Origin of the sequence: Sagittula marina, assembly GCF_014196795.1 — a bacterium.
Classification (GTDB): Bacteria; Pseudomonadota; Alphaproteobacteria; order Rhodobacterales; family Rhodobacteraceae; genus Sagittula; species Sagittula marina.
The window spans coordinates 169,494-225,681 of sequence record NZ_JACIEJ010000004.1; the positions used below are offsets into that span (position 1 = coordinate 169,494).

The 56,188-nt window shown below is 59.7% G+C and carries 56 protein-coding genes and 1 tRNA gene (2 of these 57 only partly in view); 32 read left to right on the top strand and 25 right to left on the bottom strand.

The features are described from left to right. The 3 genes from GGQ68_RS09285 to GGQ68_RS09295 form a co-directional block, all read right to left on the bottom strand. On the bottom strand, window positions 1-143 hold the beginning of the coding sequence (locus GGQ68_RS09285) for a DUF1499 domain-containing protein (RefSeq protein WP_183965288.1). Its footprint begins 265 nt before the window's first position; the window shows 143 of its 408 coding nt (coding positions 1-143); its start codon is at window positions 141-143; its stop codon lies off the left edge, out of view. 110 nt (window positions 144-253) lie between these two features. Then, window positions 254-1,228: an agmatinase gene (gene speB, locus GGQ68_RS09290; RefSeq protein WP_183965290.1), complete on the bottom strand. Its 975-nt coding sequence runs from the start codon at window positions 1,226-1,228 to the stop codon at window positions 254-256. Between the two features lie 109 nt (window positions 1,229-1,337). After that, entirely contained in the window at window positions 1,338-2,501 is a 1,164-nt protein-coding gene (locus GGQ68_RS09295) for a M20 aminoacylase family protein (RefSeq protein WP_183965292.1), read from the bottom strand. Between the two features lie 124 nt (window positions 2,502-2,625). On the opposite strand from GGQ68_RS09295, the gene mazG reads away from it, so the two are divergent. Together mazG and GGQ68_RS09305 are read left to right on the top strand one after the other, a co-directional pair. Continuing rightward, a complete protein-coding gene (gene mazG, locus GGQ68_RS09300) occupies window positions 2,626-3,444 on the top strand; it encodes a nucleoside triphosphate pyrophosphohydrolase (protein WP_183965294.1) in 819 nt (272 codons plus the stop codon). Between the two features lie 66 nt (window positions 3,445-3,510). Continuing rightward, window positions 3,511-4,518 (top strand): Fe(3+) ABC transporter substrate-binding protein, encoded by a 1,008-nt coding sequence (locus tag GGQ68_RS09305; protein WP_183965296.1) that lies wholly within the window; start codon window positions 3,511-3,513, stop codon window positions 4,516-4,518. 697 nt (window positions 4,519-5,215) lie between these two features. On the opposite strand, the gene GGQ68_RS09310 is transcribed toward GGQ68_RS09305, so the two are convergent. From GGQ68_RS09310 to fabD, 3 genes are all read right to left on the bottom strand, one after another. Further along, the gene (locus GGQ68_RS09310) at window positions 5,216-5,449 is read right to left on the bottom strand and encodes an acyl carrier protein (RefSeq protein WP_183965298.1); all 234 of its coding nucleotides are present in this window, start codon (window positions 5,447-5,449) and stop codon (window positions 5,216-5,218) included. 220 nt (window positions 5,450-5,669) lie between these two features. Then, window positions 5,670-6,407, bottom strand: a complete 738-nt coding sequence (gene fabG, locus GGQ68_RS09315; RefSeq protein WP_183965300.1) for a 3-oxoacyl-ACP reductase FabG — start codon at window positions 6,405-6,407, stop codon at window positions 5,670-5,672. Window positions 6,408-6,437: 30 nt separating this feature from the next. Further along, the gene (gene fabD, locus GGQ68_RS09320) at window positions 6,438-7,379 is read right to left on the bottom strand and encodes an ACP S-malonyltransferase (RefSeq protein WP_183965302.1); all 942 of its coding nucleotides are present in this window, start codon (window positions 7,377-7,379) and stop codon (window positions 6,438-6,440) included. 156 nt (window positions 7,380-7,535) lie between these two features. Between fabD and GGQ68_RS09325 the strand changes: the two genes are divergently transcribed. Further along, window positions 7,536-8,732 carry a cytochrome b/b6 domain-containing protein gene (locus tag GGQ68_RS09325; protein WP_183965304.1) on the top strand — a complete coding sequence of 399 codons (1,197 nt, stop codon included), beginning with the start codon at window positions 7,536-7,538 and terminating at the stop codon, window positions 8,730-8,732. Here the strand turns inward: GGQ68_RS09325 and GGQ68_RS09330 are convergent. The 3 genes from GGQ68_RS09330 to GGQ68_RS09340 form a co-directional block, all read right to left on the bottom strand. Continuing rightward, entirely contained in the window at window positions 8,729-9,361 is a 633-nt protein-coding gene (locus GGQ68_RS09330) for a hypothetical protein (RefSeq protein ID WP_183965306.1), read from the bottom strand. The two genes, GGQ68_RS09325 and GGQ68_RS09330, sit on opposite strands and share 4 nt — an antisense overlap. Window positions 9,362-9,930: 569 nt before the next feature. Further along, a complete protein-coding gene (locus tag GGQ68_RS09335) occupies window positions 9,931-10,500 on the bottom strand; it encodes a YceI family protein (RefSeq protein ID WP_183965308.1) in 570 nt (189 codons plus the stop codon). Window positions 10,501-10,852: 352 nt separating this feature from the next. Next, window positions 10,853-11,101 (bottom strand): hypothetical protein, encoded by a 249-nt coding sequence (locus GGQ68_RS09340; protein ID WP_183965310.1) that lies wholly within the window; start codon window positions 11,099-11,101, stop codon window positions 10,853-10,855. Between the two features lie 298 nt (window positions 11,102-11,399). Between GGQ68_RS09340 and rpsF the strand changes: the two genes are divergently transcribed. The 4 genes from rpsF to GGQ68_RS09360 all read left to right on the top strand — a co-directional run bounded on the left by rpsF (window position 11,400) and on the right by GGQ68_RS09360 (window position 14,174). After that, the gene (rpsF, locus tag GGQ68_RS09345; RefSeq protein ID WP_183965312.1) at window positions 11,400-11,762 is read left to right on the top strand and encodes a 30S ribosomal protein S6; all 363 of its coding nucleotides are present in this window, start codon (window positions 11,400-11,402) and stop codon (window positions 11,760-11,762) included. Between the two features lie 24 nt (window positions 11,763-11,786). Then, a complete protein-coding gene (gene rpsR, locus GGQ68_RS09350; protein ID WP_005982441.1) occupies window positions 11,787-12,014 on the top strand; it encodes a 30S ribosomal protein S18 in 228 nt (75 codons plus the stop codon). A gap of 10 nt (window positions 12,015-12,024) precedes the next feature. Further along, a complete protein-coding gene (rplI, locus tag GGQ68_RS09355) occupies window positions 12,025-12,645 on the top strand; it encodes a 50S ribosomal protein L9 (RefSeq protein ID WP_183965314.1) in 621 nt (206 codons plus the stop codon). 164 nt (window positions 12,646-12,809) lie between these two features. Further along, a complete protein-coding gene (locus GGQ68_RS09360; protein WP_183965316.1) occupies window positions 12,810-14,174 on the top strand; it encodes a methyl-accepting chemotaxis protein in 1,365 nt (454 codons plus the stop codon). Window positions 14,175-14,288: 114 nt separating this feature from the next. Here GGQ68_RS09360 and tig read toward each other — a convergent pair whose 3' ends face one another. From tig to GGQ68_RS09375, 3 genes are all read right to left on the bottom strand, one after another. Next, window positions 14,289-15,614, bottom strand: a complete 1,326-nt coding sequence (tig, locus tag GGQ68_RS09365; protein WP_183965318.1) for a trigger factor — start codon at window positions 15,612-15,614, stop codon at window positions 14,289-14,291. Between the two features lie 292 nt (window positions 15,615-15,906). Continuing rightward, a complete protein-coding gene (locus GGQ68_RS09370; protein ID WP_183965320.1) occupies window positions 15,907-16,803 on the bottom strand; it encodes a polysaccharide deacetylase family protein in 897 nt (298 codons plus the stop codon). Further along, window positions 16,800-17,192: a hypothetical protein gene (locus GGQ68_RS09375; RefSeq protein WP_183965322.1), complete on the bottom strand. Its 393-nt coding sequence runs from the start codon at window positions 17,190-17,192 to the stop codon at window positions 16,800-16,802. The genes GGQ68_RS09370 and GGQ68_RS09375 overlap by 4 nt, the downstream gene beginning before the upstream one ends. Before the next feature lie 657 nt (window positions 17,193-17,849). On the opposite strand from GGQ68_RS09375, the gene GGQ68_RS09380 reads away from it, so the two are divergent. Continuing rightward, a complete protein-coding gene (locus GGQ68_RS09380) occupies window positions 17,850-18,347 on the top strand; it encodes a Hint domain-containing protein (RefSeq protein ID WP_183965324.1) in 498 nt (165 codons plus the stop codon). 34 nt (window positions 18,348-18,381) lie between these two features. Here GGQ68_RS09380 and GGQ68_RS24700 read toward each other — a convergent pair whose 3' ends face one another. Continuing rightward, window positions 18,382-19,239, bottom strand: coding sequence for an NAD(P)H-hydrate dehydratase (locus tag GGQ68_RS24700; RefSeq protein WP_343055907.1), 858 nt, complete (start codon window positions 19,237-19,239; stop codon window positions 18,382-18,384). A gap of 55 nt (window positions 19,240-19,294) precedes the next feature. Continuing rightward, entirely contained in the window at window positions 19,295-20,011 is a 717-nt protein-coding gene (locus GGQ68_RS24705; RefSeq protein WP_183965328.1) for an NAD(P)H-hydrate epimerase, read from the bottom strand. Between the two features lie 184 nt (window positions 20,012-20,195). Here GGQ68_RS24705 and GGQ68_RS09395 point away from each other — a divergent pair, with 184 nt between their 5' ends. The 5 genes from GGQ68_RS09395 (at window position 20,196) to GGQ68_RS09415 (ending at window position 25,229) form a co-directional block, all read left to right on the top strand. After that, window positions 20,196-20,534 (top strand): P-II family nitrogen regulator, encoded by a 339-nt coding sequence (locus GGQ68_RS09395; protein WP_183965330.1) that lies wholly within the window; start codon window positions 20,196-20,198, stop codon window positions 20,532-20,534. A 70-nt stretch (window positions 20,535-20,604) separates the two neighbouring features. Continuing rightward, window positions 20,605-22,014 (top strand): type I glutamate--ammonia ligase, encoded by a 1,410-nt coding sequence (gene glnA, locus GGQ68_RS09400; RefSeq protein ID WP_183965332.1) that lies wholly within the window; start codon window positions 20,605-20,607, stop codon window positions 22,012-22,014. Between the two features lie 617 nt (window positions 22,015-22,631). Further along, complete coding sequence (locus GGQ68_RS09405) at window positions 22,632-23,366, top strand: hypothetical protein (protein ID WP_183965334.1); 735 nt, start codon at window positions 22,632-22,634, stop codon at window positions 23,364-23,366. Between the two features lie 133 nt (window positions 23,367-23,499). Beyond that, entirely contained in the window at window positions 23,500-24,276 is a 777-nt protein-coding gene (locus tag GGQ68_RS09410) for a lytic murein transglycosylase (RefSeq protein WP_246429318.1), read from the top strand. 167 nt (window positions 24,277-24,443) lie between these two features. Next, complete coding sequence (locus GGQ68_RS09415; RefSeq protein WP_183965338.1) at window positions 24,444-25,229, top strand: hypothetical protein; 786 nt, start codon at window positions 24,444-24,446, stop codon at window positions 25,227-25,229. On the opposite strand, the gene GGQ68_RS09420 is transcribed toward GGQ68_RS09415, so the two are convergent. Continuing rightward, window positions 25,219-25,950, bottom strand: a complete 732-nt coding sequence (locus GGQ68_RS09420) for a heme-dependent oxidative N-demethylase family protein (protein ID WP_183965340.1) — start codon at window positions 25,948-25,950, stop codon at window positions 25,219-25,221. The genes GGQ68_RS09415 and GGQ68_RS09420 overlap by 11 nt on opposite strands. A gap of 83 nt (window positions 25,951-26,033) precedes the next feature. Continuing rightward, a tRNA-Leu gene (locus GGQ68_RS09425) sits at window positions 26,034-26,120 on the bottom strand. A 173-nt stretch (window positions 26,121-26,293) separates the two neighbouring features. Between GGQ68_RS09425 and lipB the strand changes: the two genes are divergently transcribed. After that, window positions 26,294-26,986 (top strand): lipoyl(octanoyl) transferase LipB, encoded by a 693-nt coding sequence (gene lipB, locus GGQ68_RS09430; RefSeq protein WP_343055922.1) that lies wholly within the window; start codon window positions 26,294-26,296, stop codon window positions 26,984-26,986. A 39-nt stretch (window positions 26,987-27,025) separates the two neighbouring features. On the opposite strand, the gene GGQ68_RS09435 is transcribed toward lipB, so the two are convergent. After that, window positions 27,026-27,244: a hypothetical protein gene (locus GGQ68_RS09435; protein ID WP_183965344.1), complete on the bottom strand. Its 219-nt coding sequence runs from the start codon at window positions 27,242-27,244 to the stop codon at window positions 27,026-27,028. 566 nt (window positions 27,245-27,810) lie between these two features. Here GGQ68_RS09435 and ctaD point away from each other — a divergent pair. The 4 genes from ctaD to GGQ68_RS09455 all read left to right on the top strand — a co-directional run bounded on the left by ctaD (window position 27,811) and on the right by GGQ68_RS09455 (window position 31,654). Beyond that, window positions 27,811-29,484 carry a cytochrome c oxidase subunit I gene (gene ctaD / locus GGQ68_RS09440; RefSeq protein WP_183965346.1) on the top strand — a complete coding sequence of 558 codons (1,674 nt, stop codon included), beginning with the start codon at window positions 27,811-27,813 and terminating at the stop codon, window positions 29,482-29,484. A 128-nt stretch (window positions 29,485-29,612) separates the two neighbouring features. Further along, entirely contained in the window at window positions 29,613-30,119 is a 507-nt protein-coding gene (locus tag GGQ68_RS09445) for a hypothetical protein (RefSeq protein WP_183965348.1), read from the top strand. A gap of 96 nt (window positions 30,120-30,215) precedes the next feature. Then, window positions 30,216-30,710, top strand: coding sequence for a DUF2244 domain-containing protein (locus GGQ68_RS09450; protein ID WP_183965725.1), 495 nt, complete (start codon window positions 30,216-30,218; stop codon window positions 30,708-30,710). Beyond that, window positions 30,710-31,654, top strand: a complete 945-nt coding sequence (locus GGQ68_RS09455) for a hypothetical protein (protein WP_183965349.1) — start codon at window positions 30,710-30,712, stop codon at window positions 31,652-31,654. Before GGQ68_RS09450 ends, GGQ68_RS09455 begins: the two co-directional genes overlap by 1 nt. Window positions 31,655-31,758: 104 nt before the next feature. Here GGQ68_RS09455 and GGQ68_RS09460 read toward each other — a convergent pair whose 3' ends face one another. After that, the gene (locus GGQ68_RS09460; protein ID WP_183965350.1) at window positions 31,759-32,220 is read right to left on the bottom strand and encodes a GatB/YqeY domain-containing protein; all 462 of its coding nucleotides are present in this window, start codon (window positions 32,218-32,220) and stop codon (window positions 31,759-31,761) included. Window positions 32,221-32,408: 188 nt separating this feature from the next. Here GGQ68_RS09460 and carA point away from each other — a divergent pair, with 188 nt between their 5' ends. Together carA and GGQ68_RS09470 are read left to right on the top strand one after the other, a co-directional pair. After that, window positions 32,409-33,557: a glutamine-hydrolyzing carbamoyl-phosphate synthase small subunit gene (carA, locus tag GGQ68_RS09465; protein ID WP_183965352.1), complete on the top strand. Its 1,149-nt coding sequence runs from the start codon at window positions 32,409-32,411 to the stop codon at window positions 33,555-33,557. A 313-nt stretch (window positions 33,558-33,870) separates the two neighbouring features. Beyond that, complete coding sequence (locus tag GGQ68_RS09470) at window positions 33,871-35,763, top strand: glycosyltransferase (protein ID WP_246429319.1); 1,893 nt, start codon at window positions 33,871-33,873, stop codon at window positions 35,761-35,763. A gap of 8 nt (window positions 35,764-35,771) precedes the next feature. Here the strand turns inward: GGQ68_RS09470 and GGQ68_RS09475 are convergent, their stop codons facing one another. After that, entirely contained in the window at window positions 35,772-36,416 is a 645-nt protein-coding gene (locus GGQ68_RS09475) for a GntR family transcriptional regulator (RefSeq protein ID WP_183965354.1), read from the bottom strand. A gap of 101 nt (window positions 36,417-36,517) precedes the next feature. Here GGQ68_RS09475 and GGQ68_RS09480 point away from each other — a divergent pair, with 101 nt between their 5' ends. The 4 genes from GGQ68_RS09480 to GGQ68_RS09495 all read left to right on the top strand — a co-directional run bounded on the left by GGQ68_RS09480 (window position 36,518) and on the right by GGQ68_RS09495 (window position 39,585). Beyond that, a complete protein-coding gene (locus GGQ68_RS09480; protein WP_183965356.1) occupies window positions 36,518-37,171 on the top strand; it encodes a pyrimidine 5'-nucleotidase in 654 nt (217 codons plus the stop codon). Between the two features lie 131 nt (window positions 37,172-37,302). Further along, window positions 37,303-37,503 carry a hypothetical protein gene (locus GGQ68_RS09485; protein ID WP_183965358.1) on the top strand — a complete coding sequence of 67 codons (201 nt, stop codon included), beginning with the start codon at window positions 37,303-37,305 and terminating at the stop codon, window positions 37,501-37,503. Window positions 37,504-37,574: 71 nt separating this feature from the next. Next, complete coding sequence (locus GGQ68_RS09490; protein ID WP_183965360.1) at window positions 37,575-38,768, top strand: UbiH/UbiF family hydroxylase; 1,194 nt, start codon at window positions 37,575-37,577, stop codon at window positions 38,766-38,768. A 256-nt stretch (window positions 38,769-39,024) separates the two neighbouring features. After that, window positions 39,025-39,585, top strand: a complete 561-nt coding sequence (locus GGQ68_RS09495; RefSeq protein WP_183965361.1) for a hypothetical protein — start codon at window positions 39,025-39,027, stop codon at window positions 39,583-39,585. Between the two features lie 79 nt (window positions 39,586-39,664). Here GGQ68_RS09495 and GGQ68_RS09500 read toward each other — a convergent pair whose 3' ends face one another. The 4 genes from GGQ68_RS09500 to GGQ68_RS09515 form a co-directional block, all read right to left on the bottom strand. Then, on the bottom strand, window positions 39,665-40,792 hold the full coding sequence (locus GGQ68_RS09500) for an aminotransferase class V-fold PLP-dependent enzyme (protein ID WP_183965729.1): 1,128 nt from the start codon (window positions 40,790-40,792) through the stop codon (window positions 39,665-39,667). 496 nt (window positions 40,793-41,288) lie between these two features. Then, window positions 41,289-42,077 carry a GGDEF domain-containing protein gene (locus tag GGQ68_RS09505; RefSeq protein ID WP_183965362.1) on the bottom strand — a complete coding sequence of 263 codons (789 nt, stop codon included), beginning with the start codon at window positions 42,075-42,077 and terminating at the stop codon, window positions 41,289-41,291. Between the two features lie 214 nt (window positions 42,078-42,291). Then, on the bottom strand, window positions 42,292-42,756 hold the full coding sequence (locus GGQ68_RS09510; protein ID WP_183965363.1) for an Lrp/AsnC family transcriptional regulator: 465 nt from the start codon (window positions 42,754-42,756) through the stop codon (window positions 42,292-42,294). Next, on the bottom strand, window positions 42,753-43,208 hold the full coding sequence (locus GGQ68_RS09515; protein WP_183965364.1) for an Lrp/AsnC family transcriptional regulator: 456 nt from the start codon (window positions 43,206-43,208) through the stop codon (window positions 42,753-42,755). Before GGQ68_RS09515 ends, GGQ68_RS09510 begins: the two co-directional genes overlap by 4 nt. Window positions 43,209-43,349: 141 nt before the next feature. Here GGQ68_RS09515 and ilvC point away from each other — a divergent pair, with 141 nt between their 5' ends. Next, a complete protein-coding gene (gene ilvC / locus GGQ68_RS09520; protein WP_183965365.1) occupies window positions 43,350-44,372 on the top strand; it encodes a ketol-acid reductoisomerase in 1,023 nt (340 codons plus the stop codon). Between the two features lie 70 nt (window positions 44,373-44,442). Here the strand turns inward: ilvC and GGQ68_RS09525 are convergent, their stop codons facing one another. Further along, window positions 44,443-44,613: a hypothetical protein gene (locus GGQ68_RS09525; RefSeq protein WP_183965367.1), complete on the bottom strand. Its 171-nt coding sequence runs from the start codon at window positions 44,611-44,613 to the stop codon at window positions 44,443-44,445. Window positions 44,614-44,728: 115 nt separating this feature from the next. Here GGQ68_RS09525 and GGQ68_RS09530 point away from each other — a divergent pair, with 115 nt between their 5' ends. After that, a complete protein-coding gene (locus tag GGQ68_RS09530; RefSeq protein ID WP_183965369.1) occupies window positions 44,729-45,631 on the top strand; it encodes a DMT family transporter in 903 nt (300 codons plus the stop codon). Window positions 45,632-45,683: 52 nt separating this feature from the next. Here GGQ68_RS09530 and GGQ68_RS09535 read toward each other — a convergent pair whose 3' ends face one another. Then, window positions 45,684-47,543, bottom strand: a complete 1,860-nt coding sequence (locus tag GGQ68_RS09535; RefSeq protein WP_183965371.1) for a peptidoglycan-binding protein — start codon at window positions 47,541-47,543, stop codon at window positions 45,684-45,686. Between the two features lie 149 nt (window positions 47,544-47,692). Between GGQ68_RS09535 and GGQ68_RS09540 the strand changes: the two genes are divergently transcribed. The 6 genes from GGQ68_RS09540 to GGQ68_RS09565 form a co-directional block, all read left to right on the top strand. Continuing rightward, window positions 47,693-48,646: a glycine--tRNA ligase subunit alpha gene (locus GGQ68_RS09540; protein ID WP_183965373.1), complete on the top strand. Its 954-nt coding sequence runs from the start codon at window positions 47,693-47,695 to the stop codon at window positions 48,644-48,646. Next, window positions 48,643-49,158, top strand: coding sequence for a DUF6446 family protein (locus GGQ68_RS09545; RefSeq protein WP_183965375.1), 516 nt, complete (start codon window positions 48,643-48,645; stop codon window positions 49,156-49,158). Before GGQ68_RS09540 ends, GGQ68_RS09545 begins: the two co-directional genes overlap by 4 nt. A 257-nt stretch (window positions 49,159-49,415) precedes the next feature. Beyond that, a complete protein-coding gene (locus GGQ68_RS09550; RefSeq protein ID WP_183965377.1) occupies window positions 49,416-50,279 on the top strand; it encodes a DUF1206 domain-containing protein in 864 nt (287 codons plus the stop codon). Between the two features lie 108 nt (window positions 50,280-50,387). After that, window positions 50,388-52,664, top strand: coding sequence for a glycine--tRNA ligase subunit beta (gene glyS, locus GGQ68_RS09555; RefSeq protein WP_183965379.1), 2,277 nt, complete (start codon window positions 50,388-50,390; stop codon window positions 52,662-52,664). 253 nt (window positions 52,665-52,917) lie between these two features. Next, entirely contained in the window at window positions 52,918-55,428 is a 2,511-nt protein-coding gene (locus GGQ68_RS09560) for a putative PEP-binding protein (RefSeq protein ID WP_183965731.1), read from the top strand. 182 nt (window positions 55,429-55,610) lie between these two features. After that, on the top strand, window positions 55,611-56,188 hold the 5' portion of the coding sequence (locus GGQ68_RS09565; RefSeq protein WP_183965381.1) for a cell wall hydrolase. Its footprint extends 61 nt past the window's final position; only the first 578 of its 639 coding nucleotides appear in the window; it begins with the start codon at window positions 55,611-55,613; its stop codon lies off the right edge, out of view.

The window sequence follows — 56,188 nt, forward strand, 5'->3', positions numbered from 1 at the left end:
CGCCGCCGCACGCCGGACGTCAGATCCTGATCCGCCGTGACCTTGGGGTCCACATGCCAGACCGCGGGATCAGACGGCGCAAGCCTGATCCATGCCAAACCGCCGAGCCCGATCAGAATGATAAGATAAAAGACCTTGCGCACGCCCACGCTCCTTGAAGTGCTGTCCCGTGAGCCTCTGCCCTGTCCAGACAAAGGTTAAAAGCCCCGCCTCCGATCTCCGGCGTATCCCCGCCGACGACCAAAGCCCGAGATTACCCCGGCAAGCTGGACCGCTGCGCGCAGCCCCACAAACACAGGATCTCCGTGGCCACATGCGCCCCGGCCACCGCCGTGATCCCGGCCGAATCAAACGGCGGAGAAACCTCCACTACGTCGCCCCCCTTCAGATTGATGCCCGCCAGCCGCCGCAGGGCCACGGCCGCCTGATGGCTGGTCATTCCGCCCCAGACCGGCGTGCCGGTTCCAGGCGCAAACGCCGGATCGAGACAATCAATGTCAAAGGTCAGGTAACAGGCGTTGCGCCCGACGATCTCATGCACACGCTGCGACACCGCCTCGACGCCGATCTCGTGCACTTCGCGTGCGTCGATGATGTTGAACCCCATCGTATCCGGGTTGTCCGTCCTGATCCCGATCTGGACAGAGCGTTCGGGCACCACGATGCCCTCCTTGGCCGCTGTGTATAGAAATGTGCCATGATCGACGCGCTTGGGATCGTCATCGGCCCATGTGTCGGTATGTGCGTCAAACTGGATCACGCTCAGCGGTCCGTGCACCTTGGCATGGGCACGCAAGGCCCCGAGCGTCACGGAGTGATCGCCGCCAAGACTGACACAGGCCGCGCCCTGCTCCAAGATGCCACCGATATGTGCTTCGATGCGTGCCGGAACTTCGGAGGGCATTGCATAATCGAAAGCCATATCGCCGTAATCCGCGATGGCAAATTCGCTCAATACGTCGAAATCCCAGCCGTAGGGTTTGTCCATGGTCTGCAGCAACGATGCCTCACGGATCGCCCGCGGGCCAAGCCGCGTGCCGGGACGGTTGGTCACGGCCTGATCGAAAGGCAACCCCGTCACCGCAATGTCCACCCCGCGCAGATCCTTGGTGTATTTGCGCCGCAGAAACGACGCGGCCCCCGCAAAGACATTCTCGAACGAAGGCCCCTTCAGGTCGTCGCGCGTAAAGGCATGATCAATCTGTCGCTTGGCGTCTTCGAGACTCATTCCGCAGCCCTCCTGTTTGTGCAAAACCCGTCCCACGACCACCCCGATGCGTCAAGCTCGGGCGGGCCGCGAGACATGCAAAACCTGTCTTTCGTGATCGACCTGCACGCTAGGTGGCAGGCAAGGCCCGCTCCACCAGCCGCGCAAAGAAAGACGCCCCAATCGGTGCAATTTCATCTTTGAAATCGTATTCCGGGTGGTGGCAGACCGGCGTATCCCCTTGACCGAGGAACAGATAGGCGCCGGGACGGGCCAGCAGCATGTAGGAAAAATCCTCGCCCGGCATGATCGGATCGGCGTGTTCATTTACCTTGTCTGCACCAACCACGTCACGTGCGACATCGGCAGCAAAACTGGCTTGAGCAGGATGGTTCACTGTCGGCGGATAGCCCTCTTCGTACACAAATCTAGATGAACATCCAAAGCTACGCGACTGATTTTCAATGATTTCTGACATACGCGCCTTTACGACCGCCTGCGCGGCAGGATCGTAATAGCGCACAGTGCCGTTCAACGTCGCGACCTCTGGAACGATGTTCATGGCGGTGCCGGTGTGGATCTGCGTCACGGACACGACAACACGGTCCAGCGCGCTGAGATTACGGCCCAAAATTGTCTGAAGAGCCATCGTGATGCTCGCCGCTGCCACCACCGGATCGACGGTGTTCTGAGGTTGCGCTGCATGACCACCCTTGCCGGTGATCTCGATGGTGAATTCGTCCACGCCTGCCAACATGGCCCCGTGGTTGGTGCCAAAGGCGCCTAGCGCATCACCAGGCATGTTGTGGATGCCATAGACCTCCTCGATGTTGAAACGGTCCATCACCCCCTCTTCGACCATGATGCGCCCGCCGCCGTCGTTCTCTTCCGCCGGCTGGAACAAAAGCGCGACACGGCCAGCGAAATTTCGCGTCTCCGCCAGATATTTAGCCGCCCCCAGCAACATCGTCGTATGTCCGTCGTGGCCGCAGGTATGCGCCATTCCCGGGACCGTCGAGGCATGCTCGGTCCCGGACATATCCTGCATCGGCAATGCGTCCATGTCGGCACGCAAACCAATCGTCTTGCCCGGCTCACGCCCTTCGATAATCGCTACAACGCCGGACCGCGCGATACCTTCGTGGATATCCGTGATGCCAAATTCTCTCAACTTATCAACCACAAACGCGGCTGTCTTAAAGCAGTCCAATCCCAATTCAGGGTGTTGATGCAGATAGCGACGCCAGGTCTTCATCTCTTCGGCATTGGCTGCGATGGAATTCACGATGGGCATTTGAGTCTCCGCGATGTTTCCGGCACCTTGCCCCTGAAGCGATCAAGGAGAAAGCCCCAGATGTCTGGACTTCGCCGCATGTCTCACGCACACCAGCGCCACAAGCAGACGCGAGGACGCCCCAATGACTGACCTGATCCACGATCCCAAAGGCGGCATGCCGCGCCTGCTGGAAATCATGCGCCGCCTTCGCGACCCCGACACCGGCTGCCCGTGGGATCTGGAACAGGACTTCGCCAGCGTCGCGCCCTACACCATCGAAGAGGCCTACGAGGTCGCAGACGCCATAGAACGCGAAGCCTGGGACGAGCTCAAAGGCGAGCTGGGCGATCTGTTGTTCCAATCCGTCTTTCACGCGCAAATGGCCGACGAAAAGGGGCTGTTCGATTTCAACGCCGTGGCCGACACCATGTCCGACAAGATGGTCGCGCGACACCCGCATGTCTTTGGCGACGAAAGCCGCGAAAAATCCGCCGATCAGCAGACCGTCGACTGGGAAGTGATCAAGGCCCAGGAGCGCGCCGCCAAGCAACAGGACGGCGTTCTGGACGGCGTCGCCATGGGCCTGCCTGCCCTGATGCGTGCGGTGAAGCTTCAAAAGCGGGCCGCCCGCGTCGGCTTTGATTGGCCCTCCTCAGACGACGTGATGGACAAGCTTCACGAAGAACTCGACGAGATCCGGCAGGCGGAAAACCGCGACGAACAGTTCGAAGAATTCGGCGACATGCTGTTTGTGGTGGCCAACCTCGCCCGCCATCTCGACATAGACCCCGAAGCCGCCCTGCGCGCCGCAAATGCCAAATTCACCCGCCGCTTCGGCTTTATCGAACAGGAACTGGCCAAGGAAAACCGTGCTCCGAAGGACAGCAATCTGACCGAAATGGACCGCCTCTGGGATGCCGCCAAGGTGCAAGAGAAGGCGCAAAAGAACCTGAAGGAATAAATCAGGTATTGACCCGATTATTTCAGTCAGGTTTACAGGCTCCGACCAATTTCGAGGAGAACCTTAATGTTTCTGCGCGCCACCACCGCCCTGACCCTTGCCGCTTTGGCCGCCCCTGCGCTGGCTCAAGAGGAGGTTAACGTCTACTCCTACCGTCAGCCCGAACTGCTGGCCCCCTTGACCGATGCCTTTACAGAAGAGACAGGCATCAAGGTCAACGTCGCCTTCCTTGACAAAGGCATGGTTGAACGTCTGAAGGCCGAAGGCCGTCGCTCCCCCGCCGATCTGGTGTTCACCGTAGACATCTCGCGCCTGAATGCCGTCGTCTCGGCCGGGCTGACGCAAGCCGTCGAAAGCGAAACGCTGTCCGCCAATGTGCCAGCTGCGTACCATGATCCCGATGGTCATTGGTGGGGCCTGACCACCCGCGCGCGGATCGTTTACGCCTCCAAGGACCGCGTCGACCCGTCCGAAGTGACCACCTACGAAGACCTCGCCGATCCCAAGTGGAAGGGCCGCATTTGTATCCGCTCCGGCACCAATGCCTACAACGTGGCGCTGGTCTCTGCGATGCTGCACCACCACGGCGAAGAGTACACCAAGGAGTGGCTCGAAGGCTTGAAGGCCAACCTCGCGCGCAAGCCGCAGGGCAACGACCGCGCGCAGGTCAAGGCGATCTGGGCCGGTGAATGCGACATCTCCGTCGGCAACACCTATTACATGGGCAAAATGCTGGAAGATCCGGAACAGACCGAATGGGCGAATTCCGTCAACGTTCTGTTCCCCACCTTTGAAAATGCCGGCACGCACGTCAACATTTCTGGCGTCGCCATGACTGCTGCCGCGCCGAACAAAGACAACGCCCTGAAGATGATGGAATTCCTGACCTCCACCGAGGCGCAGGAAGTCTATGCCGAGGCCAACTACGAATACCCCATCGCGCCCGGCTCGGAGGCGATCGAACTGGTGCAAAACTGGGGTGAGTTTGAAGCTGACGACGTCAACCTGATGACCCTTGCGAACCTGCGCGGTGACGCGCTGCGCCTGATCGAAGAAGTCGACTTCGACGGTTGATCTGCAGCAAAATGGAATTCCCCGCGGCCGCTTTGTTCAAGCGGCCGCGCGTATTTTAAGGGTATCCTTGGCAGAGGGTAAATCGCTCAGGGCTCTGCAACCATTCGCGGACGCGCTCGAGGCATAACACTGCCGAGACAAGTGTGACCGATGATCCAGCGCTTCGGATCGACAAGCACACACCGCTTGCGCTTTGTGCCCCTGAGGGTGCCCCGTGCCACGCGTTGCACTCCAGACCTGGAAAGTGTTGTGCGACGGCAATGATGTTGCCGTCTGCCTCACGACATTTTCGATGAGATTCTTCCGCCGCATATTTCGACCGTACGGCCCTTGCGCTTAACCGTCAGCCACTGGGGCGCGTGACATTGCGGTCGATGCTTCACCGGCAGCGCAGAACTCATGGGGCTGGCAGGTTTCAGTCTACACCCCAAGACACCCTGCGTTCCGCGCTCCACACAAGCGCTCTGCGCCCTTCTCAGAACATGGGCCCGTTAACTGTCCGGACAGGGACAAGGCTCTGACCCTCAGCGCAGGCCTTCTGACAGCATCCCGTTAACAGTCGCGCGTAGGCAGCCACCTCCGCCACAGCTCTCCCCGGTATCGCGGCCAGAACACCGTCCAAATGCCGCAGGCCGAAACGCGAAACGGCGGCCCGTTGCGGACCGCCGTTCACGTCTTTCCCCAAAGGGAAGAACACTTACTGCGCTTCGGAGATGAACTTCACCGCGTCGCCGAACGTCTGGATGGTCTCAGCCGCGTCGTCGGGGATCTCGATGCCGAACTCTTCTTCGAACGCCATGACCAGCTCGACGGTGTCCAGCGAATCCGCGCCGAGGTCGTCGATGAAGGAAGCCGACTCGACAACCTTGTCTTCTTCGACGCTCAGGTGCTCGACAACAATCTTCTTCACGCGATCTGCGATGTCGCTCATGTTTTTATCCTCACAAGTCAAAGGGCTTTCGCCCAGCTTTGCCCGACCCCACGGCGGACGTTCTTTTGCCCCGTGGGGGGCGGCTCGATCTATCTGGGTAAACCCCATAAACCGGCTCGCGTACAGTGCGAACCGGCATCAAATCTGGGGGGCCTATAGCACAGGCATCCGGGATCGCAAATGCTTTCCACAATGCTCCGGGCAACGGCCCGCCCAGTATTCACAACATCGCCATACCGCCGTTGACGTGCAAAGTCGTCCCCGTCAGGTAGCCGGCTTCGGCGCTGGACAGAAACAGAACGGCAGCGGCGATTTCGTCAGGAGACCCCATGCGACCGGTCGGGATTTGCCCAAGAATGCCAGACTTCTGGTCATCGGTCAGCTTGTCGGTCATCGCGGTTTCGATAAAGCCGGGCGCCACGGCGTTCACCGTGATTCCACGGGACGCAACCTCGTAGGCCAGCGATTTGGACATGCCGATCATGCCCGCCTTGGCCGCAGCATAGTTGCCCTGACCAGGGTTGCCGGTCGATCCCACCACCGAAGAGATGTTCACGATCCGACCCCAGCGGGATTTCATCATGCCGCGCAACACGCCTTTGGACAGGCGGAAGGTCGAGGTAAGGTTGACCTCAAGTACAGTGTTCCATTCTTCTTCGGACATCCGCATGAACAGGTTGTCGCGGGTAATCCCGGCGTTGTTCACCAGGATATCTACCGCGCCCATCGCCTCGATCGCCTGCTTCGGCAGCGCGTTCACCGCGTCCGCGTCGGACAAGTTACAGGGCAGCACATGCGCACGCTCTCCCAGCTCTGCGGCCAGGGATTCGAGCGGCTCGGTGCGTGTACCGGACAAGCCCACCGTGGCCCCCGCCGCATGCAGCGCTTTCGCGATGGACCCGCCAATGCCACCGGACGCGCCGGTGATCAGAGCGCATTTCCCAGTCAGATCAAACATATGTGTCTCCTCTCCCCGTTCAGGGGTTGTTCAGCCGTTCAGGCTTTCGACCGCAGCGGCAACATCGGCGGCGGAGCCGATGTTGCGCACGCCTGCGGGCTTGTGGATGCGACGGACCATACCGGACAGCGCCTTGCCCGCGCCAATTTCCCAGAACTCGCTCACGCCCTGCGCCACCATGTATTCCACCGACTCGCGCCAACGGACAGAGCCACAGACCTGCTCCACCAGCAGCGCGCGGATCTCGGTCACGTCGGTCACGGCGCTTGCGCGCACGTTGGCCACCAGCGGCACCTTGGGCGCTGCGATGTCGACGCCCTCGAGCGCCTCGGCCATGACTTCTGCGGCGGGCTGCATCAGCGCACAATGGAAAGGCGCCGAGACGGGCAGCAGCAGCGCGCGCTTGGCGCCCTTGGCCTTGGCCACCTCAACAGCGCGTTCCACAGCAGCTTTCGACCCGGAAATCACAACCTGCGCCGGGTCGTTGTCATTGGCCGCAGCCAGCACATCGCCTTCGGCGGCCTCTGACACCACCTCTCGCACGCCCGCCAGATCAAGCCCCAGAACAGCAGCCATCGCGCCCTGGCCCACAGGGACAGCCGCCTGCATCGCCTCGCCGCGCTTGCGCAGCAGACGAGCGGCATCGGCCACAGTCAAAGACCCGGCGGCGGTCAGTGCAGTGTACTCGCCCAGCGAATGCCCCGCGACAAAGGATGCTGCGTCGACGGTGACGCCCTCGGCCTCCAGCGCGCGCAGCGCAGCAATCGACGTGGCCATCAGCGCCGGCTGCGCGTTGGCCGTCAGGGTCAGCGCGTCGATTTCGCCCTCCCAGATCAGGCCAGACAGGTTTTCGCCAAGCGCGGCGTCCACCTCGTCAAAGACGGCTTTGGCTGCCGGGTAGGCCTCTGCCAGATCACGGCCCATGCCGATTGTCTGGGCGCCCTGCCCCGGAAAGATGAATGCGCGGCTCATGCCCTCTCCTTTATGTATTGTCCTTGGGAACAAACCATTAACCGTCCCGAACCGGTGAAGCAACGTGTCCCGCACAAACTCTGTGCAGCGGCGAGGCTTGTGCGACTGCGGCATTCCGCTAAGTCAGGAGCGATCTCATCTCCGACGGAGCCTTTCATGCCCCTGACCAACACAGCCACCCGTTATGGCAGCGTGACCAAGACCTTTCACTGGCTGATCGCGCTCGGCATTTTGATCATGATCCCACTGGGCGTCATCGCGCACGACGCGCCGTTCGCCACCGCCGACCAGCTCGCCTACAAGGCGACGCTGTTCTCGATCCACAAGACGTTGGGCGTGGCGATTTTCTTCATCGCACTGGCGCGGATCGTCTGGGCCATCTCGCAGCCCAAGCCAACCCCGATGCACCCCGACCGAAAGGCAGAGACGTTCGCCGCCGAGGTCGTGCACTGGCTGCTCTACGGCTCACTGGTGATGGTGCCGCTGTCAGGTTGGAGCGAGCACGCCGCCACCGATGGCTTCGCCCCGATCTGGTGGCCCTTCGGGCAGAACCTTTTCTTTGTCCCCAAAAGCCCGGCGCTGGCAGAACTCCTGGCCACGGTGCACTATCTCTTGGCCTGGGTTTTGGTTGGCTCCATCGTCTTGCACGTGGTCGGCGCGTTGAAGCATCACGTCATCGACAAGGACGCCACCCTGCGCCGCATGTGGTTCGGTCAGACCGAAGCAGGAGGCGCGTCAGCCTCGCACAGCTTGATGGCCCCTGTAGCGGCTATCGCGATCTGGGCGGTGGTGCTCGGCGGTGGCTGGACCCTTGGCATGTTCACCCAAGAACCAGAACCGCAAGCCGAAGCCCTCGCAGACGTTGAAAGCGACTGGCAAGTGACCGAAGGCACACTCGGCCTGTCCGTCCAGCAATTCGGCAAAACCGTCAGTGGCAGCTTTGCTGACTGGACAGCTCAGATCGACTTTGATGACAGCGACGGCAGCGGTGAAAAGGGGGACGTGACAGTCACTGTTTCCATCCCCTCGTTGACCCTGGGCAGCGTCACGACTCAGGCCTTGGGCGCGGATTTCCTCGCCGCCGAGACGCACCCCACGGCGACCTTCACAGCGCCAATCCTCCGGACCGAAGACGGCTACGTATCAGAAGGCACGCTGACGTTAAAAGGGGCAAAGGTTCCGGTCACCCTGCCGTTCACGCTAGACCTGAACGGCGACACCGCAACGATACAAGGTCAGACCACGCTGGACCGCCGCAGCTTTGGCGTTGGTGACAGCATGAACGACGCTGAACAACTGGGATTTGATGTGGTGATCGACGTGGCGCTGACCGCCACACGCGCCACAGATTAAGCGACCCGGCGCCAGCCCCCGTCCCATCGCTCCAGGCGTGCCCCCACGGGGGCGCGCAGCAGTGGCATCATGCGGTCCTCGAAATTCAGCAAAAGCCCGATCGGGCCGTGGTACAATGAGCCGGCCCCATCGCTGCCTTCTGCAAAAGCGTACCAGCCGGTTTCCGGATATGCGCCCTTCCCTGCATGCGGCGCGCGCCGTTCCAGCCAGCCCACATCCGCCGCGCCCGTCAGGATCAGCGGATCCATATGTGCTCCGGCAAGGTATCGCATCTCCTCTTCCAGATCATCGACGCGCATCTCTGACACCGCCCAAATGTGCCGAGGCATGAATGTCAGAGAATTGTCAGCTGACAATCCCGGTGGAATCTCCCCCTCAGGTGTGCCGGTGCACCCTTCAGCGGTGACCTCTTCCAGGCGCACCCAGACACGTTCTGCCGCGCCTTCAAAGAAGCCGTCCGGGGCCAGCCCCAGCTGCACGCGGTCGCCCGGCCTCAGTGCAGCCAGTTCCGCTGCGGATGGCAAAAAGAAAGTATAGGGGGCGTTCTGTTTGATGGGCTGTGGGTCGACGACGGACCAGCCAGTCCCACCGCCGTTGCCCCAGCCACCCTCGGGAGCTGTATCGAACATAAGGTTACCTCCATTTCCCGCAATTGGCCTCGGAAATGGGGCAGAAATGCGTTTGAGGACGAAGGCTTCTCCAGCGCATTTGACACAAGCTGAGACCACCTTGGGCGCTCGATTGATCCTCCATGGAAACATGACCGCAGCCAGCGGAGCTGCGGTTGAGCACATTGGCTTTCTGGCTGGAGGCACTTTCCTTTTCGGTTTCAACATTTTGCGAGCGCTGATTAGACGCGAGGGACTGGAGGATCCTCGAAGAAACCTGCGAGATGCCTGCAAAGCTGATCGCACCAAAAGAAGGTCGGGTGTTCGATAATATCCGGTCGCCGGATTGACGCAGCGGTCCGGAACACGCAGCTCAATCTGTTGCACGGACGAGGCGCTGGCGTCTCCGGCACCGTTGCCATAAACGAAGCAAGACAGGTTCCCCACCCGCGCCACATCCGAAACCTTGGCATGAGGCGGCGCATAAAAAAGGGCGAGGAAGCATCGTTCCTCACCCTCCTTCAGACTTTGGCTTTCACCGTGACGGCTGGCGCATATAGCAGACCGTATCACCGCATCGGCAAAAGAGCTTAGTCGGCTTTCATGGCTTCGATGGAGATCCGGACGTCGACCTCGTCCGACACGTAGGGGGCAAATGCGCCTACGTTGTAGTCGGACCGTACCAGAGTGGTTGTGGCGTCGAATCCGGCCCAAGGCTTGCCTTCCATCGGGTGATCACCCGCCTGGTTCAGCTTGGCATCCAGGTCGACCGACTTGGTCACGCCGTTCAGGGTGAGGTCGCCCGTGATGATGGCAGTGTCTTCGCCGGTGACTTCGATACCGGTGGAAGTGAACGTCACCATTTGATCGTCGTCGGCGCCAAAGAAGTCGTCGGACATGAAGTGCTCGAAGCGGGCTTCCCAACCGGTCAGCATGGACCGAACGGGGAAAGACACCTCGACGGAGGAATTGGCCGGCTCTTCCTTGTCCCAATCGATCTCACCCTCGAAACCGGAGAACATGCCGGTCCCGGTGGAGAAGCCGAGGTGATTGTAGGTAAAGACGATCTGGCTGTGCGAAGGGTCAAGGGTGTAGGCTTCACCCGCCATTGCGGTCATCGGAGCCAGAGCAAGCGCGGAGGCGAAAAGAACAGATTTCATTTGGTGTCATCCCGTTTTTTGTATCGTTTGTAGGCCGGAACGTATGCTTCTGCGCGGCAAGGACAATCCGGCCAAATCCCACAGAACCTGTGGAGTTTCGAACACTGGCGACGGAAAGCGTGCAGAAATGCGAAAGGTAAGAAAGGAGGTGCCGATCGGTGCTATAAGTCAGCTGGAAAGCGGCTTACCCCCTCGCCCCATGACACTGCGCTTGGCCGGAAACATTCAGCGCGACAACGCCTCCGGAATGGATCTGCCGACTCTGGGCTTAAAAGCCGGTTGATTTCATCTTGAGCCCGCCCCGAGAGATCCAGGGAGTGCACCTACAAGCAACGGCTTTGATGACCAAACGTCAGCGTGTTTCCTTTGCCACGACAATCAGACACATTCCAATGATCAGCATGAAGAGCGAAACGCCCAGCTTCATCAGCATCATGTCGCTCGACCCTTCGGCATTGCCAACGATCCAGATACCAAAGGCAGACATTGTCAGCGCGAACCCCACAGCCATCAAAACATACCGCAATACCAATTTTCCGAACGGGGTGACGTCGCGCCGGCGCGCACTGGAACGGCCATTGGGGCGCGTGATTGCGATCATGAATGCTTCCCATTCTCAACTGCTGCGAAAAACTTGTTACAAAAGTCTTCGAACAATGGGCCGGAAATGGGGCATTCAGCGGGCAATGTCGTGCCAAAGCTGCCCTGTTCAATGCTTGACTGCCAACCTCACCCACGCGAACCTGCACAGCCTGGCACACAGGGCTTGCGCCGCGCGGCAATCGGTGTATACGGGCGCTTCCTTCCGCACTATCGGTAGAAACGCGCGGACTCTCGTGGGTCGGGCGCGGAAGGTAAGCCCGCCCTTTGAAACGCGCCTTGACAAAAATGGAGCGAACATGCCGCTTTATGAGCATGTCTTTATCTCGCGTCAGGACTTGTCCAACGCGCAGGCAGAAGGCCTTGTAGAACACTTCAGCACAGTTCTTTCGGACAATGGCGGCAAAGTCGTCGAATCCGAATACTGGGGCGTGAAGACCATGGCCTACAAGATCAACAAGAACCGCAAGGGCCACTATGCCTTTCTGAAGACCGACGCACCGTCGACGGCCGTTCAGGAAATGGAACGCCTGATGCGGTTGCACGACGACGTCATGCGCATTCTGACCATCAAGGTCGAAGAGCATGAAGAAGGTCCTTCCGTGCAGATGCAGAAAAAAGACGACCGTGGCGACCGCCGCGAACGTCGCCCCCGCGACTGAACCCCGACACAAGGAGTATAGACAATGGCTGCAAAACCGTTTTTCCGCCGCCGCAAGGTCTGCCCCTTCTCGGGCGACAACGCACCAAAAATCGACTACAAGGACACACGTCTCCTGCAGCGCTACATCTCTGAGCGCGGCAAGATCGTCCCGTCCCGTATCACCGCCGTTTCGGCAAAGAAGCAGCGTGAGCTGGCCCGTGCGATCAAACGCGCCCGCTTCCTCGCCCTTCTGCCCTACGCAGTGAAGTAAGGAGAGCGACATGCAAGTTATCCTTCTCGAACGCGTGGCAAAGCTTGGCCAGATGGGCGACGTTGTCGACGTCAAACCCGGCTTCGCACGCAACTACCTGCTGCTGCAGGGCAAGGCGCTGACCGCGTCCAAGGAAAACATCTCGCAATTCGAAGAGCAGAAAGCTCAGCTCGAAGCGCGTAACCTTGAGACCAAGAAAGAAGCCACCGCTCTCGGCGATCGTCTCGACGGCCAGCAGTTCGTCGTGATCCGTCAGGCGTCTGACGGCGGCAACCTGTACGGCTCCGTCACCACCCGTGACGTGTCCGACGTGGCGACCGCTGACGGCTTCTCGATCGACCGCAAGCAGGTCATCATCCGTCAGCCGATCAAGGTCCTCGGCCTGCACGAAGTCGAGGTGCACCTGCACCCCGAAGTGATGGTCGTGATCACCCTGAACGTGGCCCGTTCGCCCGAAGAAGCTGAGCTTCAGGAATCCGGCAAGTCCATTCAGGAACTGGCCGCTGAAGAAGAAGCACAGGCAGATTTCGAAGTGTCCCAGCTGTTTGACGACATCGGCTCCGCCGCGTCCGACGACGATGATGACGCTCCTGCTGCTGAAGAGGCAACCACTGAGCGCGACGACGACTGATCGTCCGACTTTTGTGACTATGATTGGGCCGTCTCCCTTCGGAGGCGGCCTTTTCGTGTCACGAATTACCTAGAAGTCGCGCGATATAACCTTTGTCCAAATATCCTTTGGTAACATTCGGCCGTTAAGGATCGTCCTAAGCGAGGACCTCTGGAGCGATCAACATGGCCTTTTTCCGAAAGACCCCCCCCGTAGAGGGGATTGGACGGCGTTACGAAAAACCTGACCTGCTCGATGTGGTTGACGCTACCCAGGCCGTCATCCACTTCAAGCCCGATGGGGAGGTGTTGTTCGCAAACGAGAACTTTCTCTCTGCGCTTGGCTACAGTGCCAACGAGGTCGAGGGCGAGCATCACAGGATGTTTGTGGACGAGGACTACGCCAAATCCGAGGAATACGCCGAGTTCTGGCAAAAACTTGAGGCCGGTGAGCCATTTACCAGCCAATATAAGAGAATTCGGAAGGATGGCGAGCCGATCTACATTCTGGCCACCTACTGTCCTGTGCGCGACCAGAACGGTATCGTCCGCCGTGTGATCAAGATCGCATCCGATGTCACCGATCGACAGAACACAATCAACGAGATTGAAAAGGGACTGAATGCGCTGAGCAGTGGCGATCTCAGCATGCGCGTCACGCGCTCGTCAGTGCCGGAACTCGTGGTTTTGGGTGAGGCCTTCAACGACACAATGGAAAACTTGTCGGCGCTGGTCGAGAACGTGAAGAAGGTCTCTGATACGGTGTACACCGCATCGCAGGGCATTCAGTCCACGACGATCGGCCTGAGCCAAAGGACCGAGACGACAGCCGCGACCCTTGAGGAAACCGCCGCCGCCATTGAGGAACTGTCCTCGACCGCAAACAGCGCGGCAGAGGAAGCCAAGTCGGTAAAAACCACCGCAGATGCAACCAGTCAGACTGCCGAAACAGGTCGTGAATTGGTCGCGAACCTGACGGAGGCCATGGAAAAGATCGAGTCTTCTTCTGATCAGATCGGGGAGATTATCTCCGTCATTGAGGGAATCGCCTTCCAGACAAATCTGTTGGCGCTTAACGCCGGGGTCGAAGCCGCACGCGCAGGCGATTCGGGACGGGGCTTTGCCGTGGTCGCCTCCGAAGTGCGCGGCCTTGCGCAGCGCAGTTCCGAGTCCGCCTCCGAGATCAAGTCCCTGATCCAATCCAGCTCTCAAAATGTGAAGGATGGATCTACGCTCGTTGGCCGTGCCGCCAAGGAATTCGAGTCCGTATTCACCGGTGTGAACACCATTTCCAGAAGCGTGCAGCACATTGCTTCGAACCTTCAGATGCAGTCCGACGTCCTCAAGGAGATCAACGTCGCGGTTAGCCAGTTGGACCAGGCAACTCAGCAGAACGCTGCCACGGTGAACGAGGTCAATGACTCAGGCATGCTGCTCGCACGCGAGGCGGAAACCTTGGTTGGCGAAATTTCCCACTTCTCCGTCACCGGTTCAGTCAGCGGTGCGGAGGCGCCGGCATTTCCCGTCGGCGAGTACAGCAAAGCGGGCTGAGACCTGTTTCAGAATTGAACGTCTCGGGCGAAGTGCCGCCACGCAAAAGGGCCACCCTTTCGGATGGCCCTTCGCTGGATTCTATTTATCGGCGGCTTGCCGACCGCTCGAAGATTACTCTTCGTCGAGCTCTTCGACGGCTTTCTGAAGATCATCTTTGGAGACTTCGGTCTCGGTCACTTGCGCCTGCTCGGCGATGTGATCGATCACTTTGTCTTCGAAGATCGGCGCACGCAGCTGCTGCTGCATCTGCTGGTTCTGACGCACGAAATCAAAGAACGCGCGTTCTTGTCCAGGATACTGGCGCGCCTGGTTCATGATCGCCTGTGTCATCTCTGCGTCGGTCACTTCGACCTCTGCCTTCTGACCCAGCTCTGCGAGGAGCAGACCGAGGCGCACGCGGCGCTCGGCCAGCTTGTTGTGCTCTTCGGTCGGGGTGATTTCCGGATGGTCGTGACCTTCCACTTCCGGGTTTTCCTCGTGCCACAGCTGGTGCGCGATCTGGCCGGCTTCGGCCTCGACCAGCGACGGCGGCAGATCAAAGGACACCAGTGTATCCAGCTCGTCCAGCAGGCGGCGCTTCATCACCTGACGTGCGGCACCGACGTATTCGGCTTCGAGACGCTCACGGATCTGACCTTTCAGACCTTCAAGATCTTCCGCGCCAAATTTCTTTGCCAGTTCGTCGTCGACCTCTGCGGCCTTCGGCGCTTTCACTTCCTTGATTTTGCATTCGAACACGGCGGCTTTGCCTGCCAGGTTCTCTGCGCCATATTCTTCAGGGAAGGAAACTTCGACGTTTTTTTCTTCGCCAGCGGTCACGCCAACCAGTTGCTCTTCGAAGCCGGGGATGAAGGAGCCGGAGCCCAGCACTAGCGGGTAATCTTCTGCGGCGCCGCCGTCGAACGCTTCGCCGTCAACTTTGCCGAGGAAGTCGAACACGACCTGGTCGCCATCTTCGGCTGCGCCGTCCTTGGCTTCGAAATCCTGTGCGGTGGACGCAAGGTTCTGCAACGCCTCATCAACAGATTCGTCGTCTGCCTTAACGACCAGCTTTTCCAGCTTCACACCAGAAAGATCGACCTCGGGAATTTCCGGCAACTTTTCGTAAGACATTTCGACCTGAACGTCGTCGCCCTCTTTCCAGTCCTCGTTGGTCATCTTGACCTCGGGCTGCATGGCGGGGCGGTCGCCCGATTTTTCGAAGTGCTCGTTCATGGCACCGTCGATGGTTTCCTGCATGGTTTCACCCATGACACGGGGGCCGAACTGCTTTTTGAGCAGCGCCATGGGCACCTTGCCCTTGCGGAAACCCTTCATCTCAACATCAGGCTGCGCCTCTTTGAGTTTCTCGGTGACCTTATCGTCCAGTTCGGCCGCCGTCACGGTGATGGCGTAGCCGCGCTTGAGGCCTTCGTTCAGCGTCTCGGTGACCTGCATCGTATCTTCCCTCGAATGAAGACGCGCCCCACAATGGGGGCGCAATTGAATTTGGCACCTTCTATTGCCCGAAACACAGCAGTGCAAGACGATTTGGCGCAAGTTTGGCAGGGGCAGCGGGGCGCATTGGCACGCTCCGTCAGCGCACACTGATCACGGCAGCCGCCACGCCGGTCCATCGGTTGGCAAACGTGGTCGCATTCTTGATCATGATGCCGAGGTGGCTCCGCCGGTGCCAAGCATTGCGGAAGTCGAAATCATGACCGTCGGGCCTCGAAACGTCTGATGCCATTCAAAGTAGATGATCGCCTTCTGGCGGCATCGTCCTTGTCCAGTGGCTGGCGATCTCTGCGGCCTGCGTCAGCCAGATCTCATCCCGCCTGCTGGCGACATGGGCAAGAGCACGCCGCAGATGACGGAGGCGAAAGGGTTGGCCGACGATGTAAGGGTGCAGAGCGATCCCCATTACGAGGCTCTGGTTTGCGGACTGCTGCAGCATCTCGTCGCAGGTGTCGATGATCATATCTGCAAATTCGGATGCGCTGTCTTTTCTCGCGACAATGGCGGGAATGTCGTTCAATTCCTGCGGATAAGGCACGCTCAGAAGCGGGCCTGCACGGGTCTTCATCCAGACTGGCTGATCATCCATGCACCAGTTGAGCGTATAGGAATAGCCCGCCTCCACCAGCAGATCGGGTGTGACAGGGGATTCTGCAATCCAGGGGCTGAGCCACCCCTTTGGCGGTGTCCCCTCGGCTTTGAGCAGGGTCTGGGTGGCCTCTGTGATCATGGCGCGCTCCTGCGCCTCGGTCATTGTGCTTTGACGTTCGGAGTTGGTGCGCCCGTGTCCCGCGATCTCATCTCCACGGGTCCGGAATGCGGCCAAGAGGTCGGGCGCATAGTCGTACATGGCACTGTTGGCCAAGATCGTCGCCGGCATATCGAGCTCATCCAGGAGGTCCAGCATGCGCCACGCGCCCACCCGGTTGCCGTAATCGCGCCAGGCATAGTTCAGAACGTCAGGTTGCGGCCCACCCGGAGCAAGTTCTGCCCCCAAGCCTTCGCCGAACGAGAAGTGTTCGAGGTTAAGCCCGATGTAGACCGCAAGCCGTTTTTCTCCCGGCCAGAGGATCTTTGGGCGCCGGGTGATCGGCACGTACTCATATCGGCCATGTCCCGGGAGGCTCATGACGAAGCCTCGGCCGGCCTGAACGCATGCGCCAGAACCTCGGCTTTTTCGTTCGAGGCCTGCGTTTCGAGTGTAAGACCATCGCTGAGCTTGAAGATGCCATTATATCGCTTGATCCCAAACGGCATGTCATCCAGCCACGCCGCGGAGAGATAGCCGGATTTGGAAAACCGCTCCTCATTTGTGCTTGTGTTGATGGCCGCACCGGTGCGTCGGATTGTTTCCTCTCGCTTGGTCTGGACCGCGGCGCGCCCTTCGCAAGAGGAGAACAACCGCGCACCAGTGAGACCCGTGCCGTAGTCCGTGCGCACATATGGAGACACCGCTTTGGGAACCGGCGTCATCGACAATGCGCAGTTTGGATCGACGGCCTCACTTCTGTGGCTCAATGAATCATGCTGCATTGACGGGACCTTGTCTTAGTATTGGCCAGAAGATGGGCGCCAGACAGCAAGCGTGCGCCGTCAGAGAGCCGGAACACCCGGTCACTGAACCAAGAAAGCCTCCGCCGCATCGTGTTGCGGTGATTAAGCGACAGATTTGCGGTCTTGCAAGCGGCGGCGGTGGTTTATGCTTCGGTCTTTTCTTCTTATCTCAATAAGGTAGCGCCTTATTCGAGAACTTGCTGCATAATGTGGCAGAGCGTCGATGGAGTATAAGATCCCGAACTGCTGGGCCCAGATGTTGGTTTGAAGCAGCGCGGTTTGCGAACGATCCATTGGCCAGCAGCGCACGGCACAGACCTGTTCCGCGAAGCGACGGGGCGATCCGACGTCGGGGACGCAATCCGGTCCAGCGAGGTCAGAACGCAAGTCCCTCGCGCCGGGTGGCGTGCAGGGTGTCATTTCGGCCGATCGCAGCGGACAGAGTAAAACCTCTTGTTTGCGGGAGACACTTTTTTCGAAGTCTCGGCAGTGGGCCAGGGCGTGACTCAAATGAATCACTTCGCAGCCTGATTCGCATCAAACGTAAAAAATCCGTGACAACACCCCGCGCGTAAAACACCCTATGGAAAAACCTAAGGCAACCAGAGCAGGACGCCACCCATGAAAAACGAACAAGCTTCGCAGGCTGCGGGGTGCCTGCCCGCGCGCCATCTTACGCCCGATCAGGCTCTCAACGCACTTCCCTTGGGGACGACAGTCCTTACGCTCGATGGGCTATTGCCTGTCGAATACCTAAGCGCAGGTGACCGTGTGATCACGCGCGGTTCCAGCGTTGCTCGTTTGGTGGCCTTGCGCCCGTTTCAGCGTGAGGTCGCAACGGTCGGCATCAAGGCCAGCACGCTTGGCAATCACAAGCCAGAACGCGATGCCGTGCTTTGCGCGGCGCAGGAAATTCTCGTTCACGACTGGCGGGCCAGTGCGTTGTTCGGTGCCTCCCAGGCATTGGTGCCGGTGGCGCGCATGATCGATGGCACATTCATCAAGCCGCTCGGGCTAAAGCAACTGCATCTGTTTGAACTGGTGTTTGACGTGCCGCAAATCATCTACGCCGACGGGCTGGAGCTGGCGGCAAATGCACAGGTTACCGCGCACACCTGATAAAGTGGGTGGCGTGAGGGCGACCCCCCTCACGTCACAGGCCGATTTGGCGGAAAACTTGTGGCAGCGCCTCAGGCAAATCTTCTGCGATAAGCCCGGGGCCGAAGCTGCGCGCGGCTTCAACATGCAGCCATGCCCCGACCTCTGCGGCGCGCAACGGGTCCAACCCGCGCGCCAGAAGGCCCACGATCATCCCGGCCAACACATCCCCTGCCCCGGCCGTCGCCAGCCATGGCGCGGCGCGGTCGCCCTCCGCAGTCTGTATCGCATGACGCCCATCCGGCGCGGCGATCACTGTTTCTGACCCCTTGAACAACACGACGCTGCCGGCGCGCACTGCGGCTTCTCGCGTGGCGTCCAGTTTAGAGACCTCTCCAGCCTTGTGACGCTTTGCAATGTCGGGAAAAAGCCGCGCGAATTCACCGGCATGTGGTGTCAGTACAACGTGATCGTGCAACATATCGAACAACGCCTGTGGAGCGCGCTGGAACCGGGACAGCGCATCGGCGTCCAGAATGGTGCCCCGCTTCGCCCGCAGGGTGGTCTTGACCAGTTCCGCCGTGGCAGGCCCAAGCCCCAGCCCGGGCCCCAGGCACACCGCAGTGATACGCCCGTCTTCCAGCATCTCCGCCAAGCCCGCAGTACCGTCGAGGCCGCGCACCATGATTGCGTTCAGCTGAACCGCGTTTTCCGTGACGGCACGCAAAGGACACCCCAGCGTCACCAACCCGGCCCCCACACGCAAAGCCCCGCGCGCCGCCAGCCGCGCTGCCCCGCCCTGCCCCGGTGGGCCACCGACAATCACTGCGTGGCCATGGTCATATTTGTGCTGCTCTGGGCGCTTGCCGAGGAGCGCCGACAAGCCCTCTGGTCGGGTCTCGGGTGTGGACATGAAAACAGCGCCTCCTTGGATCATGGCAGTCTGGAAAAGATGTAGCGGGAAAGCCTTACAAACCGATATCGACGATCGTCAACGTCGCATCCGCGAGGTTCGGGCTGTCGTGACAGGGCTTACGGGCGTGGAACGTAACGATCAGATCCGCTGGTGCAGGCCGGTCAGCCAAAGCATCGCCCGTATCCGCGTCATATCCGGTGGGCAAATCGACAGCGACAAAAGACGGCGCACGCCCGGAGACCTGATTGGAAATATACTGAATCATCGCGTTGAACGGCGCGAGCGGCTCATCCATCGGGGCACGCTGACCGATGCCAAAGAGCGCATCGACAATCACCACGCGCTCCGCCGCGTCATCGACCGCATCGCAGAGCGCTTTACTCGTCATGGGAACCACCGGCGCGTGCCTCGCCCACAAGTCATAATTTGCCTTCGCATCGGGCGGCAATGCACTGATGTCCCCGAAATTGGACACAAAAACCCGCCACCGTTTCTCCGCCAGCAACCGCGCAATGACATAGCCGTCACCGCCGTTGTTGCCGGGACCGCAGAGAACTATGGCATCTATCGGGGTGCTTTCGGCATTAAGAGGAGCGCCTGCCGCTGGCACACGCGCCGCCGCGCCCTGCAGATGCGGCCAACGGTCAGAAATCGCCCGCACCACGCCCGCGCCTGCCCGCTCCATCAGTGCGCGCCCGGATACCCGCCCCGATTGCATCGCAGCCTGCTCGACTGCTTTCATCTGCGCTGCTGTCACTGTCTCAGACATTGTCGCCCCCTTTAGACAGAACCGCGATTCATTTTCGCCCATTTTTTACGCAAACAGATGAAAAAATAGAACCCGCCTGCTAATTCATCATTGCGACTCCCATCGCGCTGACCCTACCTGATTGTGACGGCGGAACAGAAGTGATCTGCCGATGACCGACACGGGAAGCGAAGGGGGCCACCTCATGAAAAAGATCGAAGCGATCATCAAGCCATTCAAGCTGGATGAAGTTAAAGAAGCTTTGCAAGATGCCGGCATTCAAGGCTTGTCTGTTGTCGAAGTCAAAGGCTTCGGTCGTCAGAAAGGCCACACGGAACTCTACCGTGGCGCAGAATATGTGGTGGATTTCCTGCCCAAAGTGAAAATCGAGATCGTGCTTGACGACGATCAGGTCGATGCGGCCATCGAGTCGATCGTTGGTGCCGCAAAGACCGACAAGATCGGCGACGGCAAGATCTTTGTCTCGACCATCGAACAGGCTATCCGCATCCGCACCGGTGAATCCGGCTCGGACGCGCTGTAAGCCGACCTGCACGGGGGGCCGCCCCTCGTGCCAAGAATACTGAATTTCTGATAGAGAAGGACTGTATAGAATGACAACCAACGCAGACGTTCTGAAGCTGATCAAGGACGAGGACGCAGCCTACGTCGACATCCGTTTCACGGACCCCCGCGGCAAGCTGCAGCACGTGACCGTGGTGTCCGATCTTGTTGACGAAGACTTCCTCGAAGAAGGCTTTATGTTCGACGGCTCCTCCATCGCGGGCTGGAAGTCCATTGAAGCCTCCGACATGAAGCTGATGCCCGATCCGTCTTCCGTCTACGTCGATCCCTTCTACGCGGAAAAGACCATCTGCATTCACTGCTCCGTGGTCGAACCCGATACCGGCGAATCCTACGAGCGTGACCCGCGTGGCACCGCCGAGAAGGCCGAAGCTTATCTGAAGTCCTCCGGCGTGGGCGATGTGTCCTACTGGGGTCCGGAAGCTGAATTCTTCCTGTTCGACGATGTGCGCTTCTCGAACTCGATCAACAAGGTTTCCTATGAAGTCGACGCGCTCGACGCGTCGTGGAACACCGACACCGAATACGAGATGGGCAACACCGGCCACCGTCCGGGGATCAAGGGCGGCTACTTCCCGGTCAACCCGATCGACGATGGTCAGGACATTCGCTCCGAGATGCTGTCCACCATGAAGCGCCTCGGCATGAAGGTCGACAAGCACCACCACGAAGTGGCGTCCTGCCAGCACGAGCTGGGCCTGATCTTCGGCACGCTGACCAAGCAGGCTGACGAACTGCAAAAGTACAAGTACGTCATCCACAACGTCGCACAGGCGTATGGCAAGACCGCAACCTTCATGCCCAAGCCGATCTACGGCGACAACGGCACAGGCATGCACTGCAACATGTCCATCTGGAAGGACGGCAAGCCGCTCTTCGCAGGCGACAAATACGCGGATCTCTCCGACGAAGCCCTGTTCTTCATCGGTGGGATCCTGAAGCATGCGAAATCGCTGAACGCCTTCACCAACCCGTCGACGAACTCCTACAAGCGTTTGATCCCCGGGTTCGAAGCACCTGTTCTGCGCGCCTACTCCGCGTCCAACCGCTCTGGCTGTGTGCGTATTCCATGGACCCAGTCCCCGAAAGCCAAGCGCGTCGAAGCACGCTTCCCCGACCCGTCGGCGAACCCCTACCTGTGCTTCTCGGCCCTGCTGATGGCCGGCCTCGACGGGATCAAGAACAAGATCCACCCCGGCGAAGCCATGGACAAGAACCTCTACGATCTGCCGCCGGAAGAGCTGGAAGGCATTCCGACCGTTTGCGGATCGCTGCGTGAGGCCATGAGCGAGCTGGAGGCAGACCACGAGTACCTGCTGGCAGGCGACGTGTTCACCAAGGACCAGATTGACGGCTACATCGCTCTGAAGATGGAAGAAATCGAACTGTACGAGCACACGCCGCACCCGGTCGAGTTCGGCATGTACTACTCCTGCTGATCGCGACAAGTCTTGGACAATTACGAGGGGCGCCTTTCGAGGTGCCCCTTTTCTCATGCGGCGGAGCGGGTTTCGTTTTGATGGTCTAAGTGCAAGACCTGCCCGCAAAATGCCGACATTTCAGCCCCGCTGACGTTTGCAGAATATCCAAGACATAAGACTGTATCCCTCAGCAGCATGGCGAAGACGCCCAGGCCATGCCTCAGAGCTTCCAAATCAGCTGCACTCAGCGGCCCAGATCCGAAACTCGTTCTGATGTCTTGAAGTTTGAGGCAGAAGTTGGCCAGCCACCGGATGCGCTGGTGCTAGTCCCGCCCGCTCTGCGGACTACTGGACCCGCCACCACGTCACAGCCAAGCGATATTTAAGCGTGCGCGCCATTTTGGCCCGGAACAGTCTGTTCACGACCTGGGACAAGGATGTCTAAATCCCGCCTCAGACTTCGCGTTCCAGACATTCTCGACACATTCACTGGCAACTACGGCCGTATCGCACCGATTGCGGCCAATTTCGCCGCAGGTGTCAAAGTCAGTACATATTTGGCCAACTTTCTTCCCAAGTCAGATGGCACTGTGAGCCTTAGCAAACATGCATCGCCTGCCAGGGAAGTTCAGACCATGACAGCATCCGTACAGTTCGTTTTCGAGGACCAGCAGGCAGTCGCCCTGCCGCGACTGTTGGACATTGTACGGCACAGTCTGCGCAGCCCGGATGTGGAGGCCGGTCAGATCATAGATGCGTCCCTGTCCTCCCTGAGGTTTGAGGCACCGGGTCTCCAACTCGATCTTTCGCTGTCGCGCCCGGGCGACGAGATCGTCGTAACATTGTCTCTGTCATTGCCTGACGTTTCGGACACCGCCGCCGAGGCCTTGCGGCTTGCCCCAGTGGCCTTTGCCATGCTGAGGGACACCGAAGCCCAATTCGTTATCTGGAACGGGACGAAGGCGCGCATTCCGAGGGAGGCCTTTCTTGCCGGTCTTGCGGCGCAATTCGGAACGGCTTCGAAAGGTGCGCGGTCCGGAACCGCCATCTCACCGCGCCGCGTCACCCGCAGCACACCCTCGCTGACACCGCGCCGTCCGTCCCGTCAGGAGGCGCCGACCGCACGGCCGCGCGCCACGGATCGATATTTCGACGCTCATGTTCAGACTTTTGAGACCTTCATGAAGACGGAACTTCGCCGCGCGCCCAATAAAGCAGAAATTGCTCAGATGCGGGAGGATATGCAGGAAAAGCGTCCGCGGCTCGAGGCGGGCTCCGCTGGGCCGAACAGCGCGGAATTGCGTGCGGCGTCACTGGTGACCACGATTACCGCCCTGGTGATAGGCAGCGGCGCGCTCCAGATCACCTGACTCCTGCCCTTGCGGAAAGCACGCACACCCCTTGGCGGCGTGATGGTCGGGCGCTACTCTTCGGTTAATGAAGCTTTCACAGCCGGAGTCCTTGATGCGCCGTTTCGCCTTATCAATCTGTACCAGCCTACTAATGGCCACCCCCGTGTTGGCCGCCAATTGCATCACAAGCAAGGACGCCTTCGGCTCCTACAAAAGCAACTTCGCTCAACAGGCGCAGCGCGCAGGCGTCGGCCAACGCGGTCTTCAGGCGCTGCAGAACGCAAGCCTGTCCTCTATCACTTGGCGTTTTGAATCGCAGCCCTCCTCGCAGACAGGTGTGTCCTACAGCGACGCCTCCACGTTTTTGGCAAAACGCACTGGAGGCTCCGCCCAGGCCTTTGTGAACTCCGCGCGGTCACGGCGAGATCGCAACGCGCAGCTCTTTAATTCCATTGAGCAACGCTACGGCGTTCCGGGATCGGTACTGGCCGTGATCTGGGGTCTGGAAACGTCTTGGGGCGGCTACCTCGGCAAAACCAGCATCGTCGATGGGGCCATGACGCTGTCCTCCTACTGCCGCCGTCATCCGCGTTTTGAGCCACACGCAGAAGCCGCGCTGATGCTGGTCGACAAAGGCCTGATCACGGCCAACACGCAAGGTGGCCCGTCCGGCGAGTTGGGCCATATGCAGTTTCTGGCAGGCAACTGGATGCGTTACGGCGTGGATGCCAACGGCGATGGTCGGGCCGATCCGTACAATGCCGCAGATGCACTTGCCTCTGCCGCAAATCTTTTGCGGCAAAACGGGTGGCAAGCGGGGCAGCCCTTCGGTGAGGGCACAGCTAATTTCCGTGCGCTGTCTGCATGGAACGACAGCGGCAACTACCAGCGCGCGATTTCGTACGCGGCGCAACAAGTCGGCGGCTGACAGGTTTTGACCGGAGCCTAGCCTCCGGTCATTCCCCTTGGGCGGCCATTTTTCGGCTTCATCTGTGTAGAAAATGCGCGCAAATTTGCACAGTTTTGTCTAAATCGAACCATTTTTGTGAGGCACTCTTTGGCTAACGCGGGCTTCAACCGCCGTGAGGAGTTCCCATGCAGCCCATCGAGTACCCTTATGCCGGTTTGATTTTGCCAGACGCCACAGATCTCGACCCTGTTCCGTATCTGGACACCGCCGCAAAGGTGCTTGATCAACTGGATGCTGTGCCGGGTGCAGCCGTTCATCGCTTAGCCCATGGAAACAGAGCGTTTGGCCGTCGCTTTGGTATCATTGTCACTCCCGAAGAAGACAGCGATTACGGCCCCCGTGTTCTGATCGAGATCATTACCAGGAACGGCGCCATTCCCGAAGACGAGCGTGCCGCCAATATCCTATCGGACGTGGTGCTGGCCTGCCTCGCTCATTGCGACGCCGACATCATAGAATGGTACTCACCTGATGTTCTGCTGGACCGCGATGATTTCATCCGCCTGCGGTCCTATGTGTCCCCCCGCCGCTTGCAGGAGGTGGACGAGGAGATGGCAGACGATCTGTTCGATAACGAGCAAATGACGGCTAAGATGCTTGAGTCGCTTTATGGCGCGCCCAAGCCGCTCCCTGTCAATGAGCGGCCAAAAATGACTGACCGCTTGGCGCAGTATCGGATCAATCTATTGGCGCGGGAACCAGTAGACCAGCGCCGGAATGTGACGGGCCACTTGGTCACCGGGATTATCGGCGTGATCTATTTCACATTGGCCGCGTTCATCTACATTGTTTCATTTGGACGCGACATGAATCTGCGCCTCGTTAGTCAGGCTCTTGCAATCACGGCACTTTTTACCGCCCTTTACAATGCTGATCGGCTGGGTGGCGTGCTGAACCAGATCATTCATTAACTTGGCTGCGTGTCACATAGGTGTGGATTGAAAATATCACCGCGTCCGTGTCGGGCAATCGCAGAAGACACTGACGTTCACTGCGTATGAACGGCGCCGCTTCAGGATGATCTCCGTCGCGCGGGTCCGCCTCAAGTCGCGGTTGATGCAAGGCTGGGTCAGCATAGCGCAATACATTATGTCGCCAAAGCGGTTTGCCCGGCTGCACCCCGTCAAATAAGCGTTGCACCCGTTTGGCCAACGCAGAGTCATATGACGCAACGGGCGCGTGGATACGGGTCAGCGGCCGCATGTATTTCTCGGCAAGTGTCCAGCTCGCCGGAAAGCACAGGACCGCGCCAGTGAGCACGTGCTCTGCCCCGCCACGCTTTTCCAGAATGCAGATGTCTTCCTGAACGATCTGGCACAGGGTGCCAAGCGGATCCTCCCAGTTCAGCGCGACGTGGCGCCCATCTGGACAGCGCACCCACCCGACGTTTTGAGCGAATCCCATCGGAAGATGCGCCAGGACCATGCGCAACGCCTCTACGGCCGCTGGCCGCGCGGTATCATCCAGTCGCAGGACACGGTCGCGGGAGGTGCGCAGCAGGCGCAACCGCTCGTCCATCTGCGCCGCATATGCCTCATCCACATGCAACCAGTTTGCCATGTCAAAAGGTGCAACGCCCGGAAGTCGAGCCAAGGTCGAAACATCATAGGGGATGGTGTCTTGCAGGATCATAAGGTCACGCTGACCGATCCGCACGGCAGGAGCAAGCACTAGATCTAAAACAAAAAATCGCCCCCGAAGGAGCGATTTTTGAATGGTGCGGTCGAGAAGACTCGAACTTCCACGGGAGTTACCCCACAGCGACCTCAACGCTGCGCGTCTACCAATTCCGCCACGACCGCACTCTGTCCCAGCTTGGGTAGGCGGCGTATAGAACAGCAATTCGGTGATGTGAAGAGAAAAAATCGCCCCGCGGAGAAGATTTCTCCAAATCCCGTATCGGCTTACTGTTAGCGTCATTTCAGGGGCCGGTTGCGCTTGTGCCGTCGGCTCAGTAGATCTGACGACACCACGCATCGGTACATCGTCTACGAGAGGCTGCTATCCCATGGAATGGAAGATTTCCGACGGGCTTACCCCCTATCCTGAGGCGCTCGCGTTTATGGAAGCGCGGGCCGATGCCATCGCACGAAGCGAGGCCGACGAGTGCATCTGGCTGCTGGAACATCCTCCGTTATATACTGCGGGCACCTCTGCCAAGGCCGAGGATCTGCGGGACCCGGATCGGTTTCCCGTCTACGCCACCCGGCGAGGCGGGCAGTACACCTACCATGGGCCGGGTCAGCGCGTCGTCTACGTGATGCTAGACCTCAATCGGCATGGCAAGGATGTCCGACGCTTCGTTCAGGAGTTGGAAGGTTGGGTGATCGACACCCTGGGTCAATTTGGACTGACCGGACACATTCGCGAGGGGCGCGTCGGCGTCTGGATCGAACGCCCAGATCGCCCAAGGACGGTGACCGGAAAAACGGCTGAGGACAAGATCGCGGCCATCGGCATACGCCTCCGGAAGTGGGTGAGCTTCCACGGCATTTCCATAAACGTTGAACCAGATCTTAGCCACTTCGACGGTATCGTGCCATGCGGCATCACCGAATTCGGCGTGACGAGCCTAGTGGATATGGGGCTGCCTGTGAATATGGATGACCTTGACGTGGCGCTGCGTCAGACCTTCGATGAACGGTTCGGACGTTCCGACCAAATGTGAAAATCTGCTGGTGACGCAGTTCCACATGCCGACTGAGCATCAGTGTCGCGCAGAGCGACCGGAAAAGACGTGGCTTAGGATATCGCTGCGCTTCAGACCCATGGCCGCGAGGTCGGCATCTGTCTTGGAGCGCAGAGACGCGACGGCATCCGCGCGCTCTCGGTAGCGGCGGTCAAATGGCGTCTCCAGCAGCCGCGCCAAGCGATCCCTTAGGCCGCTTCCAAAGACGTTATCCGCAACATGTTCAACATATGCCATATCGGCCTCCCCCCTAGGGATGATATTGTGCTCTTCTCCTGACCTTACGGCACGTCAGGCAATCCAAGACAGTCTGGAAAGCCTGACCTCCGGCGCCATCGCAAGATGTTGGCGCTCAGGACGTTAACAAGATATAAACGCCGCAACAAAACCGTGGTTCCATGGGAATTGATGGCAGCCCCTTTCGGATCAACGACACCCTTTGGCGCCTTCACCTGTGTTGACGCAGCCTGTGACCCTGACACGTCCGCCCATCGACGCGCGTTTTGATGCCCGCACGCCACGGCATGTTTCTGCCGCGACACAGTGTGTTTCTACCGCCGATTTCCAGCCTGTTGTCCAAGCATCGTGACATCGAGACCACCGGCCTGCCCCGAACTGCGCAGAAAATAAATAAAAACCGTCTGTTCAGAACACCTTAAGAAGGTGCGACAAAATGTTTGATCCAGATCAATTCGACGCATGGACGCGCGCTTCGACACATTCTAAAACGTGAGTTGATCGCCGGACGCCCGGCAAGATTCTTTCCACGCGTCCACGTCTTGAAATCTTTAGGGAGGCAGACAATGGCAGACGCCGCCATTCATGGCCACGAGCATGAAGACAACCGGGGCTTCTTTACCCGTTGGTTCATGTCGACCAACCACAAGGACATCGGGCTCCTTTATCTGATCGTGTCGGCGATCGCCGGCCTGATTTCCGTTACCTTCACCGTCTACATGCGCATGGAGCTCATGGAGCCCGGTGTGCAATTCATGTGTATGGAAGGCGCGCGCTTGTTGCCCGCCGCCGTCGAAGACTGTACGCCCAACGGGCACCTCTGGAACGTGCTGATCACCGGCCACGGCATCCTTATGATGTTCTTCGTCGTGATTCCCGCGCTGTTCGGCGGCTTTGGCAACTATTTCATGCCGCTGCAGATCGGTGCACCGGACATGGCGTTTCCGCGCATGAACAACCTGTCGTTCTGGCTGTATGTCGCAGGCACCACCCTTGCGGTGGCCTCCGTTATATCGCCCGGCGGCAACGGCCAGCTCGGGTCCGGCGTGGGTTGGGTTCTGTACCCGCCACTTTCGGTCAACGAAGGCGGCTACTCCATGGACCTCGCCATTTTCGCGGTACACGTCTCCGGCGCGTCCTCGATCCTTGGTGCGATCAACATGATCACCACCTTCCTGAACATGCGTGCCCCCGGCATGACCCTGTTCAAGGTGCCGCTGTTCGCATGGTCGATCTTCGTCACATCCTGGCTGATCCTGCTGTCCCTGCCCGTTCTGGCCGGCGCAATCACCATGCTGCTGACGGACCGGAACTTCGGGACGACCTTCTTCGATCCCGCAGGCGGTGGCGACCCGATCCTCTACCAGCACATTCTGTGGTTCTTCGGTCACCCCGAGGTCTACATCGTGATCGTGCCTGGCTTTGGTATCATCTCCCACGTGATCTCCACCTTCTCGCGCAAGCCGATCTTTGGCTATCTGCCGATGGTCTGGGCGATCATCGCCATTGGCGCGCTTGGCTTCGTCGTGTGGGCACACCACATGTACACCGTCGGCATGTCGCTGCGACAGCAGTCCTACTTCATGATGGCCACGATGGTCATTGCGGTGCCAACCGGGGTAAAGATCTTCTCCTGGATTGCCACCATGTGGGGCGGCTCGATTGACCTGAAGGTGCCTATGCTCTGGGCGTTTGGCTTCCTGTTCCTCTTCACCGTTGGCGGCGTGACCGGCGTGGTGCTGAGCCAGGCGGGCGTCGACCGTGCTTACCACGACACCTACTATGTGGTTGCCCACTTCCACTACGTGATGAGCCTCGGGGCCGTGTTTACCATCTTCGCGGGGATCTACTTCTACTTCCCGAAGATGACCGGTCGCATGATCAATGAGCGTCTGGGCCAGATCCACTTCTGGAGCATGTTCATCGGTGCAAACCTGACCTTCTTCCCGCAGCACTTCCTGGGTCGCCAGGGTATGCCGCGCCGCTACATTGACTATCCGGAGGCCTTCGCCACCTGGAACTATGTCTCGTCGATCGGCGCGTTCATCTCCTTCGCCTCGTTCCTGCTGTTCTTCGGCATCGTGATCTACACGCTGATGAAGGGCAAAGTTTCGAACGTAGCGAACCCTTGGAACGAATACGCGGACACGCTGGAATGGACCCTGCCCTCCCCGCCGCCGGAGCACACCTTCGAGCAGCTGCCAAAGCAGGAAGACTGGGACAAGAGCCACGCGCACTAAGCCCGGCCTGACAGCCAACCCGAAGGCCCCGCTTGATGCGGGGCCTTTTCATATAGCTCATGGGGTCTCCCCCAAAGGCGCGCTGCACTTTTAGAGGCGGACCGTGCCCGTGAATCCGGACATAGCCCTTGGACAGTCTGATATTTGCCGCCGTTGTGGCGTTGCCCTTCGTGGCTTTTGCCCGCGGCGTGCGTTGGACACTGACTTTTCTTTTGCTCGTGCCAACGTCCTGGGCGCTTTACGCGCTGTGGGTGTCGGTTACACAAGGGATCGGGGCCGAAGCGCAAAGCAGCATGTTCACACTCCCCCGGGGACAGCTTTTGACCCGCGTCGCGCTCACATTCTGCATCTTTCCGGCGGTATTCTTCGGTCTGCGTACGATCCGGGCACTGCGGCTGGGGCGCAACATGGCGCTTTGTGTGATGACCGAGCACCTCGTCTTTGCCGCCCATGAAATCGAAGTCCGCCATTTGCTCGGCGGCGCGGCTGACTTCGAAAATACCGTGTATTGGTCGTCGGGTGTGGAACAGGCCATTGCCGTCATATCCGGTTTGGCGTTGCTGGGCTTTGCAGTGCTGACGATCATCCAGTTGAGCCTGCGCGTGCTGCGCGGCCCCGCAAGCCATGCACGCTGACCCAATCCGCCTGCCAATCATGCCTGAGGCGATGTTGCGTCCGGCTTCATGCACTCCGGCATTGCGCGTCAAAGTGTTGGCGCTGTAGAAAAAGTCATGCCTTACCAGTGGACAACACCTCCGCGCGCGCCTCGGCAAGAGCTAAAGCTCTGGCCCCATAATGCGCTGTCGCCAGAGGGGTTCGCCATTATGATTCTGGGTTTCTTTCTCGCGGCATTGATTCCGCTGATGGGTGTCTTGGGCACCTTGCTTCTCTGGGGGCTTCTTCCCTTCCTGCTGGCGGCGACGGCCGGGCTGTATTATGCCTTGCGACGCAACAATCGTGACCGCCAGATCACTGAGCTTCTCAGCATCACATCCGAACAGACACGATTGCAGCGCACCAATCCTGATGGCATGACGCAGGAATGGGAGTCGAACACCTATTGGGTCACCGTCTCCCTGCACGAGACCACCGGTCCTGTGCCTAATTATGTGACTCTCAAAGGCGCAGGCCGCGAGGTCGAGATCGGCTCGTTCCTTTCGGAGGATGAGCGCAAGGTGCTATACACCGATCTCACCAACGCCCTGCGTCGCGTAAAGGACAAGTGATGGTTCAGGCTGCTGCCACCGCGAAATGGCGCCGCGCCGCCCTGCTGATGACCGCGCGCCTCGGCTTGACGGATCTGACCGAGCGCCTGCATCCCGTAGCGTCCGAGCGCGCCGCGCTGGACCTGCGCGGGGCGTTGGACGGTCGGGTGCCTCCCCTTCGCAAGCAGGTGGTGTTCCTCATTCCCTTGGTTGGACCCGATCAGGTGGGAGACTGGAAAGCCGTGAGTGACCGGCTGAAGGCGACGCTTCACTGCATGCGGGCCCAGAATGACCCGCACTGGCAGGCGATCATCTGCTGTCAGCAAAAGCCGGACCTGCCGGATGATCGTCGTATCCACTTTCTCCCCTTCGCGGATCCGACGCCCGGCAATGACAAATGGCGCAAGCTGAGCGCGCTATATGAACAGCTCGACCGGCTCGATACTGGTCCGTGCTACGTCATGTCTTTCGATGCCGATGACCTCATGCGACAAGGGCTGGTCAAAGAAATGCTGCGCCGTCAGGCTCCGGGCGGCTACCTTGTTCAGCAAGGTCTGGTGATGGATGATTCCACCGGCGTCATTGCACTGGCCGATCAACCAACGATGAAAGAGCTGGGCCAAAAACCATTCTGGAAGCTCTGCGGCTCCTGCGCGTCGCTGGCCCATGACCCTGACATTCCGGAGTCGGCCCTGTTTCTCAGGGAAATGACCCAACACGAACACCGGATGTTCCCCTACCTCGCACGATTGGCCCAGCGTACATTGTCACCGATTTCCTTTGCGTCGGTGTTGTATGTGCTGAACCACGGCGAGAACTTTGGCGCCCGGCGTGGTCGTGTTGGCTTCAAGACGCGCTTCGTCGAACGTTTCAAGATCGAGGATCCAGAGGAGCTGGCGCGTATCGCCGCAGGCTTCCCCTTGCCCGAGGAGCCGGACCAGAGAGAATCCATCAAAGCCGGGTAGTACGCGCTGTAAAGTCGGCCTCCCCTGCGCATGCCTTCTGAAGTCAGCACGAAAAAGCCCGCAAACCGTGGTTCGCGGGCTTTTATTTTAGGTACGGTCGAGCGTCACGCCGAAAGGCGATCCTTCACCAGTGGCCCCACGGCACCAAAATCCATCTGACCAGTATATTTGGTCTTCAGAACGCCCATAACCCGCCCCATGTCCCGGATCGAGCTCGCGCCCACTTCGGCCACGGCAGAGTCCACAGCGGCGGACACTTCGTCCTGGTTCAAGGCGCGCGGCAGGAACTCTTCGATCACAACGATCTCGTTTGCCTCCCGTTCAGCCAAATCCAGCCGCCCGCCTTCTTCGTAGGTCTTCATGCTTTCGCGGCGTTGCTTGACCATACGGCCGAGGATCGCCAGCACTTCCGGCTCTCCGACACCATTGTCATTGCCGTCGGCCCGTGCAGCAATGTCGCGGTCCTTGATGGCGGCGTTGATCAAACGCAAAGTCGACAAACGTGCCGAATCCTTGTCTCTCATCGCCTGCTTTACGGCCGCATTGACCCTATCTCGCAGTTCCATGCGCCCTAATCTCCGGTATGACTTTCATAAGCTGGTAACATACCGGAGGCCAATGGTCGGCGCAAGCCAAGGCGGATCACAACAACCCATTGGAATTAAACGAATTTACAAAAGGCACAGCGCCTCTTGACCGCCCACTGTGCGCGGCTTAGGTTCCGCGCGATTTGCCCCTGCCACCGGAGTCGCCCATGTCTGCTGCATCCAAACCCGCGCCAACCGCCTGCCTCGCCCTTGCCGATGGCACCTTGTTTTACGGACAAGGCTTCGGCGCCACGGGTCAGGTCACAGCGGAGTTGTGCTTCAACACCGCGATGACAGGCTACCAAGAAATCATGACTGACCCGTCCTATGCCGGTCAGGTCGTGACATTCACCTTCCCGCATGTGGGCAACGTGGGCGTGAATCCTGAGGACGATGAAACCGGCGACCCCGTCGCGGCGGGCATGGTGGTGAAATGGATGCCGACAACGCCGTCCAACTGGCGCTCTGTGCAGGGACTTTCAGACTGGTTGTCGGCAAGGGGACGCATCGCCATCGGTGGGATCGACACCCGCCGGCTGACGCGCGCGATCCGCCAGTCGGGCGCACCGCACGTGGCGTTGGCACATAACCCGGACGGCAACTTTGATATCGAAGCGCTGGTGGCAGCCGCGCGAGCCTTTTCCGGTCTCGAAGGCTTGGATCTGGCCAAGGACGTCACCTGCGCGCAGAGCTATCGCTGGGACGAGATGCGGTGGGCATGGCCGGAGGGCCACGTCCGCCAAAAGGACGCCAAGCACAAGGTCGTTGCAATCGACTACGGTGCCAAGCGCAACATCCTGCGGTGCCTCGCCTCCGCCGGTTGTGACGTGACGGTACTGCCCGCCTCTGCGACCTATGAGGATGTGATGGCCCACAGCCCGGATGGCATTTTCCTGTCCAATGGCCCCGGCGATCCGGCGGCCACGGGAAAGTACGCGGTGCCAATGATCCAAGGCTTGCTGGAAAAGTCCGATCTGCCCATCTTCGGGATTTGCCTTGGCCATCAAATGCTGGCGCTGGCGCTTGGCGGACGTACTATCAAGATGAACCACGGCCACCATGGCGCCAACCATCCGGTCAAGGATGTCGAAAGCGGGAAGGTGGAGATCACCTCCATGAACCACGGGTTCGCCGTGGACAGCCAGTCCCTTCCGGCCGGTGTTATGGAGACCCATGTGTCCCTCTTTGACGGGTCGAACTGCGGCATCCGCATGAATGATCGGCCCGTGTTTTCGGTCCAGCACCACCCGGAGGCAAGCCCCGGCCCGCAGGACAGCTTCTACCTGTTTGAACGCTTCGCAGCCTCCATGGCATAAGGTATTCCGCCCCTGCCGCACTCTGGGAAGTGGCAGGGGCGTTTAGATTGTCTTTACCGAGTCGCGGGTAGCTTCTTTCGGAAATTAAGCTGCGCCAAAACTCACCTTAAAGGCGATTAAACCAGGTTAGAACAGGTATAGGATGTAAACGTTCTTGTATTGTATCCGTTAAGCTTTGTTAAAAGCCCGACGCCTCGTTAGCGTTCAATTAACGCATTGAAATATACAGGGTTGTTCTCCTTCCGTTTCAAAACACGTTAAGGTGTTTTTAAGCGGATGGTCGCCACCATGAAGGTTCAAACCGGGACCTCTCATGACCCATCCAGTCCATCCTCTTCCATACACGTTACTGGCTCAAGCTGGTGACCCACGCGGGCAGCCGGTCAGCCGGATATTGCTCGACAACCATACCAGCACCCCGCGTGTGATGCTGGGGGCCATGGCAGAGGCCGCACGTATCGGACAACCTATCGCGCGTGTCATGACGGCAGAGGCCCTCGCCACACGACAACAGGTGCTGGAGGCACAGGCGCGCCACTACGGCGCGCTGATCATGGACAAGACAACGACGCCAGCCGATGGGACATTGGCGGGTCTACTCCCGGGAGATTTTTGCCTGCTGCACGGGGTACTGCCTTGGGTCAGGCTGGGTGAAACCCTGGTCTTGGCCACCTCCCGCCCTGACGAGTTCGATGCGATGCTGGCCGACCTGCCCCCGGATCTGGGTCCGGTCATGATGGCGCTGGCGCTTGAAGCAGATATCCATGACGAAATCGGACGTCGCCACGGGGATGCGCTTGCGAAAGCGGCCGAAAATTGGGTGCCGGCCGAGGACAGCTGTCGGGACCTGAACAAGGCCGGTCCGCTGGCCAGCGGGATCGCTCTGGTTGCGATCATTGTGGCGCTTGGGCTGCTGGCAACCGTTCCACAGCTTTTCTTTGGCGCCGCTCTGATCATGGCGCTCGGATCGCTGCTCGTCAGTCAGATCTTGAAGGTGTCCGCGCTGATAGCCGCGCCACGACGAGAGCCTGCGCCCCTGGTTCATTTGCCGCGCACCCCGCCCGTCGTCACGATCATCGTCCCATTGTTTCACGAACAGGAAATCGCCTCGACGCTGATCAAACGCCTGTCGCGGCTGACTTACCCCAAAGCGCTGCTTGACGTGGTACTAGTTTTGGAAGCTGAGGACGCGGTCACATGCCAGACCCTGAACCGCACGACCTTGCCGCCATGGATGCGGCGCATCACGGTGCCACCAGGCGAGATCCAGACCAAACCCCGCGCGCTCAATTATGCCTTGCGCTTCACCCGAGGCGAGATCGTGGGGATCTATGATGCCGAGGACGCGCCTGCGCCTGATCAGATCGAGCACGTGGTGTCGCATTTTTCAAAGGCCTCGCACGACGTCGGCTGCGTTCAGGGCATTCTCGACTACTACAACCCGCGCGCGAATTGGCTGTCGCGCTGTTTTACCATCGAATATGCAAGCTGGTTCCGCATTGTTTTGCCCGGCTTGGCGCGCATGGGCTTCGCCGTGCCACTGGGCGGGACGACCGTCTTTTTCCGCCGCGAAGCGTTGGAGAAAGTGCGCGGATGGGATGCGCACAACGTGACCGAGGACGCCGATCTGGGGATGCGGCTGGCCCGCCATGGCTGGCAGACAGAACTGATCCGCTCCGTCACACGCGAAGAAGCCAACAATCGCTTTTGGCCGTGGATCAAACAGCGGTCCCGTTGGCTCAAGGGATATGGCATCACGTGGTGGGTGCACAGTCGACGCCCAAAGAGGCTTTGGCAAGACCTTGGGGCGAAGCGGTTTTTTGGACTTCAGGCCCTTCTGCTCGGCACCTTGCTGCAATTTGCATTGGCGCCGGTGCTATGGTCGTTTTGGCTTATCGTCGTAGGGCTGCCGCATCCGATGGATGGCTACATGGCGCGTGAAGGCATCCTGGCGTTGACCGGACTTTTCCTTGCGGCGGAGGCGATTTCCTTTGTCATAGGAATCGCGGCTCTCGCCCGGAGCCCACATGCGCAGCTCTACCATTGGGTTCCGACGATGTTCGCATATTTCCCGATGGGCACCGCCGCCGTTTACAAGGCCTTGTGGGAGACAGCGTTCAGCCCGTTTTACTGGGACAAGACGCAGCACGGCCATTCCGACCCAGACCATCAGGGCGCGGACATTCCGCCCGACACCCATGTCTGAGTGTCAGATCAGAGCCCCTCGCTGGATTCCAGCTTCAACCGCGTGACGAAGGCCACCGATATATGATCGCGCAACGCTTTATAAGCGGCGGCCTCGTCACGTTTGGCGATGGCTTCGACGATTGCGCTGTGCTCGGCCATGGCGATTTCACCTCTGCCCTGCGCCGCAAGCGAGGTCGTGGCCATCAGAGCCATGGAGCGGTGCACAAGGTCAAGCTGCTGCACCAGGAAGCGGTTGTGCGACGCAAGGTGAATCATCTTGTGAAACCGCCGATTGGCCCGGGCCAAGGCGGCCGGATCGGCCATCAAGGCGCGGTCCTCCTCCACCATATCCTTGAGCACACGGACCTCTTCGGCAGTTGCATGCCGTGCGGCCAACCGTGCGGCCAGTCCTTCCAGCTCCGTGCGCACCGCATAAAGCTCCGCCATCTGGTTATGATCGAGCGAGGCTACAATCAGCGAGCGCCCGTCGCGGGCCAGCAGGCTTTGGGTTTCCAGCCGTTGCAGCGCCTCGCGGATAGGGGTGCGTGAGACGCCAAATCTCTCTGCCAGTTCGCTTTCAACCAGCCTGTCGCCGGGACGGTATGTTCCTGAGTCGATCGCGTCGAGGATCAGCGTGTACGCATCCTTCTGAGTGGGCTTCGGCTGGGCCATGGGGTCTCCTAAAATGTTCGGCGTAAACTAGCCTTTTGCCGCAGGCACAAACAAGCGCCATGAATTGCCTCATTGACGCATTTCGACCTATATCTCTGGATATGAAACGATTTGAACGCTTACGCGCCTGGGTCTTTGACCTCGATAATACGCTCTACCCGCCACATATGCGGCTGTTTGACCAGATAGAGGTCAAAATGAACAGCTTTGTCATGAACACGCTGGGCATCGGTCATGCCGAAGCGGATGAAATGCGGTCGCTCTATTGGCGTGAGCACGGCACGACGCTGGCGGGATTGATGCAAAACCACGGCGTTGACCCTGTCGCCTATATGGATGAGGTGCACGACATCTCCTTTGATGCGCTGGAGCCGGATCCGCATCTGGCAGAGCTGATCGCCGCCCTGCCCGGTCGGCGCATCGTTTATACCAACGGCAGCGCGCCTTATGCCGCGCGGGTGCTGAAGGCGCGCGGGCTTTCAGACGCTTTTGACGCGATCTACGGGGTTGAGCACGCCGATTATCTGCCCAAACCGCACGCCTCCGCCTTTGATCGGATTTTTGCACTCGACGGACTGCACCCCGCAGAGGCCGTGATGTTCGAAGATGATTCCAGGAACCTCGAAGTGCCACACGCGCTTGGCATGACGACCGTCCATGTCGCGCCAGAGCCGGCCCCGGCCGAACACATTCACCACCATACCGACAATCTCACGGCATTTCTGAAAAAGGTGTCGAAATACACGGGCGGCTGACGGCCAAGGCTCAGGCAGATTGTCGCAGATTGCCCCCAAAGGCAGGGGTTCTGGCGCTATGCGACATTTCGCACGTACCTTTGATGCAGCGAATGCATATGTCTCCGGCACAGCCACACAGGAGACACGCAATGAGCAGCATTGAGACCTTCTCGGAAAACGCCGCGCCCGCAGCGAAAGTCGAACACAACATACTTTGGACCGTGTTGGTCTTTCTCGAGATCGTTGCGCTGGCCACATATTTCTGGGGACTGCCCGCGCTCGCCATGATCGCTCTGACCTGCGTGCCGGTGATGTTCGTCGTTCTTTTGCTGATCACCGTGGGAAAATAGGCAAAGCCGCAAACCGGTCGCATGGTCCCTCCCCCTTGTGCGTACTAGATATCGTCGCAAGGAGAATGACCATGGATTATGACATCACCATCTCGGGCGGCGGCATCGCGGGTCTGACCGCCGCGGCCGCCTTTGCGCAGGCCGGGTTTTCCACTTTGGTGGTGGACCCGACACCGCCTGTGACAGACCGCGAGGCCGATGGCTCGGATCTGCGCACAACAGCCTTTTTGCAGCCCGCGCAGATGTTTCTCGACGAGGTGGGTCTATGGCCGCGTCTTGCAGAATACGCCATGCCATTGACGACCATGCGCATCGTCGATGCCGGTGGCGAGGTGGCAGAGCCTCGGGTGATCAAGGATTTCAAGTCCGGTGATATCTCTGACAAACCTTTCGGGTGGAACCTGCCGAACTGGTTGCTGCGGCGCGAGATGACAGCCCGTTTGGCGGAGTTGGCGCATGTCGATTTCCGCCCCGGCACGGCCACTACCGGCCTGTTCACCCGAGAAGGCGAAGCGCGTGTCTCCCTGTCCGACGGATCGCGGATCAGGACACGACTGGTGATCGCCGCCGATGGTCGCTCCTCCCCCATGCGGCAGGCGGCTGGCATTGGTGTCAAAACCACACGGTTCGGGCAAAAGGCGCTGGCCTTTGCGGTGACCCATCCGATCCCGCACGACAACGTCTCGACCGAGATCCACCGCACAGGCGGCCCGTTCACGCTTGTGCCCCTGCCCGATCACGACGGCCGCCCATCCTCTGCCATCGTGTGGATGGACAGTGGCCCGGAGTGCGCGCGGCGTATGGCATTGTCCCCCGAGGCCTTGGAAGCGGAGATGTCGGAACGTTCCTGCCACCTCTTTGGGCCGCTGTCTCTGGCCTCGCGTCGGACCGTCTGGCCGATCATCGCACAAGAGGCCGACCGTCTGTCAGGTCAGCGCATCGCCTTGGTGGCCGAGGCCGCACACGTGGTGCCCCCGATTGGCGCGCAAGGTCTGAATATGAGCTTGAAGGACATCATCGCGCTGAGGGATCTGGCTGTCGCCGCACCGGATCGGCTGGGTGATGCTCAGATGCTGGATGCCTACCACAATCGCCGGGCGGCTGATGTGCGCGCGCGCGTCACCGGAATAACTGCTTTGAACCGCATAAGCCAAATGTCTTCCCAACCCTTGCGCGACCTGCGGGCTAAGGGACTTGACGCGCTCTACAGCATGAAGCCGGTGCGGACGTCACTGATGAAGGTCGGTTTAGGCGCTTCTGGTTGACCCAGGCGATTCCTTTTGGAGACACGGGAATCCAACCAGCAGAACTCGCCTGAGGTATTCCAAGGTTGAAAAAGCAGCTCCCCACATCTGGTGAGTTGTTTTTCGAGAACGCTATGGCAACAGACGTCATGCGAACGGATTCGTTTACCTGCTTTTAAGGCGTCCAAGCAACAAAGATCATACAAACCAAAACGCCAAAATCAAAGGTAACCCCATGCGAATTAACACTATTCTGGGTGCCGCCTGTGCGTGCGCCATGGCTCTTCCTTTGTCTGCCGGTGCCGAAGTCGTCCGCGCGGTGTCGGAAATGCGTGCAAGTCACGCTGTTTCTGCACACTGGGGCTCTAGCGTCCCGGCACAGGGCGCGGCGTCGCTGACATACGACCGCGACACCGGCACGATTATCGAGTTGGTGATGACCATAGACGGCACGTCGACCGACGATCTGGCACCCGCAGGACCCGGCGGCATGCTCGGCTCGATCCATATCCACAACTATCCACAAGGGGGTCCCAACTTTTTCATCCAACAGTTGCCGGGCGAATTTGAAGAGACAGACAGCGGCTTTGTGTTTCGCGTCAGCAATTGGAAGGTCGAAGATCCGATTGTCGGGCCGGAGGGCGGTGCCGATTTTGTGCTGAGCGAAGTGGAACGGGGCAATGCGTATTTCGGATTGCACACCAACCACGCTCTGTGTCCGGGAAACACGAAAGACGGTGTTGCGGGCACTTGCGCTGCGCCGGGCACAGCTCTGTCTGGGCATATTACCGTGCTGCCAGCGCCTCACCCGGATGTGGTGGCCATGTTCAGCCAATGATCCCAAGGGCGTTTCTACTTTGGTCGTTCGCGGCCGCGCCGAGTTTATATCGGCGCGGCAAAGATCTTCCTCTGCTGCGTTAAAGAACCTGATCCACCACGGCGCGCAGGCGTCCGATGGTGCCGTCAACGTCGTAAAGCTTGTCCAACCCGAACAGACCGATACGGAAGGTCGAAAAGCCGTCGGGCTCATCCACTGCCAGTGGCACACCGGCTGCAATTTGCATGCCCTTCTCGGCAAAGGCCTTGCCCGACTTGATCGCCGGATCGTCTGTGTAGCAGACCACGACGCCGGGCGCGGCATAGCCCTCTGCCGCCACGCTTTTCACGCCCTTTTCAGCGAACACCTGACGCACTCCGTTGCCCAGTGCCCATTGTGCCTCTTTCAGGCGGGTAAAGCCGTAGTCCTTCGTCTCTGCCATGGCGTCACGAAAGCTGCGCAGGCCATCCGTCGGCATGGTCGCATGATAGGCGTGGCCACCGTCTTCGTAAGCCTTCATGATCTGGTGCCACTTTTTCAGGTCCACGGCAAAACTGTCCGAGGTCGTCTCCTCCATCCGAGCCATTGCACGCTCTGACAACATGACAAGGCCTGCACAGGGTGTGGCGGACCATCCCTTCTGCGGGGCTGAGATCAACACGTCCACACCGGTTTCCGCCATGTCCACCCAAACACAGCCCGAGGCAATGCAGTCCAGCACCATAAGCGCGCCGACCTCATGCGCTGCAGCTGCAAGCCGTTTGATATAGTCGTCTGGCAGGATCATGCCCGCCGACGTTTCCACATGCGGGGCAAAAACCAGCGCCGGCTTTACTTCGGCTATTTTAGCCTCGACCTCTTCGATCGGCGCAGGGACAAACGGCGCGTCCACCGCGTTGCCGGTTTGACGTGCCTTCATCACAGTCGTCTCGCCGCCGAATTGACCAGCGTCAAAAATCTGCGACCAACGGTAGGAGAACCAACCGTTGCGGACCACCAACACGTCTGCCTGTTGACCGAACTGACGGGCGACGGCCTCCATTCCAAAAGTTCCCCCACCCGGCACCACGGCCACGGCGTGAGCGTTGTAGACGTCTTTCAACATGCCCGAAATATCGGTCATAACCGTCTGAAACGCGCCGGACATGTGGTTAAGCGATCGGTCTGTGAAAACCACCGAGAATTCTTCGAGCCCTTCCGGGTCAATCGTGTCGAGCAATGCGGCCATCGTTTTCTCCATTGTTTTCTCTGACCTAGCGCAGTGCGCCTTGTGGCAAAAGAGAAACCATTGGCGCAATTGCGCGACATCCCAAGCGCGGAAGACCGGCATGGCCTCATTCGGGAAGCTTGGAGCTTTGGCGCCAACCGGCGCATTACAAACATTTGTGCAGTCAATCTGGCGTGGACGACAATAAGGGCGATACCGTGAGGAGCGAGACAGACCTGACGTTTTTTGATTACCCTCAGCGTTTTAGACGTTCCCACGACACCTAACAGCAACAAGGTCGGGGACCTCGACAAAGGAGGTTTGATCCTAGGTGGAGTTGGTCTGGGAGGAAAATGACGTCATCTTCATGATTGCAACCGACCCCAACGCCTATTGCGTCCCCGCATTTGACAGACGAGGCACATGAATCAGTCGGCGCAGAGTTGCGTGACGAAATCGTTTCGTTTCTTCCAGAGTTGGACGCCCTGCATCCCTCATCCGATTTGGCGCTAGACGCTCAAGCGTTATGGGGCCAGTGCTCCGCGGCTGTCGGCCTTATGGGACATAGCACCTCAGATGAAAGCGGACAGGTGTGGTCAGGCATGCGCGGCTCCCAAGACAGGGCCACACGGTCGCGCCCGCATCTTTTCGCTTGGTAAAGCGCATCGTCTGCCGCCCGGATGGCCATATCAATGGTCTCTTCCTGAGCTTTCATCGCGGCACCGACAGAAATTGTTACGCGCAGTTTCTGACCGTCGAAGTCCGTGTAGGCATCTTTCACCGAGGCGCGCAGACGTTCCGCGACGTCCTTCCCATGTGCCTCGTCGCTTCCTGGCAGGAAGATCAAAAACTCCTCGCCCCCAAAACGGCAGACGATATCTTCCGTACGGCACTGAACACGCAGCGCGTTGGCTACTGTGCGAATGACTTGATCTCCAGCCATGTGGCCATGCGTATCATTCATCCGCTTGAAGTGGTCGATGTCTACCATCAGAACAATTCCGCTGACCCGCGGGCATCGCGACAGACGTTCGAACAGGAAATCGCGCGTGGAGACGTCGGTCAGCCGGTCACGAAACACGCGGCGGCGCAGTTCCTCGGCAGTGCGTGCGCTGCTTTGTGCCTGTCGGATCAGCGATCCCGCAAACAGCACCGTGAGTCCGCCAGAAAATGCAAGGCTCGCCAGCAGCCGCAAGCCCTGCGGTATCGACACGCCCATCATCATGACCGTATTGGCAACCAACAGGTTGCTAAACGAGGTCACCAGCAGAATAGCGACCAACAAATATCCTTTGTGCCATGCCATTTGACGTTCCTGCTCGGCCCTGTTGGCGACCCTTCGGGTCGATGCTCCAGCCGGTTTCTCCAAGCCGTTCCAATACACGGATCGACGACAAGGCAACGCCTATCGCCGGCGACAGCCCTTGCCAGAAGAGGCGCTAGCCGCCCTGTGTGTATGGCACAAATGGCATGGGAAATCTTTAAACGATACTAACCGAATAGATTGGATTTTCTGTAAATCAGATCAGATCGAGCGGCCCGGCGCGGCGTTCCTCGGACAACAGGACATTGGCCTCCAGATTGCCCACCCCCGGCAATGTCATGATCCGCCGCCGCAAAACCCGTTCGAAATCAGGGATGTCGCGTGCGACGACACGCAGACGGTAATCAAACAGACCAAGAACATGCTCCACGATCTGCACCTCGGGAATTGCGGAAACCGCTCGCTCAAAATCCTCAAGGCTCACCCGCCCCTTCGTCGCGAGCTTAACCCCTAAAAACACCGTCACGCCAAAGCCCAACGCCTCGGTATCCACGTCCAACCTCGATTCGCGGAAGACATTCGCTTCGCGCAGCCGTTTTATGCGCCGCCAGCACGCCGGTTGCGACAGCCCAAGCGCGCGCCCCAACGCTCCCGCCGTTTGCGTGGCATCCTCTGCCAACGCCCGGATCAAGGCCCGGTCCGTATCGTCAAGCGAGATCATAGCGGCAGCGCCTCCGTATCCTTGACGCGTGCCACATGCATCAGTGCTTCGATATCGTTGATATGCGGCAGGGTCAGAAGGCGCTTGCGATAAAGCTGCTGATAATGCGCCATATCCCGAGCGATCACGGCGAGGCGCACATCCGTCTGACCGAGGAAGGTCTGGATCTCCATCACCTCTGACACCTCACGAGCGGCGGCGATAAATTCGTCAAATGCGCGTGGTTGCGTTTTGTCCAGCGTGACACGCAATGACACCTCCACCTCCCAACCCAAAGCCTGCCAATTTATTACACCACACAGCCCCCGCAGGATGCCTTTGTCCCGTAGTCGCTCCAATCGTCGTGTCAGCGTAGATGGCGTCACCCCTGCCCGCTCGGCAAGATCCGATGCCGCGATGTCCGGCTCCGCCTGATAGTGTCGCAGAATGCGTCGATCAGTGTCATCAAGCATGATTTCTCCGATAATTTAGGAAATGACGAATACTTGTATTTCTGAACTTTGAAAACACTCAAAAAACGCAACCGCTCTCGCATCGCAACGGCGTAAGTTCCGCTCAATCCATAAGCACTTCGAAAACCCGAGGAGAGACACATGCGCGTTTACTATGACCGCGATTGCGACGTGAACCTGATCAAGGATAAAAAAGTCGCCATTCTGGGCTACGGCTCGCAAGGCCACGCACACGCCCTGAACCTGCGCGACAGCGGCGCAAAGAACCTTGTCGTGGCTCTGCGCGAAGGCTCTGCCTCCGCCAAGAAAGCCGAAGCCGAAGGCCTTCAGGTCATGGGCATCGCAGAAGCCGCCGCCTGGTGTGATGTCATCATGTTCACCATGCCCGACGAACTTCAGGCCGAGACCTACAAGAAATACGTCCACGACAACATCAAGCCCGGCGCCGCCATCGCGTTCGCCCACGGCCTGAATGTGCACTTCGGCCTGATCGAGCCCAAGGAAGGCGTCGACGTCATCATGATGGCGCCCAAAGGCCCGGGTCACACCGTACGAGGCGAATACACCAAGGGTGGCGGCGTGCCCTGCCTCGTGGCTGTTGACACCGACTCCACCGGCAAGGCGCTGGAAATCGGTCTTTCCTACTGCTCCGCCATCGGTGGCGGCCGCTCTGGCATCATCGAAACCAACTTCCGCGAAGAATGCGAAACCGACCTCTTTGGTGAGCAGGCGGTTCTGTGCGGCGGTCTCGTGGAACTGATCCGTTGCGGCTTTGAAACTCTGGTCGAAGCCGGCTACGCGCCCGAAATGGCCTATTTCGAGTGCCTGCACGAAGTGAAGCTGATCGTGGACCTGATCTACGAAGGCGGCATTGCAAACATGGATTACTCGATCTCGAACACCGCCGAGTACGGCCAGTACGTAACCGGTCCGCGCATTCTGCCCTACGAGCAGACAAAGGCGGCCATGAAAGCGGTTCTCACCGACATCCAGCAGGGCAAATTCGTGCGTGACTTCATGCTCGAAAACGCAGTGGGCCAGCCAACGATCAAAGCATCGCGCCGCGCCAACGATGAGCACATGATCGAAGAAACCGGCACCAAGCTGCGCGGCATGATGCCGTGGATTTCAGCCGGCAAGATGGTCGACAAGTCCAAAAACTGATCTCGCTTACCGAGACGACAGAAAATGAGGCGGCATCGAATGCGGTGCCGCCTTTAGCTTCAGGGCGGAATTACACGTCCGCTGGCTTCCCGGTCGAAGACTTGTCTTCGGCCAGCGTAGATTTCGTGGCGGCAGGATCATGGCGGCGGTCTTCGATCTTTTTCTTGCTGACAAGAGCAAAGACCAATACTGCTCCAAGCGTGACGAGAAAGAGAATTACAACGATCTCTGTAGCACCCATTCCAGTTCCTCCTTGTAATTAATGAACTGAACACGCGTGGCCCGCCTGACGTTCCCGCGGCGCGACATACTGCCGCGCCTTTGGTCCTCCGGCCACCAAACAGGACCACCAAACGATGCCCGAAATCACTGCGCGAAGCTGGATCATGGTTCTGGCGCTTGGCCTCGTCTGGGGCGCAACCTTTCTGTTGATGGAAATCGCCTTGCGCGGCATGACACCGTTTTGGCTGGCGGCGTATCGCATTGGCTTTGCCGCTGCACTGACCGTGGTCATCTGGCGCGTCCTTGGCGGGCGGCTTTGGCTGACGGACACCCGTGCATGGCTGTCGCTTGTCACTGTCGGACTGCTGTCGACCGCCGTGCCCTTCATGCTGCTCAGTTGGGGGCTGCAGTATGTGACCTCCGGGTTTGCGGGCGTCAGCATGGCCGCCGTCGCGCTGATTGTCTTGCCGCTGGCGCATGTGTTCTTACCCGGAGAGCGCATGACCCTACGGCGGTTTATCGGCTTTCTGATCGGCTTTGTCGGGGTGGTTGTGTTGATTGGACCAGAGGCGCTGGCCTCCACCGGTGAAGCGATGGAGCCGTTTGGTCGCCTCGCGTGCCTTTGCGCCGCCGGGTGTTACGCAGTCAGCACCGTCACCATGCGCCGGATGCCGCCCGTCGATCCCATCGGGCTGGCCGCCGTGCCGTTGGTGATTGGCTCTGCCTTGGTCATTCCCGTGGCGCTGCTGCGTGAGGGGATGCCGGTCATGCCCGATACGCAGACGCTTTTGGTCGTGGCTGTGCTAGGGTTGGTGCCCACTGCCGGGGCCAATCTTTTGCGGGTGTTGGTGGTGCGCTCTGCCGGACCGGTGTTCATGAGCCTGACGAACTATCAGGTGCCGCTGTGGTCTGTCGTTTTGGGCGTTCTGGTGCTGGGTGAGCAACTGCACCCCTCACTGCTGCTGGCAATGGCCTTGATCCTCGCCGGAGTATTTCTGAGCCAGTGGGGCGCGCTGAAACGGCTGTTCGGTAAATGAAAAGGCCCCGCACGCGGCAGGGCCTTCACGGGGTCTGTCCAGTGCGGATCGCTTACCAGCAGCTTACCAGGACAGTCATATCAGTGGCCTGCGCCGTCAGATCTTCTGGTGCCAGCGTCCCGACGCTGCTCTGCACCGTGGACTGCACACCGTTCGCCCGAAGGAAGTCCACGATCAACTCCCCCTTGGCGGCAAAGCTTACCTGATCGGGCAGGACGCGCCCGCCGTCCGTGTCACGCGGCAGCAGCATGCCCATCACCTGACCGCCCGCATCAAAGACCGGGCCGCCCGCATCGCCGGGCATGACGTTCATGGCCAGACGTTTGACTGTCTCCTCGCCAGCCAAGCCTTGCGTGTCTTCCAGCGTGCCATACGTCAGGGTCGGCGCGGTCAGCACCCCCCCAAAACTGAAGCCGGCGACGGCAACTTCGGACTGCAAACGTTGCGTTTCAACCGTGAACTGCGCGACGCCACGCGGCGACAGGGTGTCCACAGGACGCAGGAGTGACACGCCGAGCTGTGTATCGGTGGCCATGACCTCCGCATCATAGCTTCCGTTGATCGTCACACGGTCGCACTGACCGACAGTCGTGGACGAGGCCAGAACAGTGCCTCGATCATCAATGAAGAAGCCCGAGCCATTGCCCTTTGGCGTGCGCACGCGCAGGCCGGACACAAGGTCTACCGATTGGCCGTCATCGGTCACGGCCGCCGGGTCCAGAACACCATCGACGCGCTGGTAGCTGTCCTGCATCAGCGCCAGTACGCGCGTACGCCGCTCTTCGTCCCCTGCGGGCCAGATCAGGGTAAAGCCCTTGATCTCGCCGTTTTGCAGGCCGACTTCGGTATGGGAGACGATGCGGTCGTTCGCACCGGTCAGACGGAAGCCACGCTGGTCACGGCTGCGTTCTCCCTCGGTCGGAACGATTTCCAGCGTCTGCATGATCTCATACAGGCCGTTGAGCGTGCGCGAGTCTCCGGGCTGAGAAATCAGCAGCACCCGCGCCTGCAAGTCCCCTGTCGGTTCAAAGAGCGCGAACGGCGCTTCGTATCGATCAAAAGACACGACACCCATCGGCATCTGCATCACGATGCCCGCCCGGTTGTCGAGGTAGTCGCGCATTCCCAAACCATCAAGCACGGCGTTGTACTGGCGCAGCAGCTCTTCGCGCTGAAGCGTTGTCAAAACGCCTGTGGCCTCCAGACCATTGGCGTCTTGCCAAGCGGCCATGGAACGGCGCGTGCCGCCACCGAAGGCGCCATCAATGCGACCGTCGTAGAAGCCGGCCCATTGCAACGCGATCTGCAGCGCGTCCCGCTCATCCCTGTTTAGCAGCCGTTCGGAATTGCGCGCCTCGCGCGGGGTTTCCTCGTCGACATCCACAGGGCGCACCGATGGGGTCTGCGACTCAACAACTGCCTCATCTGTCACCGGTGCCGGTTCTTCGGCATCCTGGACAATCGCTTCGCGCGTGCGTTCGGTCAGATCCGTCGCGTCCTCGGCCAATTGCTGGCGCAGTTCCGAGACATCAGCCGCTGACTCTTCGGTCGCCGCATCCTGAGTGACTTGAGCCCCGACGGGCCAGAACTGGCGGCCATAGACGTTGCTGCTTTCGATGTAGCTGTCCGGCGGAATATCTCCGTTCACCATCATCTGGCCCAGAAACGCCTCTGCCTCGTCGCGGTCGGCGAAGGGGCCAACGGCCACGCCGTACCATCCACCGCCCAGGGAAAAGCCGTTCACATTTCCGAGAGTTCGCGAAAACCGCCGCACCGAGGACTGCGCGCCCGTCAAAGACGTGCGTGCCTCGACCTGAATATAAAACTGCTCCGCATCCGGCGCTGTCTGGCCAAACGCGGTTTGCCCTGCGAGGGCCAGCGCAAAAACGAGGTATTTCAAATGGCTCGGCATATGTGTCACGGACCCTAGCTACAATTCGACAATCAACAGGTTACTTACCAGATCAGGCAGGCTGTGCACGCGAAAATCAAGCCCCGTTCAGATTGACCCCGCGCCTGTTGCCGCCTAATCAGGCCGCAACCGCCGCAAGGGAGCCCGAAATGCCCGAGACCCAATCCACATCGCTGCCCAAACCGACCTCTTTCCAAGAGATCATTCTGCGTTTGCAGACCTATTGGGCGGGCAAGGGCTGCGCCGTGTTGCAACCCTACGACATGGAAGTTGGCGCGGGCACGTTTCACCCGGCCACCACGCTGCGGGCACTGGGATCGAAGGCCTGGGCCGCTGCTTATGTTCAGCCCTCGCGCCGTCCCACCGATGGGCGGTATGGCGAGAACCCCAACCGTTTGCAGCACTACTACCAGTATCAGGTGATCATCAAACCCTCGCCGCCGGACCTTCAAGCGCTGTACCTCGGCTCGCTCGAAGCCATCGGCATCGACATGTCCAAACACGACGTGCGCTTTGTCGAGGACGATTGGGAAAGCCCGACCCTCGGCGCATGGGGCTTGGGCTGGGAAGTCTGGTGCGACGGTATGGAAGTCTCGCAGTTCACCTACTTTCAACAGGTTGGCGGTCACGACTGCCATCCAGTGTCCGGTGAATTGACCTATGGATTGGAGCGTTTGGCCATGTACGTGCTCGGCGTCGATCATGTGATGGACATGCCGTTCAACGATCCGCAGTCGCCGATCGCCCTCAAATACGGTGATGTCTTTCGCCAGACCGAGGAAGAGTATTCGCGCCACAACTTCGATGTGGCCAACACCGAGAAACTCTTCGAAGACTTCATCAAGGCAGAGGCCGAATGTGCTTCGATCCTGGCGGCAGACCATACGGACCCGAAGACCGGCAAGCGTATCATCATGGCACATCCGGCCTATGACCAGTGCATCAAGGCGAGCCACCTCTTCAACCTGCTCGACGCGCGCGGCGTGATCTCCGTCACCGAACGCCAAGCCTATATAGGCCGCGTCCGGGCGCTGGCAAAAATGTGTGCCGATGCCTTTGTCCAGACCGAAGCCGGTGGGTTCGAGCCCGGAGAAGCAGCGTGACCGGAAAGATATTTGCGGCGGCCATCGTGATCGTGGCGCTCGTTTTCGGTGCCGTGGTCTACTACACACAGGTGTACTACTACTACGAACCGGTGCAGGCCAATGGCAGCACCGACGTCATGTTGTTGAACACGGCCACGGGCGAACGCGAACCGATCCTTTACGAGAACTTCGAGGCCATCGACGCCAACAGCTCTCCCATTCGGTATCGCGCGTGCTTTACCACACCGATGTCGATCCCGATGCTGACAGAAACATACGAGATCTACGAGGGCGCTGAACCGCGCGTTGCGCCGGGCTGGTTCGACTGTTTCGACGCCGAGGCCATCGGTGGTGAAATCGAAGCCGACACTGCGGTGGTCTTTGTTGACGAACGCAACCGCGAATTCGGCATCGACCGCGTTGTGGCAATCACAGACGACGGACGCGGCTACGTTTGGCACGAGGTCAACGATTGCGGCGACAAGGCTTACGACGGCACGCCACTGGGCGACGAGTGCCCCGAGCGCTGATTTGAGCCGGCACGCAGGATCGACAGCCGGAACGCGGCAGTTCGGCCTGCGGAGACAATGCTTTTCTGCCAAAAGGGTTTTGGACCGCCGCCTCGATTTACTGCTGTGTGAAAAGTAGCCGAGATAAGGTCATCGGGCGGGGCGGAATTGCCCCGTCTCCGACGCGACTGATGGCCCGAAGTTGGCGAAATCTTGCCCACCTCGGAACCTTTCCCCTCCTCATGCGCTGTCCCTACAAGCAACAGGAGGAAGCCCAAATGTCCGATAAAGCCCCAGCGTGGGTCCCACCCGTCATGCGCGCAGGGTATTATGCCCGCGCCGCTGTCTACACAATTGTCGGGGTGCTGGCCTTCCTCGCTGCCGTTCGCGGAGGGCAGGCCCAGGGCACAACCAACGCACTCGCCGACCTGCGCTCTGCGCCTTTGGGCGTCTTTGCCCTCTGGGTTATCTCCATAGGTTTGTTTGCCTACATGGTCTGGAGACTCGTCGACGCCGCACTCGACCTTGACGACTATGGCAGCGATGCCAAAGGCATGTTTGCGCGGATCGGTCTGGCAGTCACCGGTTTGATCCACGGTGCCATCGGTGTGTCGGTTGCGGCCACCGCAATGGGCGGCGGCAATGGCTCCGATGGAGGGGGTGCCCAAAGCGCGACGCAGAAACTGATGTCCATGCCTTATGGACCGTGGCTGGTGGGTATTGTCGGCGTCATCACCATCGGCGCCGGTATTTACTACATGCGCAAAGGTTGGGGCGAGAAGTACAAAAAACACATCCGCGTCACTCCGACCACACAGAAACTCGACCCGGCCATGAAGTTCGGCTGCATTGCCGAAGGTGTCGTCGTTGGCTTGATCGGTATTTCTATCCTCATTGCTGCCATCAACACCGATCCAAGCCAAGCTGGCGGCGTCGGCGAAGCGCTTGGTCAACTGCGCTCCATGTCGTTTGGCCGCATCCTGTTGGGCGCTGTTGGTCTCGGCCTTATCGGCTTTGCCATCGAAAACGCCGTTGAAGGCACCTATCGCATCCTGCCGCGTTACGCTGGACCTGACGTCATGACAATGGCGAGACAGGCCAAGCTGAAAGCCGAAGGCAAGCTGCACGAAGCCACTGCCTGAGGCCATTTCCCCTAGGGGCGCTTGCGACCCCGCGCCGGGGCCGCTAGACACCAGCCACAACGAGACACGCCCGCGCCAGATTGGTGCGGGCAAAGCTGTGGTGATACGATGCCGGACCTTCTGATCGAACTCTTTTCCGAGGAAATCCCCGCGCGGATGCAGGCCAAAGCCGCCGCCGACCTTCAGAAGCTGGTGACCGATGGTTTGGTCGAAGCAGGACTGACCTACGCTTCGGCAGCGGCGTTTCACACCCCGCGCCGTTTGGCATTGACGGTCGGCGGCCTAACCGCGGAATCCCCCACCCTGCAAGAAGAGCGTCGCGGCCCGAAAGTCGGCGCACCGGACAAAGCGCTTGAAGGGTTCATGCGCGGCGCCGGCGTGACCCGCGAACAGCTGGAAGAGCGCGAGGAAAAGAAGGGGAGCTTCTACTTCGCCACTGTCACCACTCCGGGCCGAAAGGCCGATGCGATCATCGCAGATGTGCTGGAAAAGACGGTGCGCGGCTTTCCCTGGCCAAAATCCATGCGCTGGGGCTCGGGCACACTGCGCTGGGTCCGCCCCCTGCATCGCATTACGTGCATCCTGACAACGGAGGAAGGCGCGCAGGTCGTCGATCTGGACATCGACGGGATCAAGGCGGGCAACACGACCGAAGGTCATCGCTTCATGGGCGGCAAACCTTTCGATGTGACGTCTTTCGATGATTACGATGCGAAATTGAAGCAGGCGAAGGTCATTCTTCAGGCATCTGAGCGCGAACAGCATATCTGGAACGACGCAACCAACATGGCATTCGCCCAAGGCTTGGAAGTCGTGGAGGACAATGGGCTGCTGGCAGAGGTTGCAGGCCTGGTAGAATGGCCGGTTGTTCTGATGGGCGACATTGCCGAGGATTTCCTAGGTCTGCCGCCAGAAGTGCTGCAAACCTCCATGAAAGAACATCAGAAGTTCTTTTCGGTTAAGAACCCCGAGACCGGACGGATCGAGAAATTCGTCACGGTTGCCAACATCGAGACCAGCGACAACGGCGCAACCATCCTTGCAGGCAACCAGAAGGTTCTGGCCGCACGGCTGTCGGATGCGAAGTTCTTCTGGGAAAACGACCTGCGCGTGGCGACCACTGACGGGCTGACCGCCTGGACGGATCGTCTGTCAAACGTAACCTTCCACAACAAACTCGGATCGCAGCAGGGGCGCATCCAGCGCATCGCCGCGTTGGCCGAGGCATTGGCCCCGCAGGTCGGATCCGATGCTGCATTGGCCCGTCAGGCTGCTGAAGTCGCCAAGGCCGACCTGTCGTCGGAAATGGTTTACGAATTCCCGGAATTGCAGGGGCTGATGGGCCGCTACTACGCCGAAGCAGCGGGCCTGCCCCCTGAGGTCGCCAACGCCTGCGAAACACACTACTCCCCGCTAGGTCCGTCCGATGATGTCCCGTCTGAGCCCGTGGCCGTCACCGTGGCACTGGCGGACAAGCTCGACACGCTGACCGGCTTCTGGGCCATCGACGAGAAGCCGACCGGGTCCAAGGACCCCTTCGCCCTGCGCCGCGCTGCGTTGGGAGTGATCCGGCTGGTACTGGTGAATGATTTACGGATGTCGCTAAAAGACGCGTTTTCCTCGCAACTTTCAAAATTAGCAGCTGAATTGAATTGGCAAACTTACATTAAGCAAGCTGATGAAATCCGTGAAAAGGGTCGCGCACTTGGTTTTGATGGCGGTGAAATCGAGAAAGCTGCAGCAAAGTTGGCTACAGAAGCTGCTGAACATGGGCTGATCGTCTCGAACTATGAACCAATCGCCACCGATGATGGCCGACAACTGATCTCCCGCGACGGATTCGATGAGGCCGCCCTTACGAGCGAACTTCTGTCGTTTTTCCATGACCGCCTGAAGGTGCACCTGCGCGCTGAAGGCATCCGTCACGATGTGATCGACGCTTGTCTAGCGATGGATGGCGCGGATGACCTCGTGCTGCTGGTCAAGCGCGCAGAGGCGTTGCAAGAGCTGCTCAGTTCCGAGGATGGCGAAAACCTCGTCCAGGGCTTCAAGCGCGCCAACAACATTCTTTCTCAGGCCGAAGAAAAGGACGGCGTCGAGTACTCTTTCGGCGCGGATGTGAAGTACGCCGAGACCGACGCGGAGAAAGCACTGTTCGAGGCTCTCGATGCGGCCGAGGAAAAGATCACCCCGGCCATGCAGTCCGAAGATTTCGCCGCTGCAATGGAGGCGATGGCCGCTCTGCGCGCGCCGATCGACACGTTCTTTGATGCGGTTCAGGTCAATTCCGACAACAGTATCATCCGACGCAACCGCCTGAACCTGCTGTCACGGATCCGGACCATCTGTCTTCAGGTTGCGGATCTGACCCGTCTGGACGGCTGATCACAAAACGATCGTTTCACGACGACCATGGTCCGGGGGAAAGCCCCCGGTCCATAGAGGTCCTTCCAAAGCAAATGAACAAAGCGGTCCGTATACGGGCAGCACACAGTCTTCACCGCTTGGGACCGCGACCATTCCACATCTTGTCACATGATTTTCTCTGCGTATTCTGCGCGCGAACAAGACAGGTGCTGCAGTGCAGAAAGCCCTCCCGGATCACCGTGACGTGACGCTCATCACGCCCTCTGCGCCCATGGCGACGCCGACCCATGGCGGTCGCGCAAAATGTTTGCAACGCTTGGTGCGCCTCGATCTGCCAGTGCCTTGCACCGTGGCATTGTCCTTTGACGAGGTGCATCGGATCGCTGCCGGGACCTTGCCGGATATGAGAGGCCTGCTTGCGTCTTTCGACAGCGATGCCCTGCTCTGTGTCCGACCGTCGTCCGAAGATCCCGATTGGGGCGGGCCGAGCGCGATTTTGAACATCGGCATGAACGATGCACGGTATAAGGCCCTGTCCGATGAGATCGGGACGCAGGCGGCAGCAGCGCTATACCTTCGGTTTGTTCAGTCCTACGCCGTGCATGTGGCGCGGCTCGACCCTGATGAATTCGACGAGAGCGACGACAGTGGCACAGCCGGCCTGTCCGATGCATTGGCGGCCTATGAGGCAGAGGCTGAGGAGCCCTTCCCGCAGGATCCGGCTGTACAGTTGCGTGAGGTTCTGCGGTCCATGGCGCGCGCCTGGGAAGGCACAACCGCGCGCCTTTTGCGCCAGGCAAAAGGCGCGCCTGTGGATGCGGGGCTGGGCCTTGTGGTGCAGGAGATGGCACTGGGTCTGGGACACGGTGAATGCGGTTCAGGCGTCTTGCAACTGGTCGAAAGCGACACCGGGCTGCCCCAACTCACCGGGCGCTATCTCAGCCAGAGCCAAGGCCGGGATGCGCTGCGCAAACGCCATTGCAGCCTGTATCTCGAACGCGATCCGCGTGGACCGTCATTGCAGGACCTCGCGCCAGAGGCCTTTGCCAAGCTGAACGATTTCGCCCAGCTCGTGCGCCGCAGGTTGCGTGAGGAAATGCAGATCGAGTTCACGATCCGGGGTGGCGAGGTGCATATTCTGGATGGCGTCCGCGTGGCGCGCACGGCCCGCGCGGCGGTGCGGATCGCTGTGCGTCTGGCGCAAGATGGCATCATATCCGAGCAGGAAGCCGTCATGCGGATAGAACCGAGGGCCCTTTCAGAGTTACTGCACCGACAGATCGCCCCAGGCGCTGAACGCGATGTGATCGGGCGCGGCATCGCCGCCTCCCCCGGTGCGGCGACGGGGCGCGTGGTGTTCACATCAGCAGACGCGCAGGCCAGTGCTGCGCGTGGCGAGGCCTGTATTCTGGTGCGACGTGAAACCTCGCCCGAAGATATACGCGGGATGCACGCGGCCGTCGGCGTTTTGACGGAGCGTGGCGGCATCACCAGCCACGCGGCGGTGATCGGGCGCGGACTTGGTCTGCCCTGTGTGGTCGGCGCGGCGCGGATGCAGTTCCAGTTGCACCGCAAAATGCTGATCGGTGAACGTGGGCGCAGTTTCAAGGAAGGCGACGTCATCACGCTGGATGGCACTTCGGGCGAGGTGTTGCTGGGCAGCCCGGAAACGGTAGAGGCCGCGCTCGATGACGCGTTTCAGACGCTCATGGGCTGGGCGGACGAGGTTCGTGACATCGGCATTCGTGCCAATGCCGATACCCCCGCTGATGCAACCACTGCCCGGCGGTTTGCGGCGCAGGGAATCGGTCTGTGCCGGACGGAACATATGTTTTTTGACGCCGAGCGCATCACGCCCATGCGCGAGATGATCTTTGCAGATACGCCGGAAGACCGGCAGGCTGCGCTTGCTGTCTTGTTGCCCATGCAGCGCGCCGACTTCACCGAGCTGTTCCGCATCATGGAGGGGTTGCCGGTCTGCATTCGTCTGTTTGACCCACCGCTGCACGAGTTCCTGCCGAAAGACCGCGCCGGGCTGCGCGATCTGGCGGAGGCGTTGGACATGCCTATCTCTGACGTGACGCGTCGGGTGGAATCCTTGGCGGAATACAATCCAATGTTGGGACTGCGCGGCGTGCGCCTTGGCATCACGGTGCCGGAAATCTACGACATGCAGGCGCGCGCGATCTTTGAGGCGACACTGGATGCCTCTCGTGAAGGCGCACCCGTTGTGCCCGAGATCATGCTGCCCTTGGTTAGCGCTAAACGTGAGGTCGAGATTTTGCGCGCCCGTATCGACGCGGTCGCCGCCGAGGTGCGCGCCGAACGTGGACGCTATTTCACCTTCCGCCTTGGAGTCATGGCAGAGACGCCCCGCGCCTGCCTGCGTGCGGACGATATCGCGCCGCATTGCCAGTTCCTGTCTTTCGGGACCAACGACCTGACACAGATGACCTATGGCCTTTCACGCGACGATGCCGGGCGTTTCATGTCAGATTACGTGCAGCAGGGCGTATTTGACGAGGACCCGTTTCACCGTCTGGACATAGAGGGCGTGGGAGAGTTGATCGCCGCCGGGGTGCAGCGCGCCCGTGCCACGAACAAAGATGTGATGCTGTCCATTTGTGGTGAGCATGGCGGCAACCCCGAATCTATTGCCTTCTGCCGCGAAGTGGGCATGGATTATGTCAGTTGCTCCCCCTTCCGGGTGCCTGTTGCCCGGTTGGCAGCGGCGCAGCTGTCACTTCGTGAGACGGGTGTTGCCCGACCGACACGGCGCTAAGTCGCCGCGATACAAGGGATTCCTATGCGGACGTTGACCCTTGGGCACCTTCACGCCCATTGGGACACGCCCTGCGCGGTCCTGTCGCTTTACGCAACTGTTTAATTTCGGTAGGTAACGCCCCGTTCCGACTGGCAAATGCCCGGATTGAGACAATTGATTTCATATTCAGAGAGCGCCCCATGATCCAAGCCTTGACCCGCGCCCTTTGCCTTTTAGCGGCGGTCACCACCACAGCCCTGCCGGCAATGGCCGATCAAGTGCGCAGGGCGCAGACCCTCGTCGCTTTGGAAACGCGCGCGCTATCGCGCACGCAGTCCAGCCATCTCAAAAGCTTGGTCACGCCGATCCCGGCCTCTGCCATCATGGGAGCCGGCCGAATTAGGTACGATCGTGCGTGGTTGACCACACAGCCGATTGCCAGAGGCGGTGCCGAATGGGAATGCCTCGCAGAAGCGCTGTATTTCGAAGCCCGCGGAGAAACCGTCAAGGGTCTGTTCGCTGTGGCCGAAGTCATCATGAACCGCGTGTCGTCGCCGCGTTTTCCCAGCTCCGTCTGCGGCGTGGTGAACCAAGGTACGGGACGTAAATATGCCTGCCAGTTCACGTATACCTGCGACGGCCACCCAGAGAACATTCACGAACCCGCAAGCTGGGCGCGCGTGGGCAAGGTTGCCAAAGTGATGTTGTCCGGTGCGCCGCGGCCGCTTACCAAAGGCGCAACCTACTATCATACCAATGCCGTGCGCCCGAAATGGTC

Coding starts and splice junctions, on each gene's coding strand:
- speB (WP_183965290.1), bottom strand. CDS start 1,228: ATGAGTCTCGAAGACGCCAAGCGACAGATTGATCATGCCTTTACGCGC.
- GGQ68_RS09295 (WP_183965292.1), bottom strand. CDS start 2,501: ATGCCCATCGTGAATTCCATCGCAGCCAATGCCGAAGAGATGAAGACC.
- mazG (WP_183965294.1), top strand. CDS start 2,626: ATGACTGACCTGATCCACGATCCCAAAGGCGGCATGCCGCGCCTGCTG.
- GGQ68_RS09305 (WP_183965296.1), top strand. CDS start 3,511: ATGTTTCTGCGCGCCACCACCGCCCTGACCCTTGCCGCTTTGGCCGCC.
- GGQ68_RS09310 (WP_183965298.1), bottom strand. CDS start 5,449: ATGAGCGACATCGCAGATCGCGTGAAGAAGATTGTTGTCGAGCACCTG.
- fabG (WP_183965300.1), bottom strand. CDS start 6,407: ATGTTTGATCTGACTGGGAAATGCGCTCTGATCACCGGCGCGTCCGGT.
- fabD (WP_183965302.1), bottom strand. CDS start 7,379: ATGAGCCGCGCATTCATCTTTCCGGGGCAGGGCGCCCAGACAATCGGC.
- GGQ68_RS09325 (WP_183965304.1), top strand. CDS start 7,536: ATGCCCCTGACCAACACAGCCACCCGTTATGGCAGCGTGACCAAGACC.
- GGQ68_RS09330 (WP_183965306.1), bottom strand. CDS start 9,361: ATGTTCGATACAGCTCCCGAGGGTGGCTGGGGCAACGGCGGTGGGACT.
- GGQ68_RS09335 (WP_183965308.1), bottom strand. CDS start 10,500: ATGAAATCTGTTCTTTTCGCCTCCGCGCTTGCTCTGGCTCCGATGACC.
- GGQ68_RS09340 (WP_183965310.1), bottom strand. CDS start 11,101: ATGATCGCAATCACGCGCCCCAATGGCCGTTCCAGTGCGCGCCGGCGC.
- rpsF (WP_183965312.1), top strand. CDS start 11,400: ATGCCGCTTTATGAGCATGTCTTTATCTCGCGTCAGGACTTGTCCAAC.
- rpsR (WP_005982441.1), top strand. CDS start 11,787: ATGGCTGCAAAACCGTTTTTCCGCCGCCGCAAGGTCTGCCCCTTCTCG.
- rplI (WP_183965314.1), top strand. CDS start 12,025: ATGCAAGTTATCCTTCTCGAACGCGTGGCAAAGCTTGGCCAGATGGGC.
- GGQ68_RS09360 (WP_183965316.1), top strand. CDS start 12,810: ATGGCCTTTTTCCGAAAGACCCCCCCCGTAGAGGGGATTGGACGGCGT.
- tig (WP_183965318.1), bottom strand. CDS start 15,614: ATGCAGGTCACCGAGACGCTGAACGAAGGCCTCAAGCGCGGCTACGCC.
- GGQ68_RS09370 (WP_183965320.1), bottom strand. CDS start 16,803: ATGAGCCTCCCGGGACATGGCCGATATGAGTACGTGCCGATCACCCGG.
- GGQ68_RS09380 (WP_183965324.1), top strand. CDS start 17,850: ATGAAAAACGAACAAGCTTCGCAGGCTGCGGGGTGCCTGCCCGCGCGC.
- GGQ68_RS24700 (WP_343055907.1), bottom strand. CDS start 19,239: ATGTCCACACCCGAGACCCGACCAGAGGGCTTGTCGGCGCTCCTCGGC.
- GGQ68_RS24705 (WP_183965328.1), bottom strand. CDS start 20,011: ATGTCTGAGACAGTGACAGCAGCGCAGATGAAAGCAGTCGAGCAGGCT.
- GGQ68_RS09395 (WP_183965330.1), top strand. CDS start 20,196: ATGAAAAAGATCGAAGCGATCATCAAGCCATTCAAGCTGGATGAAGTT.
- glnA (WP_183965332.1), top strand. CDS start 20,605: ATGACAACCAACGCAGACGTTCTGAAGCTGATCAAGGACGAGGACGCA.
- GGQ68_RS09405 (WP_183965334.1), top strand. CDS start 22,632: ATGACAGCATCCGTACAGTTCGTTTTCGAGGACCAGCAGGCAGTCGCC.
- GGQ68_RS09410 (WP_246429318.1), top strand. CDS start 23,500: ATGGCCACCCCCGTGTTGGCCGCCAATTGCATCACAAGCAAGGACGCC.
- GGQ68_RS09415 (WP_183965338.1), top strand. CDS start 24,444: ATGCAGCCCATCGAGTACCCTTATGCCGGTTTGATTTTGCCAGACGCC.
- GGQ68_RS09420 (WP_183965340.1), bottom strand. CDS start 25,950: ATGATCCTGCAAGACACCATCCCCTATGATGTTTCGACCTTGGCTCGA.
- GGQ68_RS09435 (WP_183965344.1), bottom strand. CDS start 27,244: ATGGCATATGTTGAACATGTTGCGGATAACGTCTTTGGAAGCGGCCTA.
- ctaD (WP_183965346.1), top strand. CDS start 27,811: ATGGCAGACGCCGCCATTCATGGCCACGAGCATGAAGACAACCGGGGC.
- GGQ68_RS09450 (WP_183965725.1), top strand. CDS start 30,216: ATGCCTTACCAGTGGACAACACCTCCGCGCGCGCCTCGGCAAGAGCTA.
- GGQ68_RS09455 (WP_183965349.1), top strand. CDS start 30,710: ATGGTTCAGGCTGCTGCCACCGCGAAATGGCGCCGCGCCGCCCTGCTG.
- GGQ68_RS09460 (WP_183965350.1), bottom strand. CDS start 32,220: ATGGAACTGCGAGATAGGGTCAATGCGGCCGTAAAGCAGGCGATGAGA.
- carA (WP_183965352.1), top strand. CDS start 32,409: ATGTCTGCTGCATCCAAACCCGCGCCAACCGCCTGCCTCGCCCTTGCC.
- GGQ68_RS09470 (WP_246429319.1), top strand. CDS start 33,871: ATGACCCATCCAGTCCATCCTCTTCCATACACGTTACTGGCTCAAGCT.
- GGQ68_RS09475 (WP_183965354.1), bottom strand. CDS start 36,416: ATGGCCCAGCCGAAGCCCACTCAGAAGGATGCGTACACGCTGATCCTC.
- GGQ68_RS09480 (WP_183965356.1), top strand. CDS start 36,518: ATGAAACGATTTGAACGCTTACGCGCCTGGGTCTTTGACCTCGATAAT.
- GGQ68_RS09485 (WP_183965358.1), top strand. CDS start 37,303: ATGAGCAGCATTGAGACCTTCTCGGAAAACGCCGCGCCCGCAGCGAAA.
- GGQ68_RS09490 (WP_183965360.1), top strand. CDS start 37,575: ATGGATTATGACATCACCATCTCGGGCGGCGGCATCGCGGGTCTGACC.
- GGQ68_RS09495 (WP_183965361.1), top strand. CDS start 39,025: ATGGCTCTTCCTTTGTCTGCCGGTGCCGAAGTCGTCCGCGCGGTGTCG.
- GGQ68_RS09500 (WP_183965729.1), bottom strand. CDS start 40,792: ATGGCCGCATTGCTCGACACGATTGACCCGGAAGGGCTCGAAGAATTC.
- GGQ68_RS09505 (WP_183965362.1), bottom strand. CDS start 42,077: ATGGCATGGCACAAAGGATATTTGTTGGTCGCTATTCTGCTGGTGACC.
- GGQ68_RS09510 (WP_183965363.1), bottom strand. CDS start 42,756: ATGATCTCGCTTGACGATACGGACCGGGCCTTGATCCGGGCGTTGGCA.
- GGQ68_RS09515 (WP_183965364.1), bottom strand. CDS start 43,208: ATGCTTGATGACACTGATCGACGCATTCTGCGACACTATCAGGCGGAG.
- ilvC (WP_183965365.1), top strand. CDS start 43,350: ATGCGCGTTTACTATGACCGCGATTGCGACGTGAACCTGATCAAGGAT.
- GGQ68_RS09525 (WP_183965367.1), bottom strand. CDS start 44,613: ATGGGTGCTACAGAGATCGTTGTAATTCTCTTTCTCGTCACGCTTGGA.
- GGQ68_RS09530 (WP_183965369.1), top strand. CDS start 44,729: ATGCCCGAAATCACTGCGCGAAGCTGGATCATGGTTCTGGCGCTTGGC.
- GGQ68_RS09535 (WP_183965371.1), bottom strand. CDS start 47,543: ATGCCGAGCCATTTGAAATACCTCGTTTTTGCGCTGGCCCTCGCAGGG.
- GGQ68_RS09540 (WP_183965373.1), top strand. CDS start 47,693: ATGCCCGAGACCCAATCCACATCGCTGCCCAAACCGACCTCTTTCCAA.
- GGQ68_RS09550 (WP_183965377.1), top strand. CDS start 49,416: ATGTCCGATAAAGCCCCAGCGTGGGTCCCACCCGTCATGCGCGCAGGG.
- glyS (WP_183965379.1), top strand. CDS start 50,388: ATGCCGGACCTTCTGATCGAACTCTTTTCCGAGGAAATCCCCGCGCGG.
- GGQ68_RS09560 (WP_183965731.1), top strand. CDS start 52,918: ATGGCGACGCCGACCCATGGCGGTCGCGCAAAATGTTTGCAACGCTTG.